Annotated in this window: 49 protein-coding genes and 2 pseudogenes; 30 read left to right on the top strand and 21 right to left on the bottom strand. The window is 72.3% G+C overall.

All coding sequences use genetic code 11. The annotated features are described in order from the left end of the window. Positions 1-66: 66 nt before the first annotated feature. Complete coding sequence (locus tag IE145_RS25400; RefSeq protein WP_189527778.1) at positions 67-546, top strand: hypothetical protein; 480 nt, start codon at positions 67-69, stop codon at positions 544-546. A gap of 27 nt (positions 547-573) precedes the next feature. Here the strand turns inward: IE145_RS25400 and IE145_RS25395 are convergent, their stop codons facing one another. Further along, positions 574-1,500, bottom strand: a complete 927-nt coding sequence (locus IE145_RS25395; RefSeq protein WP_189527777.1) for a DUF4231 domain-containing protein — start codon at positions 1,498-1,500, stop codon at positions 574-576. 629 nt (positions 1,501-2,129) lie between these two features. Between IE145_RS25395 and fxsA the strand changes: the two genes are divergently transcribed. From fxsA to fxsT, 5 genes and pseudogenes are all read left to right on the top strand, one after another. Further along, positions 2,130-2,294 carry an FxSxx-COOH cyclophane-containing RiPP peptide gene (gene fxsA / locus IE145_RS25390; RefSeq protein WP_189527776.1) on the top strand — a complete coding sequence of 55 codons (165 nt, stop codon included), beginning with the start codon at positions 2,130-2,132 and terminating at the stop codon, positions 2,292-2,294. A gap of 30 nt (positions 2,295-2,324) precedes the next feature. Next, a pseudogene (locus IE145_RS34015) lies at positions 2,325-3,428 on the top strand (FxsB family cyclophane-forming radical SAM/SPASM peptide maturase); the annotation flags it as partial. Further along, positions 3,411-4,658, top strand: a complete 1,248-nt coding sequence (gene fxsBH / locus IE145_RS34010) for a radical SAM/SPASM protein FxsBH, inactivated beta-hydroxylase extension form (protein ID WP_373296635.1) — start codon at positions 3,411-3,413, stop codon at positions 4,656-4,658. The pseudogene IE145_RS34015 and the gene fxsBH, both read left to right, overlap by 18 nt. A gap of 73 nt (positions 4,659-4,731) precedes the next feature. Next, entirely contained in the window at positions 4,732-6,072 is a 1,341-nt protein-coding gene (gene fsxC / locus IE145_RS25380) for an FxsC protein (RefSeq protein WP_189527774.1), read from the top strand. Then, the gene (gene fxsT / locus IE145_RS25375; RefSeq protein ID WP_189527773.1) at positions 6,069-10,004 is read left to right on the top strand and encodes an FxSxx-COOH system tetratricopeptide repeat protein; all 3,936 of its coding nucleotides are present in this window, start codon (positions 6,069-6,071) and stop codon (positions 10,002-10,004) included. The genes fsxC and fxsT overlap by 4 nt, the downstream gene beginning before the upstream one ends. A 48-nt stretch (positions 10,005-10,052) precedes the next feature. Here fxsT and IE145_RS25370 read toward each other — a convergent pair whose 3' ends face one another. Continuing rightward, on the bottom strand, positions 10,053-10,940 hold the full coding sequence (locus IE145_RS25370; RefSeq protein ID WP_189527772.1) for an alpha/beta fold hydrolase: 888 nt from the start codon (positions 10,938-10,940) through the stop codon (positions 10,053-10,055). A gap of 449 nt (positions 10,941-11,389) precedes the next feature. On the opposite strand from IE145_RS25370, the gene IE145_RS25365 reads away from it, so the two are divergent. Then, positions 11,390-12,475: a S1 family peptidase gene (locus IE145_RS25365; RefSeq protein ID WP_444545681.1), complete on the top strand. Its 1,086-nt coding sequence runs from the start codon at positions 11,390-11,392 to the stop codon at positions 12,473-12,475. 82 nt (positions 12,476-12,557) lie between these two features. Here IE145_RS25365 and IE145_RS25360 read toward each other — a convergent pair whose 3' ends face one another. Further along, positions 12,558-13,055, bottom strand: coding sequence for a phospholipase (locus IE145_RS25360; RefSeq protein WP_189527770.1), 498 nt, complete (start codon positions 13,053-13,055; stop codon positions 12,558-12,560). Between the two features lie 356 nt (positions 13,056-13,411). Between IE145_RS25360 and IE145_RS25355 the strand changes: the two genes are divergently transcribed. Beyond that, entirely contained in the window at positions 13,412-14,302 is an 891-nt protein-coding gene (locus tag IE145_RS25355) for an esterase/lipase family protein (protein WP_189527769.1), read from the top strand. Between the two features lie 128 nt (positions 14,303-14,430). On the opposite strand, the gene IE145_RS25350 is transcribed toward IE145_RS25355, so the two are convergent. Both IE145_RS25350 and IE145_RS25345 read right to left on the bottom strand, forming a co-directional pair. Then, on the bottom strand, positions 14,431-15,477 hold the full coding sequence (locus IE145_RS25350) for a lytic polysaccharide monooxygenase auxiliary activity family 9 protein (protein ID WP_189527768.1): 1,047 nt from the start codon (positions 15,475-15,477) through the stop codon (positions 14,431-14,433). 208 nt (positions 15,478-15,685) lie between these two features. Continuing rightward, on the bottom strand, positions 15,686-16,339 hold the full coding sequence (locus tag IE145_RS25345; RefSeq protein WP_229825812.1) for a response regulator: 654 nt from the start codon (positions 16,337-16,339) through the stop codon (positions 15,686-15,688). Between the two features lie 148 nt (positions 16,340-16,487). On the opposite strand from IE145_RS25345, the gene IE145_RS25340 reads away from it, so the two are divergent. Genes IE145_RS25340 through IE145_RS25325 form a run of 4 tightly spaced genes read left to right on the top strand, consistent with a single transcriptional unit; the run spans position 16,488 to position 21,167 of the window. Continuing rightward, on the top strand, positions 16,488-17,471 hold the full coding sequence (locus tag IE145_RS25340) for a Bug family tripartite tricarboxylate transporter substrate binding protein (protein ID WP_189527767.1): 984 nt from the start codon (positions 16,488-16,490) through the stop codon (positions 17,469-17,471). Continuing rightward, positions 17,468-18,127: a tripartite tricarboxylate transporter TctB family protein gene (locus IE145_RS25335; protein ID WP_189527766.1), complete on the top strand. Its 660-nt coding sequence runs from the start codon at positions 17,468-17,470 to the stop codon at positions 18,125-18,127. Before IE145_RS25340 ends, IE145_RS25335 begins: the two co-directional genes overlap by 4 nt. Before the next feature lie 3 nt (positions 18,128-18,130). After that, positions 18,131-19,660 (top strand): tripartite tricarboxylate transporter permease, encoded by a 1,530-nt coding sequence (locus tag IE145_RS25330; RefSeq protein WP_189527765.1) that lies wholly within the window; start codon positions 18,131-18,133, stop codon positions 19,658-19,660. 13 nt (positions 19,661-19,673) lie between these two features. Continuing rightward, positions 19,674-21,167 carry a trifunctional class I SAM-dependent methyltransferase/NUDIX hydrolase/VOC family protein gene (locus tag IE145_RS25325; protein ID WP_189527764.1) on the top strand — a complete coding sequence of 498 codons (1,494 nt, stop codon included), beginning with the start codon at positions 19,674-19,676 and terminating at the stop codon, positions 21,165-21,167. Positions 21,168-21,228: 61 nt separating this feature from the next. On the opposite strand, the gene IE145_RS25320 is transcribed toward IE145_RS25325, so the two are convergent. Both IE145_RS25320 and IE145_RS25315 read right to left on the bottom strand, forming a co-directional pair. Continuing rightward, entirely contained in the window at positions 21,229-21,738 is a 510-nt protein-coding gene (locus tag IE145_RS25320; protein WP_189527763.1) for a ribonuclease FAU-1 family protein, read from the bottom strand. Beyond that, the gene (locus tag IE145_RS25315) at positions 21,722-22,639 is read right to left on the bottom strand and encodes a GNAT family N-acetyltransferase (RefSeq protein ID WP_189527762.1); all 918 of its coding nucleotides are present in this window, start codon (positions 22,637-22,639) and stop codon (positions 21,722-21,724) included. Before IE145_RS25315 ends, IE145_RS25320 begins: the two co-directional genes overlap by 17 nt. 70 nt (positions 22,640-22,709) lie before the next feature. Here IE145_RS25315 and IE145_RS25310 point away from each other — a divergent pair, with 70 nt between their 5' ends. After that, on the top strand, positions 22,710-23,084 hold the full coding sequence (locus IE145_RS25310; RefSeq protein WP_189527761.1) for a GntR family transcriptional regulator: 375 nt from the start codon (positions 22,710-22,712) through the stop codon (positions 23,082-23,084). Positions 23,085-23,115: 31 nt separating this feature from the next. Here IE145_RS25310 and IE145_RS25305 read toward each other — a convergent pair whose 3' ends face one another. Beyond that, positions 23,116-24,210 (bottom strand): DUF5925 domain-containing protein, encoded by a 1,095-nt coding sequence (locus IE145_RS25305; RefSeq protein ID WP_189527760.1) that lies wholly within the window; start codon positions 24,208-24,210, stop codon positions 23,116-23,118. A 230-nt stretch (positions 24,211-24,440) separates the two neighbouring features. Between IE145_RS25305 and IE145_RS25300 the strand changes: the two genes are divergently transcribed. Next, a complete protein-coding gene (locus IE145_RS25300; protein WP_189527759.1) occupies positions 24,441-25,244 on the top strand; it encodes an SGNH/GDSL hydrolase family protein in 804 nt (267 codons plus the stop codon). Between the two features lie 278 nt (positions 25,245-25,522). Beyond that, positions 25,523-25,786 carry a hypothetical protein gene (locus tag IE145_RS25295; RefSeq protein WP_006123458.1) on the top strand — a complete coding sequence of 88 codons (264 nt, stop codon included), beginning with the start codon at positions 25,523-25,525 and terminating at the stop codon, positions 25,784-25,786. A 54-nt stretch (positions 25,787-25,840) separates the two neighbouring features. Here IE145_RS25295 and IE145_RS25290 read toward each other — a convergent pair whose 3' ends face one another. The 4 genes from IE145_RS25290 to hmgA all read right to left on the bottom strand — a co-directional run bounded on the left by IE145_RS25290 (position 25,841) and on the right by hmgA (position 30,738). Further along, on the bottom strand, positions 25,841-27,037 hold the full coding sequence (locus IE145_RS25290) for a CaiB/BaiF CoA transferase family protein (protein ID WP_189527758.1): 1,197 nt from the start codon (positions 27,035-27,037) through the stop codon (positions 25,841-25,843). A gap of 149 nt (positions 27,038-27,186) precedes the next feature. After that, on the bottom strand, positions 27,187-28,488 hold the full coding sequence (locus tag IE145_RS25285) for a type ISP restriction/modification enzyme (RefSeq protein ID WP_189527757.1): 1,302 nt from the start codon (positions 28,486-28,488) through the stop codon (positions 27,187-27,189). A 71-nt stretch (positions 28,489-28,559) separates the two neighbouring features. Continuing rightward, positions 28,560-29,366 (bottom strand): GntR family transcriptional regulator, encoded by an 807-nt coding sequence (locus tag IE145_RS25280; RefSeq protein ID WP_189527756.1) that lies wholly within the window; start codon positions 29,364-29,366, stop codon positions 28,560-28,562. 52 nt (positions 29,367-29,418) lie between these two features. Beyond that, on the bottom strand, positions 29,419-30,738 hold the full coding sequence (hmgA, locus tag IE145_RS25275) for a homogentisate 1,2-dioxygenase (RefSeq protein WP_189527755.1): 1,320 nt from the start codon (positions 30,736-30,738) through the stop codon (positions 29,419-29,421). 299 nt (positions 30,739-31,037) lie between these two features. On the opposite strand from hmgA, the gene IE145_RS25270 reads away from it, so the two are divergent. The 5 genes from IE145_RS25270 to IE145_RS25250 all read left to right on the top strand — a co-directional run bounded on the left by IE145_RS25270 (position 31,038) and on the right by IE145_RS25250 (position 38,543). Continuing rightward, the gene (locus IE145_RS25270) at positions 31,038-31,658 is read left to right on the top strand and encodes a TetR/AcrR family transcriptional regulator (protein WP_229825810.1); all 621 of its coding nucleotides are present in this window, start codon (positions 31,038-31,040) and stop codon (positions 31,656-31,658) included. Between the two features lie 229 nt (positions 31,659-31,887). Further along, the gene (locus IE145_RS25265; RefSeq protein WP_189527754.1) at positions 31,888-34,134 is read left to right on the top strand and encodes a molybdopterin oxidoreductase family protein; all 2,247 of its coding nucleotides are present in this window, start codon (positions 31,888-31,890) and stop codon (positions 34,132-34,134) included. 139 nt (positions 34,135-34,273) lie between these two features. Further along, the gene (locus tag IE145_RS25260; RefSeq protein ID WP_189527753.1) at positions 34,274-35,755 is read left to right on the top strand and encodes a CitMHS family transporter; all 1,482 of its coding nucleotides are present in this window, start codon (positions 34,274-34,276) and stop codon (positions 35,753-35,755) included. Beyond that, positions 35,755-37,062 carry an MFS transporter gene (locus IE145_RS25255; protein WP_189527752.1) on the top strand — a complete coding sequence of 436 codons (1,308 nt, stop codon included), beginning with the start codon at positions 35,755-35,757 and terminating at the stop codon, positions 37,060-37,062. Before IE145_RS25260 ends, IE145_RS25255 begins: the two co-directional genes overlap by 1 nt. Positions 37,063-37,178: 116 nt before the next feature. Beyond that, the gene (locus tag IE145_RS25250; RefSeq protein ID WP_189527751.1) at positions 37,179-38,543 is read left to right on the top strand and encodes an ABC transporter ATP-binding protein; all 1,365 of its coding nucleotides are present in this window, start codon (positions 37,179-37,181) and stop codon (positions 38,541-38,543) included. An 18-nt stretch (positions 38,544-38,561) separates the two neighbouring features. Here the strand turns inward: IE145_RS25250 and IE145_RS25245 are convergent, their stop codons facing one another. Then, positions 38,562-39,071, bottom strand: coding sequence for a DinB family protein (locus tag IE145_RS25245; protein ID WP_189527750.1), 510 nt, complete (start codon positions 39,069-39,071; stop codon positions 38,562-38,564). Positions 39,072-39,419: 348 nt separating this feature from the next. Between IE145_RS25245 and IE145_RS25240 the strand changes: the two genes are divergently transcribed. Then, complete coding sequence (locus IE145_RS25240; protein WP_189527749.1) at positions 39,420-40,814, top strand: aldehyde dehydrogenase family protein; 1,395 nt, start codon at positions 39,420-39,422, stop codon at positions 40,812-40,814. Positions 40,815-40,854: 40 nt separating this feature from the next. After that, positions 40,855-41,943 (top strand): Zn-dependent alcohol dehydrogenase, encoded by a 1,089-nt coding sequence (locus IE145_RS25235; protein WP_189527748.1) that lies wholly within the window; start codon positions 40,855-40,857, stop codon positions 41,941-41,943. On the opposite strand, the gene ppk2 is transcribed toward IE145_RS25235, so the two are convergent. The 4 genes from ppk2 to IE145_RS25215 all read right to left on the bottom strand — a co-directional run bounded on the left by ppk2 (position 41,940) and on the right by IE145_RS25215 (position 45,478). Further along, entirely contained in the window at positions 41,940-42,965 is a 1,026-nt protein-coding gene (gene ppk2, locus IE145_RS25230) for a polyphosphate kinase 2 (RefSeq protein ID WP_189527747.1), read from the bottom strand. The genes IE145_RS25235 and ppk2 overlap by 4 nt on opposite strands. Next, complete coding sequence (locus IE145_RS25225; protein ID WP_189527746.1) at positions 42,934-43,887, bottom strand: DMT family transporter; 954 nt, start codon at positions 43,885-43,887, stop codon at positions 42,934-42,936. Before IE145_RS25225 ends, ppk2 begins: the two co-directional genes overlap by 32 nt. A gap of 140 nt (positions 43,888-44,027) precedes the next feature. Continuing rightward, a complete protein-coding gene (locus tag IE145_RS25220; protein WP_189527745.1) occupies positions 44,028-44,774 on the bottom strand; it encodes an ArsR/SmtB family transcription factor in 747 nt (248 codons plus the stop codon). Between the two features lie 14 nt (positions 44,775-44,788). Beyond that, a complete protein-coding gene (locus IE145_RS25215) occupies positions 44,789-45,478 on the bottom strand; it encodes a TetR/AcrR family transcriptional regulator (protein WP_189527744.1) in 690 nt (229 codons plus the stop codon). Positions 45,479-45,554: 76 nt separating this feature from the next. Between IE145_RS25215 and IE145_RS25210 the strand changes: the two genes are divergently transcribed. The 3 genes from IE145_RS25210 (at position 45,555) to IE145_RS25200 (ending at position 47,859) form a co-directional block, all read left to right on the top strand. Further along, positions 45,555-46,706 carry an acyl-CoA dehydrogenase family protein gene (locus IE145_RS25210; RefSeq protein ID WP_189527743.1) on the top strand — a complete coding sequence of 384 codons (1,152 nt, stop codon included), beginning with the start codon at positions 45,555-45,557 and terminating at the stop codon, positions 46,704-46,706. A 133-nt stretch (positions 46,707-46,839) separates the two neighbouring features. After that, positions 46,840-47,130: a YiaA/YiaB family inner membrane protein gene (locus IE145_RS25205; RefSeq protein WP_189527742.1), complete on the top strand. Its 291-nt coding sequence runs from the start codon at positions 46,840-46,842 to the stop codon at positions 47,128-47,130. Positions 47,131-47,220: 90 nt separating this feature from the next. Continuing rightward, entirely contained in the window at positions 47,221-47,859 is a 639-nt protein-coding gene (locus IE145_RS25200) for a TetR/AcrR family transcriptional regulator (RefSeq protein WP_189527741.1), read from the top strand. A 10-nt stretch (positions 47,860-47,869) separates the two neighbouring features. On the opposite strand, the gene IE145_RS25195 is transcribed toward IE145_RS25200, so the two are convergent. Continuing rightward, positions 47,870-48,331 carry a MaoC family dehydratase gene (locus IE145_RS25195; RefSeq protein WP_189527740.1) on the bottom strand — a complete coding sequence of 154 codons (462 nt, stop codon included), beginning with the start codon at positions 48,329-48,331 and terminating at the stop codon, positions 47,870-47,872. Positions 48,332-48,445: 114 nt separating this feature from the next. On the opposite strand from IE145_RS25195, the gene soxR reads away from it, so the two are divergent. Then, positions 48,446-48,925 (top strand): redox-sensitive transcriptional activator SoxR, encoded by a 480-nt coding sequence (gene soxR, locus IE145_RS25190; protein WP_189527739.1) that lies wholly within the window; start codon positions 48,446-48,448, stop codon positions 48,923-48,925. 23 nt (positions 48,926-48,948) lie between these two features. On the opposite strand, the gene IE145_RS25185 is transcribed toward soxR, so the two are convergent. Further along, the gene (locus IE145_RS25185; protein WP_189527738.1) at positions 48,949-49,563 is read right to left on the bottom strand and encodes a hypothetical protein; all 615 of its coding nucleotides are present in this window, start codon (positions 49,561-49,563) and stop codon (positions 48,949-48,951) included. 503 nt (positions 49,564-50,066) lie between these two features. Continuing rightward, positions 50,067-51,341, bottom strand: coding sequence for an exo-beta-N-acetylmuramidase NamZ family protein (locus tag IE145_RS25180; protein ID WP_189527737.1), 1,275 nt, complete (start codon positions 51,339-51,341; stop codon positions 50,067-50,069). A 201-nt stretch (positions 51,342-51,542) separates the two neighbouring features. Here IE145_RS25180 and IE145_RS25175 point away from each other — a divergent pair, with 201 nt between their 5' ends. From IE145_RS25175 to IE145_RS25165, 3 genes are read left to right on the top strand one after another with little or no spacing between them, the layout of a single operon-like run. Continuing rightward, on the top strand, positions 51,543-52,316 hold the full coding sequence (locus IE145_RS25175; protein ID WP_189527736.1) for an SDR family oxidoreductase: 774 nt from the start codon (positions 51,543-51,545) through the stop codon (positions 52,314-52,316). After that, on the top strand, positions 52,313-54,022 hold the full coding sequence (locus IE145_RS25170) for an AMP-binding protein (protein WP_189527735.1): 1,710 nt from the start codon (positions 52,313-52,315) through the stop codon (positions 54,020-54,022). The genes IE145_RS25175 and IE145_RS25170 overlap by 4 nt, the downstream gene beginning before the upstream one ends. A 49-nt stretch (positions 54,023-54,071) precedes the next feature. Further along, a complete protein-coding gene (locus tag IE145_RS25165) occupies positions 54,072-54,665 on the top strand; it encodes a TetR/AcrR family transcriptional regulator (protein WP_010057064.1) in 594 nt (197 codons plus the stop codon). 18 nt (positions 54,666-54,683) lie between these two features. Here IE145_RS25165 and IE145_RS25160 read toward each other — a convergent pair. After that, positions 54,684-55,246 (bottom strand): annotated as a pseudogene (locus IE145_RS25160) (IS5 family transposase). Positions 55,247-55,282: 36 nt separating this feature from the next. Between IE145_RS25160 and IE145_RS25155 the strand changes: the two are divergent. Next, positions 55,283-55,912: a class I SAM-dependent methyltransferase gene (locus IE145_RS25155; protein WP_189527734.1), complete on the top strand. Its 630-nt coding sequence runs from the start codon at positions 55,283-55,285 to the stop codon at positions 55,910-55,912. The last annotated feature ends 150 nt before the right edge of the window (positions 55,913-56,062 follow it).

The raw sequence follows: 56,062 nt of genomic DNA, 5'->3' as shown, positions 1-56,062 counted from the left end.
ACGGGGCGGCAGGGGGCGGGGGCGCTCCCGGGGTGCGCTCCACTGGCGTCAGGGGGTAGCAGGTCCGTGTATCGCATCGGAGTGACCGGTCACCGCTCCATCCCCGCCGAGGCGGAGGCCCATGTGCTCGCCGGAATGCGGTCCGCGCTCTGCGGACTCGACCGTGCCACCCAGGCCCTCTCCAGCCTGGCGGTCGGCGCCGACCAGCTCTTCGCCGACCTCGCCCTCACCTGCGGCGCCGAACTGACCGCCGTGATCCCCAGCGGCGACTACGAGGCCTGCTTCGACAACGCCGCCGACCTCGCCCGCTACCGGACGCTCAAGGCCCGGGCGGCCCGCGAGGTCCGGCTCGGCTTCCCGCACTCCACCGACGAGGCGTACTACGCGGCGGGCGCCTACATCGCCGACCACTGCGACCGGCTGCTCGCGGTCTGGGACGGCCTCCCCGCCCGGGGCCTCGGCGGCACGGGCGACATCGTGACGTACGCCCGCGCCCTGGGCCGCCCGGTCACCGTGATCTGGCGCGACGGGGTGCTGCGCGGCTGACCGGCGCCGGGGTGGCGGCCAAGTGGCTCACACGCGGTGCCGGACCAGCCAGTCGGTGTGCTCGGGTGACACGATCCGCTCGGTCTCGAACACCGCCGCCGGCCAGTGCCGCTCGGTGAGGGTGGTCTCCATGGCGGCCTGCATCGACTCCAGGTCCTGCTCCACCAGCGAGTGCGCCGAGATTAGCGGATGGTGCCGGCGCATCTCGTTCCAGGCGAGACAGGCCGCCGCGGCCGCGGACAGCGCCCCCGTCAGACCGAACGACCGCCCCACCCCGAAGGTCTGGAGCACGCTCAGCGCCAGCGCCGGGAGCGTCAGCGCGACGATGGCGCCCGACCACATGAGCGCCCCGCGCCGGGAAGCCTGCTGACGCCGGCGGTACCAGCGGCGCTGTTCGATGAGCCGGTCCCGTACGTACGTCTCCTTGCGGACCGTGTAGGCCTTGTTCCGCAACGCGCGCATGGACTCCGTGATGAGGCCGCCGGAATCCGGCAGCTCCTCGCGCGGATCGGCCCAGCCCACCTTCCGCAGCTCCTGGAGACCGTCCTCCAGGCGGTTGGCGAACAGCGCCTCCGGATGCTCGGACGCGCTGTCGAACGGGGCGCCGTGCACCGCGTAGCGCCAGCAGTTCGATTTGATGAACTCGGCTGCGGAGCGGTTGAGTTGCCAATGCGACTTTGCTTTGCGCTGGGAGGCGAGGAAGGTCGTGAAGAGCACGCCCAGATAGGCCAGCACCGCCGCGCCGTACAGCGCCCGGGCCGCGGGCCCGTCGTCGGCGGGCCAGGGCAGCGCCGCGGGCACCGTGCCGGCCACGAGCAGCGCCAGCTGCACCCGGGTCGTGTTCACGGCCTCGCGCTGGCGGGCCACGGCGACCGCGTCCGTGTGATGGAACAGCTCGGGCAGATCGTCGTTCCTGAAGACCATGGATCTCAGCGGCTCGGGCAACGCCGTCATGGTCGCCTCCGTCTGCAGTTGTCGTATGACCCGGCCGGCCGTCGCGCCCGACCCTCCCGGGCCCACGAGAGTAGGAGGGGAGTGCAGGACCGGGCAAGAGCGCCATGGCCCCCCGGACGGCCGCCACGACAGGGTTCGGCCACGTCCGGGCAGGGCGTGCCGGGAGGCCGGGCGGCTCCCTGCCCGGTCCCGGGCCGGGGCGCGGACGCCGTGACCGCCGCGCGGAGGGCGCCCGTCCCGGAGCGGAGCCGGTGAACGAGTGAATCACGGGCCCCGCCAGGAGGTCCCGGCGGCCCGGCGAGGCCGCCGCGGGCGCCTCGCGGTTCGCGCGACCGCCTGGGGTCCGGGCGGGCTCCGGAGCCGCCCGCAAGCCTCCCACCTGCGGAAGCCGGCGATGCGGAAGCCGGCTTTCCCGCCCGCGGGTCCCGTCGCTCCCGTCCCGCTCACCCAAGAGGCGGAACGGAAGGCCTGTTTCGACTTTCGAAACACTGGAGTGAAGGCTGTTCCGCCGGCATGTGGAGGGACCCCGCCGGTAGTAAAGTGCGCGTGCCGGGCCGTGTGATGAGACGGAATCCGGCAGCGTTTCAATGTCCGGAAACAGACCCCTTCAGGATCCCCCTAGGACGGCCGTGAAGACCTACGGAACCACCCCCGACTTCGCCCCTGCGAAGATCCGCGCAACCCTCGCGGCGACCGACGTCCGCAGCGCCGACGCCGTCACGAAGATCAACCGCGTATGCGGTGCGACCACGGCCCGGTCCACCCGGATCTCCACGTTCAATTCCGCTCTCTGAGCAGGCGTCAGAACTGGCTAGAATGGCGGAATGACAGGACCCCTGGTCCCCTTCCGTGAATTCGTTCTCAAAGTGCACAGCAGGTGCGATCTCGCCTGCGACCACTGCTACGTCTACGAACACGCAGATCAGAGCTGGCTGACCCGACCGAAAGTCATCTCCGACGAGGCGATTTCCTGGACGGCCCGGCGTCTGGCCGAGCATGCGACCACTCATGCGCTTCCCTCCGTCACAGTGATCCTGCACGGCGGGGAACCGCTTCTGGCAGGGCCCGCGCGACTGCGCCGGGTCTGCGAGGAGCTCGGCTCGGCCCTGAACGGCATCGCTGAGCTGGACCTCAGGATCCACACCAACGGCGTCCAGCTCAGCCCCCGTTACCTCGACCTCTTCGACGAGTTCCACGTCCGGGTCGGGATCTCGCTCGACGGCGACCGCGCCGCCAACGACCGCCACCGCCGGTACGCCGACGGACGCAGCAGCCACCCGATGGTGCTGCGCGCGGTCGGCCTGCTCCGCGAGGAGCGCCACCGCCACCTGGACCTCGGCCTGCTCTGCACGGTCGACATCCACAACGACCCGGTGGCCGTGCACGACGCCCTCGCCGCGCTCGAACCCCCGCTCGTCGACTTCCTGCTGCCCCACGCCACCTGGGACGAGCCGCCGCCGCGCCCGGACGGATCGCCCACCGCGTACGCCGCATGGCTCCTGACGGTCTTCGACCGCTGGACGGAACAGGGCCGCCCGATGCCCGTCCGGATGTTCGCCTCGGTGCTCTCCAGCCTGAGCGGCGGCCCCAGCCTCACCGAGTCCCTGGGCCTCGCCCCCACCGACCTCGTCGTCATCGAGACCGACGGCACGCTGGAACAGGTCGACTCGCTCAAGAGCGCCTACGAGGGCGCCGCCGCCACCGGGTTCGACGTCTTCCGCAACACCTTCGACGAGGCCGCCGCCCACCCCGGCGTCCGGGCCCGGCAGCTCGGTCTGGCGGGCGTCAGCGAGACCTGCCGCCGCTGCCCGGTCGTACGCTCGTGCGGCGGCGGGCTCTACACCCACCGCTACCGCTCCGACGACACCTCCGGCGGCGGCTTCGACAACCCCTCCGTGTACTGCGACGACCTGGCCGCCCTGATCCGGGGCATCGAGGAACGGACCGCCGCCGCCACCGGGTCACCCGCCGTCCGCTCGCCCGACGCCCTGCTCGCCGCCCACCAGGACCTGACCCGGACCCTGCTCGCCGTGGTCCACGACACCCTCGGCGGGCGGGGCGGAGCGCTCTGGGACGACGCCTGGCGGCTCGCGGCGGCCATCGAGGCGGACGCGTCCGGCGCCGACGCGCTCGACGCGGTCCTCGCGCACCCCTACACCCGCACCTGGCTGGTCGACGCCCTCGCGGACCTCGACGCCGGCCGGGGGATCGCGGAACCCGCCGCCGAACGGCTCGCCGCGACCGTGGCCGCCGCCGCCGTCCGCGCCCGGCTCGACCTGCCCGTCCCCGTGGCCTACCGCGACGGGGGCCTCCACCTGCCCACCCTCGGCACCGTGGTCCTCGGCGGGCCGGGGGAAGGGGGCACGGCGGTGGTGCGGGCCACCGGCGACGGCTTCCTCGTCCGCCCTCGGGACGCCGCGCCCGGCACGGAGGTGCGCATCGCACCCGACGAGCCCGAAGGACCGCACTGGCTCCCCGTGCGCGTCCTGCGCCGGTCGCCCGCCCCCGCCCTCCTGCTGGACGACCTCGACCCCCTCCGCGCCTGCTTCGACGCCCCCGTGACCGGCCGCCTCCCGATCGAGGGCGCCGAGACCTGGGCGCACCGGATCGCCGAGGCCTGGGCGCTGCTGACCGACGCCGTACCGGACCAGGCCGCCGAGGCCGCCCGTACGCTCACCACGCTGACCCCGCTGACCACCGGGGGCGCCGCGCCGGGGCGCCACGGTCCCGGGGCGCTCGGCGCCGACCCCGTGACCGGCGCGAGAGAGCTGGCACTCGGTCTGCTCAGCGGATTCCGCCGGGCGAAACTGCGCGCGCTCGGTGAAGTGACGGATCTTTACGCCCTGGACGGCACCTGGGAACATCGAACGCCTTGGGGGAACGACCCCGTGACGTTCTCCCGACTGCTGGCCGAGACATACGAACGGGCGGGGCTCGGGCTTTACGATCCACGCTTCCTCACGGGTGTCCCGGAAGCACTCGACATGATCGAAAACGCGGCGGAGGTGACGGTCGACGGAAAACAACTGATCGCCGCTGTCCGCAAGGAGATCAGCGGAACGCGGAGTACGGCCGGAAAGAATCACGGCAGGGGCCTCTCGCCGGCCGGTCAGGGAACGAACGTCCTGGTGTCTGACCGGAAAGTGACGTTCGAATGACCGAACGGGAGGGGCTGGAACGCGGCCCGCTCCGGAATGATGAGTTCGCTTGCACTCCCTTCCTCCTTCCGGGATGCGAGTGCTCATACAGGACGGGGGTCGTGTGCACGCATCGACGCAACAGCGAGCGGTGGGCCATCGGCCGTATTTCTTTCTGAGTTACGCCCACACGCCCGGGTACGGCGCCGGCACGGACCCCGATATGTGGGTCGAGCGGCTTTTCCAGGACCTCTGCGGCCATGTGATGGCCATGACCGACTTACCCGCCGGCGCGCCCGCGGGATTCATGGACCGGGAGATACGCTCCGGGGAGGGCTGGTCGGAACGGCTCGGCGACGTCCTCGCCACCTGCCGGGTCTTCGTTCCGCTGTTCTCACCGCGCTACTTCGCCAGCGAGATGTGCGGCAAGGAGTGGTACGCCTTCGAACAGCGGGCCATCCACCACCGGGCCCGCTCCAACCAGCCGGCCGAGGCCATCGTCCCCGCGCTCTGGGTTCCGGTGCCCCCGAGCCAACTGCCGGGATCCGCCGAGCGGTTGCAGTTCAACCACCGCGACTTCGGCGAACGGTACGTCAGCGACGGCCTCTACGGTCTGATCAAGCTCAGGCTCTTCGCCGAGGAGTACGAACGGGCCGTCTACGAACTGGCCAAACGCATCGTCAGCGTCGCCGACTCGGTCCGCATCGACACCGGCCGGCCCGTCGACTACCGCCTCGCCCCCAGCGCCTTCGGCTCCCCCAGCAGCGGAGTCGGCGCCCCCCGGCCGATGCAGATCACCATCGCGGCACCCACCCGCCACGATCTGCCCGACGGCCGCAACAGCGACCACTACGGCGACCATCCCCAGGACTGGAACCCGTACTACCCCGCCTCCGCCCGGCCGCTGGCCTATGTGGCCGAGGAACTGGTCCGCTCGCTCAACTACCAGGCCGTCATCACCTCGTTCGACGAGGACCGGCACGACGGCAAGGCCCCGCCCAGCACCCCCGAGATCCTGCTCGTCGACCGCTGGGCCCTGCGGGACGAGGACCACTGCCGCAGGCTCGCCGCCTTCGACGCGGAGAACCGGCCCTGGGTGACCATGGTCGTCCCGTGGAGCCGCGACGACCACCAGAGCAGAGCCGCGGAGACCGAGCTCACCGAGAAGCTCGAAGCGGTCATGCCGGTCAAGATGGGCCAGGGCCGGGCCCTCTGCCGGGCCGCCGCGAAAGGAGTGCCCACCATGGAGGCGTTCGGCCAGCTCCTGCCCCAGGTGGTCGAGGTGGCCGCCCAGCAGTACCTCAAGCACGCGAAGGCCTACCCGCCCGGATCCGGCGGCGGATCCGGCGAGCGGACCCGGCTCACCGGCCCCATGGGCAACACGAGCTACATACCCGACCCGCACGACCCTGCGACGGAAGCGGAGGACCTATGAGTGCCGGTCGTGACGGGCGCATCGTCACCTTCTACTCGTACAAGGGCGGTACCGGGCGCACCATGGCGCTCGCCAACGTCGCCTGGATCCTCGCGGCCAACGGCAAGCGGGTCCTGGCCGTCGACTGGGACCTGGAAGCCCCCGGACTCCACCGGTTCTTCCACCCCTTCCTCGACCCGGCCACCCTCGGCGCCACCACCGGTGTGATCGACCTGATCACCGAATACGCCTGGGCCGCGACCAGCCCCGCCCAGCGCGCCGAGGACTGGCACCGCGACTACGCCCGCATCCAGCCGCACGCCGTGTCGCTGACCCCGGAGTCGCTCGGCTGGGAGTTCCCGCAGGGCGGCACGCTCGACTTCGTCTCCGCCGGACGGCAGAACCGCGAGTACAGCGCCACCGTCTCCACCTTCGACTGGGACAACTTCTACGACCGGTTCGGCGGCGGCCACTTCTTCGACGCCCTGCGCGACGACATGAAGGCGAACTACGACTACGTCCTCATCGACAGCCGGACCGGCCTCAGCGACATCGCCGACATCTGCACCGTCCACCTCCCGGACGTGCTCGTCGACTGCTTCACCCTCAGCGACCAGTCCATCGACGGCGCGGCCTCCGTCGCCCGCCAGATCGCCGAGCGCAACACCGGCCGCCCCATCGCCCTCTACCCCGTGCCGATGCGCATCGACGAGGGCGAGAAGGAGAAGGCGGACGCCGGGCGGGCGCTGGCCCGGCTCAAGTTCGACCGGCTGCCGCGCGATCTGTCCGGCGACGAACTCACCGCCTACTGGGGGGCGGTGGAGATCCCGTACCGGCCCTACTACGCCTACGAGGAGACGCTGGCCACCTTCGGCGACGAGGCCGGGCTCACCAACTCGCTGCTCTCCGCCTTCGAACGGCTCACCGCGGTCATCACCGACCGGGAGATCACCTCGATGCCGCCGGTCGGCGAAGAGGTCCGGCTGCGGATCCGCGACGCCTTCACCCGGCGCAGGCCCGCCCTGCCCGCCGATCTCCACCTCAGCTATGTGGCGGAGAACCGGATGTGGGCCGACTGGCTCGAATCGATCCTCACCCGGGCCGGTTTCCGGGTCGTGCCGCGCGACGTCTCCGCCGAACGCCCGCCCGAGGAGGCGGCCGACACCACCGCCGACAACGCCACCCGCACCGTCGTCCTGCTCTCCAGCGCCTATCTGAAGTCCCAGCGGGCGGTCGAGCTGTGGGAACGGACCGCCGCCGAGGCCGTCGGCACCGGCCGCCGCCGACTGGTTCCGCTGCGGATCGGGGACGTACGCCTGACCTCCCCGTACATCGACCGCAACCCGGTCGACCTCTTCCGGCTGGACGAGGTGCACGCCACCACCGCCGTGATGCGGGCCCTGGACCGCCCGGTGCAGGTGGCCGACGGGGTCTCGCCCGGGCCCCGCTTCCCCGGCACCGTACCGAGGATCTGGAACGCGCCGCCCCGCAACCCCGGCTTCACCGGCCGCTCGCTCGTCCTGGAGCGGATGCGCGACCAGCTCGGCGGCGGCCTGGCCGTCGTCCTGCCGCAGCCGCAGACCCTCTACGGTCTCGGCGGCGTCGGCAAGACCCAGGTGGCCCTGGAGTACGTGCACCGCTTCATGGCCGACTACGACCTGGTCTGGTGGATATCGTCCGAGCAGCCCGACGACGTCGTCGCCTCGCTCGCCGAACTCGCCGCCCGGCTCGGCGCCCAGGGCGGCGACGACATCGCGGCCGCCTCCCAGGAGGCCGTCGACCTGCTGCGGCGCGGGGTGCCCTCCGACCGCTGGCTGCTGGTCTTCGACAACGCGGACGACCCCGAGCAGCTGCGCCGCTACTTCCCGCAGGGCGGTTCCGGCCACATCCTGGTGACCTCCCGCAACCAGAGCTGGTCCCAGCACGGGGACGCGCTGCCCGTGGACGTCTTCCTGCGCGAGGAGTCCATCGAGCACCTCCAGCGCCGGGCCCCGGGGCTCAGCGACGAGGACGCCGCCCAGGTCGCGACCGCGGTGGGCGACCTGCCGCTCGCCGTGGAGCAGGCGGCCGCCTGGATCGCGGAGACCGCCACCCCCATCGACACCTATCTCGAACAGCTCGCCCAGCAGGCGCCCCAGGTTCTCGCGCTCAACCAGCCGGCCGGCTACCCGGAACCGGTCGCCGCCACCTGGAACATCTCCATCGCCCGGCTCAAGGAGCGCTCGCCCGCCGCCGTACGGCTGCTCCAGCTCTGCGCCTTCTTCGCGCCCGAGCCGATCTCCGCGAACCTCCTCTACAGCAAGGAGATGATCGACGCGCTGAAGCCGTACGACTCCTCGCTCCAGGAGAAGCTGGTGCTGGGCCGGGTCATCCGGGAGATCGGCCGCTTCGCCCTGGCCAAGGTCGACCAGGTCTCCAACTCCATCCAGGTGCACCGCCTCGTCCAGGCCGTGATCAAGGCGCAGCTCAGCGAGGAGGAGCAGCGCGAAGCCCGGCACGTCGTCCACCGCATCCTCGCCGGGGCCCGCCCCGACGACGACGAGCCGATAGACAACCCGGACACCTGGCCGCGCTTCGCCACGATCTGGCCGCACCTCGGCCCCTCCGACGCCCGCAACTGCAAGGAGCCGGAGACCCGCAGGCTGCTGATCGACCGCGTCCGCTACCTGTGGAAGCGCGGCGACATCAGGACCGCCTGGGCGCTGGGCGAGGACCTGCGCGAGATCTGGCGCGAGAACCTGGGCGAACGCGACCTCCAGTACCTCTACCTCCGCTTCCACCTCTCCAACATCCTGCGTACGCGCGGCCGTTACGTGGAGGCGCGGGAGCTGGACGAGGTCACCCTGGAGCGGCAGCGGGAGGTGCTGGGGCCCGAGCATCCGCACACGTACATGACCACCAGCAGCCTGGCCATCGACCTCGGGCTGCTCGGGGACTACGCACGGGCGATCGAGATGGCGACCGAGGCCCACGAGGGGTTCGGGCAGATCTTCCACGACTCCCACCCCCGGACCCTGGCCGCCGCCAACAACCTGGCCCTGAACCTGCGCAGCGTCGGGCAGTACGCCCGGGCCCGGGAGATCGACCAGGACGTCTACGACCTGCGTACCCAGGTGCTCGGGCCGGACCACCCCTACAGCCTGTCCTCCGCCATGAACCTGGCGCGCGACCTGCGGGAGGTGGGCAGGTACGAGGACTCGGTGGGGCTGCTCAGCACGACGTACAACAGCTTCAAGGAGACGATGGGCCGCACCTTCCCCACCACGCTGAGCGCCGCGAAGAGCCTCGCGGTGTCGCTGCGCAGGGCGGGCCGGCTGGAGGACGCCCGGCGTCTCACGGTGGCGACCCGTGCCCGCTACCGGGCGAAGTACACCATCGCCAACCCCGAGTCCCTGGCCTGCGATCTCAACCTGGCGGCGGACCTGTTCGCGGCCGGCGAGAGCGCGGAGGCGCTGGAGACCGCGCAGGAGGTCGTCGACCAGTACATGAAGGTGCCGGGGGAGAAGCACCCGTACACCCTGGCGGCGCAGAACAACCTCGGCGTCTATCTGACGGGCGTCGGGGAGGCGGAGGCGGCGGAGCGGGTGCTGACCCAGGTCGTCGCCGCCATGCGGGAGGCGTTCGGCCGGGAGCACCCCAACACCCTGTTCTGTGTGATGAACCTGGCCGGGGCGACGGCCGACCGGGGCGAGCTGGACATCGTGCTGGAGACCGAGCAGCGGCTGTCGGGGCAGTTCCGCGAAGCGCTCGGGGCGCACCATCCGGAGACCCTGGCGATGACCTCGAACATGGCGGTCACGCTCGACGCGATGGGCCGGGAGGACGAGGCGGCGCAGCTGCGGTCGGAGATCGTCGTGGAGCTGTCGCGCCAGCTCGGCGACGACCACCCGCTGGTGCGGATCGCCCGCACCGAGGGGCGGTTCCGGCGGGAGCTGGAGCCGATGCCGGTGTGATCCACCGCGCGCCGGGAGGCCCGTCCTCCCGGCGCGCGGCGGCCGGGGTCACTTCCCGCCGCACTGCCTCCGCTCCTCCAGCAGCCAGTCGAGGATGCGCGGGAGCATGGGGAACGCGTCGAAGTGGGCCGCCCTCGGCTCCAGCACGGTGGTGGCGCCCGGGATCTGCCCGGCCAGCCAGCGGGAGTGGCCGACCGGGGAGAAGACGTCCTTCACCCCGTGCCAGAGCAGCACCTCGCCGGTGATCCGGGACGGATCGAACCCCCAGGGGCGGCAGAACGCGATGGCGTCGTCGATCCAGCCGTACGCCGAATGACGCAGCCCCTCGCTGAAGTTGCGCAGCAGCATGGACCGGATGCCCGCGTCGTTGACCACCAGCCGGTCGGAGTCGGTCAGCTCCCGGCGCAGATCGTCGAGCAGCCGGACCGGGTCCCGCCGGATCTGCGCCGAGCGGTCGATGAAGGACCGCGCCAGGGACTCCGGGTCGTCGGCCGCCGTGGAGTACGCCAGCACATTGGACGCGCTCATCCCCTCGAACCAGTCGAGACCGGCCGCGTCCCGGGGCGCGAGACTGACGAGGGCCGCGGTCCGGGTGACCCGTTCCGGCATCAGGGCCGCGCAGGCCAGGGCGTGCGGGGCCCCGCCGGAGCGGCCCACCACGGCGAAGCGCTCCAGCCCCAGCGCGTCGGCGATCGCGCGGACGTCCCCGACGACGTCGCTGATCCGCCGGCCCTCGTGGCGGTCGCTGCCGCCGTAGCCCGGGCGGTCGTAGGCGATCAGCTGCGTATGACGCTGGTAGAGGACCATGCCGCGGGGAGCGGGGCCGAGCCTGCTGCCCGGGGTGCCGTGCAGGAGGAAGACCGGTCTTCCCCGGGGATCGCCCATCCGTTCGACCATCAGATGCCGCCCGTCCGCCGCGAGCACCCGATTGCGCACCCGTGCCTCCCCCGCTCGGTCACCCGGTCACCCGGCGGGCCCGGACCCGATGTCGCTGCCGGTGCCTGCCGCCGTTTCGATGATGACCCATCAGGGGCGTTACGGGGACCGTTCGTCGACGACGAACTGTGAAGGTCCTGGACGGCTGCCGGCCGAGGATTTCCGTCGCCATCCGGACGGACCGTGCCACCATCCGGACCGAGAGGGCGAATACCGGACAGGACTAGTCCTCACCCTGAGACCGCCGACGGTTGCACCAGGTGTTTGCGAAGGGAACCGACATGGCATGACCGGGGGTAAGTGAACGACCCGAGAGTGAAGCGTCGGTGTCGTGTGCACGTCCGGAAGTCGGCCTTGTGTGCGTTTCCCGGCCTCGGAATAGTGGGCGCCCCATCCTCCGTGTACGGGCACCCCACATGCTTCGTGCACGGCCCCACAGGAGGTCGAACGTGAAGCATCGACGCATGTCCAGGAAGCGCGCGACGCTGGCCGGCTCGGCCGTCGTCGCCCTCGTCGCAGCGGGATTTACGTTCCAGTCCGCGAACGCCAGTGACGATGTGCCGCAGTTCGCGGCCAAGACCCTCAGCGCGGGCGCGGCCGGAAAGCTGGCCGACTCCCTGAACCGTGATCTGGGCCCTGACGCGGCGGGCTCGTACTACGACACCACGGCGAAGACCCTCGTCGTGAACGTCGTCGACGAGGCCGGCGCCGAGCAGGTCCGCCAGGCGGGTGCCAGGGCCAGAATCGTGGAGAACTCCCTCGCCGAGCTGAAGTCGGCCCGGCAGACCCTCACCGACAGGGCGACGATTCCGGGTACCTCCTGGGCGGTCGACCCGGTGACCAACAAGGTGAAGGTCACCGCCGACAGCACGGTCGACGGCGCCGCCTGGAAGAAGCTCTCGGCCGTGGTCGGCGGTCTCGGTGGCAAGGCCGAACTCTCGAAGACCAAGGGGGAGTTCAAGCCGCTGATCGCGGGCGGCGACGCGATCTTCGGCTCCGGCTCCCGCTGCTCGCTCGGCTTCAACGTGGTCAAGGACGGCGAGCCGTACTTCCTGACCGCCGGCCACTGCACCGAGTCGGTCACCAGCTGGTCGGACTCCCAGGGCGGCGCGGAGATCGGGGCGAACGAGGGCTCCAGCTTCCCGGAGAACGACTACGGCCTGGTCAAGTACACCTCGGACACCGAGCACCCGAGCGAGGTGAACCTCTACGACGGCTCCACCCGAGCGATCACCCGGGCGGGCGACGCGACGGTCGGCCAGGCGGTCACCCGCAGCGGCTCCACGACCCAGGTGCACGACGGCGAGGTCACCGGCCTGGACGCCACGGTCAACTACGGCAACGGAGACATCGTCAACGGCCTCATCGAGACGACGGTCTGCGCCGAGCCGGGCGACAGCGGCGGCGCCCTCTTCGCGGGCGACACCGCGCTCGGTCTGACCTCGGGCGGCAGCGGCGACTGCTCCTCGGGCGGCACGACCTTCTTCCAGCCGGTCCCGGAGGCCCTGGCCGCCTACGGCGCGGAGATCGGCTGACGCACCACCGTACGACGGCGCGAGGAAGGGCCCCCGGTTCTGCCGCCGGGGGCCCTTCCCGTACGTCCTGGCGCGGTCGGGCTCAGGCGGCCTGGGGCAGATTGCGGGTGCCCGCGTCCGCCGGGGAGACGCCGAAGATCCTCACGGCCTGGTAGTAGGTCCAGGCGGTGCCGTTGCACGACGTCTTCGTCGCGCCCGAGTAGCGGGCGCACACGCGCTTGAGGTCCTCGTAGAAGGCGGAGTCGATCCGGGACTTGTTGGCGGAGAACGTGCCTGCGGCCTTGTAGTTCCGGTACCCGAAGTCGTGGCGGGCACAGGAGTTCCGGAAGGGGAAGCCGAAGGGGTTGTCGGGCGAGCTGCTGCAGTAGTCCGTCGACCAGTTGAAGCCGTACGCAGCCCAGGCGCCCTGGTTGTTGCGGGCCGCGTTCCAGGCGTTGTAGCTGGTGGCGCTCGTCTGGGTCCAGGAGCTGAGCACCTGGGGTTTGTCGGCGGGGGCGGCCGACGCGGAACCGGCGGTGCCCAGGGCGAGGGGGAGTGACAGGGCGACAGCGGCGAGCGGGACCGTGAAGCGACGGCGCATGGACGACCTCCGTGGGGGTGAATGGAGTTGCTCCTGGGGTGCTCCTCGTCGGGTGGGGCGAGGGGCAGGAACAGGATGTCGTCATGCACCCGTCATTTCTAGGGTGTTCGGCCCGCAGAACATCGATATAGAGATGGGGCGGGAGGGGGCGCCGATCCGGCGGGCCGGGCGGGGCCGGGAGCGGCCGGCGGTCCCCACTACGTGATCCGGGTCGGAGCCGCGCCATTTTTTACCGACGCGTAACTTCCCTCGTTCGCTTACTCGTGCGTAATTTGGCATGAGCACGTACAGCTTGTGGTCCGGGCCACAGGGCGCACCGCCATCGCACCCCCCTTGAGCCGCAAGGAGACCACACGATGCTGCCCTGGATCCGTGCTGCGCGCGTTCCCCGCACGCGCAGTCTGCTCGCCGCCCTGCTTCTCGCCCTCACCGTTCTCGTCGCCCCCACGGCGACCGCGAGCGCGGCCCCGGCCGCCGAAGCGGCCACATCGCGAGGCTGGAACGACTACTCCTGCAAGCCCTCCGCCGCCCATCCCCGACCTGTCGTCCTGGTCCACGGAACCTTCGGGAACTCGATCGACAACTGGCTGGTCCTGGCCCCCTACTTGGTCAACCGGGGCTACTGCGTCTTCTCCCTCGACTACGGCCAGCTCCCCGGCGTGCCGTTCTTCCACGGCCTCGGGCCCATCGACAAGTCCGCCGAACAGCTCGACGTGTTCGTCGACAAGGTGCTGGACGCCACCGGAGCCCCGAAGGTGGACATCGTCGGCCACTCCCAGGGCGGCATGATGCCGAACCACTACCTGAAGTTCCTCGGCGGCGCCGACAAGGTCAACGCCCTCGTCGGCATCGCACCGGACAACCACGGCACCACACTGCTCGGCCTCACCGAGCTGCTGCCGTTCTTCCCCGGCGTGGAGAAGTTCATCAGCGACAAGACCCCCGGGCTCGCCGACCAGATCGCGGGATCCCCCTTCATCACCAGGCTCACGGCGGGCGGCGACACCGTTCCCGGCGTCCGCTACACCGTCATCGCTACCAAGTACGACCAGGTCGTGACCCCGTACCGCACGCAGTACCTGGACGGGCCGAACGTACGCAATGTCCTCCTCCAGGACCTGTGCCCGCTCGACTTCTCCGAGCACGTCGCGATCGGGACCATCGACCGCATCGCCTTCCACGAGGTGGCCAACGCCCTCGACCCGGCCCGCGCCACCCCGACCACCTGCGCCTCGGTCATCGGCTGACCCACCGCACGACAACGGGCCGGGGTCCGCCGTCCGAGCAGTACGGACGGCGGACCCCGGCCCGTCACATCCTGCCGCGCCCGACGTCCCGGAGGGACGCGGCAGGGGTACGGAGAGGGGCGCCGCGGTCAGCGGCTGTGGCGCCCCGTCGCGGCGGCGGCCCGCCGGCGCTGCGAGGCGAACAGCACGGCCGCACCGGCGGCGAGCACCCCGGCGCCCCCGATCGCCAGATAGGTGCTGCTGCTGGAGCCACCGGTCTCGGCCAGCACCTCGTCCTTGCTCGCGGCGTTGACCTCGGGGGCGTTGCCCTCGGCCTTCTTCTCCGGAGCGGCCGGAGCGGCGGCGGTGACCTTCGCCCCGGTGTTCGCGTCGTCGTCACCGTGGCCGTTGTGCTCGACGGAGGACTTCTCGGCACCCTCGGTGATCGCCTTCTCGGACGGGGCGGAGGGGGCCGGAGCCGGAGCCCCGGCACCGGCGTCACCACCGGAGCCCTGCTCCCCCTTCCCCTCTTCCTTCTCCGCCGGCCCGCCGCCCGCCGACCCGCCGCCGAACGTCACGTCGGAGCAGGCGTAGAACGCCTCGGGGGAGTCGGAACGCTGCCAGATCGTGTAGACCAGCTGCCGCCCGGAGCGCTCGGGGATCGTCCCGTCGAAGACGTACGAACCGTCCACCAGCGCCGGATCGGTGACCTCGGCGAACGGCTTCGCCTTCAGGTCCGACCAGGCCAGCGGCTTCGTGGCGTCATAACCGGGCTTGGTCATGTACAGCTCGAACGACCCCTTGTGCGGGGCCGTCGCTCGGAACCGGAAGGTGTGCTTGCCCGCCGACAACGCGGTGGCCGGCCAGTCGGCGCGCGGCAGGTCGAGCCCCTTGAACTTGTCGTTGGCCGCGCTGCAGAGCTTGCCGTCCGGGATCAGATCACGGTGCTTGCCCGCCGCGTTGGCGATGTTCACCCCGTTCCAGTCGTACAGCGCCTGCGTACCCCCCGCCGCGACCGCCGCCCGGCACGCCGCCGACTTCGGGCTCTCCGGCCCCTCCGCGAAGCACGCCGACACCCGGCTCACCGGGTCGGTCAGCGAACCGTGCGCGACGGCCGGCGTGGCGGTCAGCCCGGCCAGCGCGAGCGGTGCGAGTCCGAGGGCGAGGACTCCGGCGGCCTTGCGACGAGCGGTCATGGATGGATCTCCTTCGATACGGCACTGCTGTCGGGGGTGGCGATCAGCAAGCTAGCCGCTCGGAAGGGCGAAAACCCCTGTTGGGAGGGGGTGATGACGATCCTTATGGTGCGTTTAAGGAGGGGTTAGGCGTGGGCTCAGGAACCGGTCCGGGCCCCGCCCGGGGAGACTCCGGGCGGGTGCGCCGGCGGCGGCGCTCCGGCACGCCTCACCCCTTCCAGCGGTACCGCCGCTCCGGCCGCCCCGTCCCCCCGTACCGCAAGGTCACCTCCGCGCGCCCCGTTCCGGCGAACCACTCCAGGTAGCGGCGCGCGCTCACCCGGGACAGGGCCCCCGCCTCGGCGCACTCCGATGCCGACAGGCCCCCGGGGTGGGCGCGCAGGGTGCGCTCCACCAGGTCGGCCGTGGGGGCGGCCAGGCCCTTCGGGAGCTCGCGGGAGCCGGGCGGGCGGGTGCCGAAGATCTGGTCGACGTCCTCCTGGCGGGCCTCTCCCAGTTCGTCCAGGCGGGTGCGCAGGGCGGCGACATGGCGCAACTGCTCCTGGAGGGCGGAGCGGCTGAACGGCTTGATCAGGTAGTGGAGGGCCCCGGCCCGCAGCGCCGCCCGGATCACGCCCGCGTCCTTGGCCGCCGTGATGAACAGGGCGTCCGTGCTGGGGCGCGACGCGTCCCGCTCCTCCGCCGTGCGCAGGGCGCGCAGGACGTCGATGCCGTTCATGTCGGGCAGGTAGATGTCGAGCAGCACCAGATCGGGGTGCAGCCGCTCGGCGGCCCGCAGGGCCTCGGCGCCGTTGTGCGCCACCCCGACCACCGTAAAACCGTCCATCGCGGACACATAGCGGCCGTGCAGTTTCGCGACCATGAAGTCGTCGTCCACCACCAGCACCGTTGTCACGCCGCCACGCTAGGCCGCGACCTCAATGACCACAACGTCCGTTGATACCGGAAGAGAGACAGCTCCTCAACGCGCAGGCAACATGTGGGCCACTTCACAGCGAAAGGCGGAACCTGTGCGACTGCGCACTCTCCTCGCCCTGCTCGGGGCCGCGTTGCTCGTGGTGGTGGGGCCGCCCCTGCTCTCCACCGACGACGGCTCCGACACCGGCACTCAGATTCCCGGGCTCCGCTTCATGGTCCCCAACACCCCCGGCGGCGGTTACGACATCACCGCCCGCACCATGGCCAAGAACGCCGAGGACGCCGGACTCACCCACAACATCGAGGTGTTCAACCTGCCGGGCGCCGGCGGGACGGTCGGCCTGACGCGGCTCGTCGGCGAACACGGCAACGGCAAGCTCGCCCTCTCCATGGGCCTCGGCGTCGTCGGGGCCGTCCACACCAACAAGTCCCCGAGCACCCTCGCCGACACCACCCCGATCGCCCGGCTCACCGAGGAGCCCGGCATCGTGGTGGTTGCCAAGAACTCGCCCTACCGCACCATCGCCGATCTCCTCGCGGCCTGGAAGAAGGATCCGGCCCGCGTTCCGGTCGGCGGCGGCTCCTCGCCCGGCGGCCCGGACCACCTCGCCCCGATGCTCATGGCGCAGGCCGCCGGCATCGCCCCGAAGACGGTCAACTACGTGCCGTTCGACGGCGGCGGCGAACTCCTCGCCTCCATCCTGGGCAACAAGGTCGGCTTCGGGGTCTCCGGCCTCGGCGAGTACCGCGACCAGATCGAGGCGGGCGAGCTGCGGCTGCTCGCCGTGACCGGCCCGAAGCGGGTGCCGGGCCTTGACGCCCCCACCCTGCGCGAGGCCGGACTCGACACCGAGTTCACCAACTGGCGCGGCATCGTCGCCCCGCCCGGCCTCTCGGACACCGAACGCGACAAGCTCACCGGCCTCATCGGCGAGCTCCATGCCTCGAAGCAGTGGAAGGAGTCGATGCGGAAGAACGGCTGGGACGACGCCTTCCTCGCCGGTGAACCCTTCGGCGACTTCCTCGACGAGCAGGACCGGCGCGTCGCCACCGTTCTCAAGGAGCTGGGACTGTGACCCCCGAATCGACAGAACCCGCCGGTCCCGCTGGCCCCGCCGGTCCCGCTGGCCCCGCCGGTCCCGCCGGTCCCGCCGAGACCGCCGGACCGCCCGAGACCGCCGGACCGCCCGAGACCGCCGGACCCGCGACAGCCGGACCCGCGACAGCCGGCGGCGGTGCCCGCACCTGGCTTCGCGAGCGCACCGAACTCGGCGTCTGCGTCCTGCTGTTCGCACTCGGCGTCCTTGTGCTCGCCGACGCCCTCACCATGACCGTCGACATCGCCCAGCGCGGTCCCGTCGGCCCCCGTACCGTTCCCTTCGTCATCGGCGGCCTGTTCCTCCTCGTCGCCGTCCTGCTCGCCGTCGACGTCCTGCGCGGCGGACGCGGCGAGGCCGAGGGCGGCGAGGACGTCGACCTCGACGAAGGCGCCGACTGGCGCACCGTCCTCCTGCTCACCGGGGTCTTCATGGCCACCGCCGTTCTGATCGGCCCGCTCGGCTTCCCGATCGCCGGGGCGCTGCTCTTCTGGGGCTCCGCCTACGCGCTGGGCAGCCGCCACTACGGCCGCGATCCGCTCATCGCGGCCGGGCTCTCCCTCTTCACCTACTTCGTCTTCGACAACCTGCTCGGTGTCCCCCTTCCTGGCGGCCCGCTGATGGGGGTGCTCTGACCGATGGATTCCCTCAACTCCCTCATCGACGGCTTCGGTACCGCGCTCACCCCGATGAACCTGCTGTGGGCCGCGATCGGCGTCCTGCTCGGCACGGCGATCGGTGTGCTGCCCGGCATCGGCCCCGCGATGGCCGTGGCGCTGCTGCTCCCGGTGACGTACGGACTCGACCCGACCGGCGCGTTCATCATGTTCGCGGGCATCTACTACGGGGCGATGTTCGGCGGTTCCACCACCTCGATCCTCCTCAACACCCCCGGTGAGAGCGCCGCCGTGGTCGCCGCGATCGAGGGCAACCCGATGGCGAAGGCCGGACGCGGCGCCCAGGCGCTCGCCGCCGCCGCGATCGGCCACTTCGCGGGCGGCATGATCGGCACGATCCTGCTGGTCGTCCTCGCCCCGACCGTCGCGTCGCTCGCCATCGGCATCGGCGCGCCCGACTACTTCGCCATCATGGTGCTGGCCTTCATCGCCGTCACCTCCGTCCTCGGCGCCTCCCGCATCCGCGGCATCGCCTCCCTCCTCATCGGCCTCACCATCGGCCTGGTCGGCCTCGACCGGATGACCGGCCAGCAGCGCCTGACCTTCGGCTCGCTCCACCTGGCCGACGGCGTCGACGTGGTGATCGTCGCGGTCGGGCTCTTCGCCATCGGCGAGGCCCTGTGGGTCGCCGCCCACCTGCGCCGTTCCACCGGAAGGCCGATCCCCGTCGGCCGGCCCTGGCTCGGCCGGGCCGATCTGCGGCGCACCTGGAAGCCCTGGCTGCGCGGGCCCGTCATCGGCTTCCCGTTCGGGGCGATCCCGGCGGGCGGCGCGGAAATCCCCACCTTCCTCAGTTACGTCACCGAGAAGCGGCTCTCCAAGCACCGCGACCAGTTCGGCAAGGGCGCCATCGAAGGCGTCGCCGGACCCGAGGCCGCCGCCTCCGCCTCCGCCGCCGGGACCCTCGTCTCGATGCTCACCCTCGGGCTGCCCACCACCGCCGTCGCCGCCGTGATGCTGGCCGCCTTCCAGCAGTACGGAATCCAGCCCGGGCCGCTCCTCTTCGAGCGTGAACCGGAGCTGGTCTGGGGCCTCATCGCCTCGCTGTTCGTCGGCATGGTGCTGCTGCTCGCCCTCAACCTGCCGCTCGCGCCCGTCTGGGCGAAGCTCCTGCAAATCCCGCGCCCCTATCTGTACGCGGGCATCCTCTTCTTCGCCGCCGTCGGCGCGTACGCGGTCGGCGGCGAGTCCCTCGACCTGGTGATCCTCCTGGTCATCGGGCTGATCGGGTTCGGGATGCGGCGGTACGGGCTGCCGGTGCTGCCCGCCGTCATCGGGGTGATCCTCGGCCCGGCCGCGGAACAGCAGTTGCGCCGCGCCCTCCAGATCAGCGACGGCAGTGTGACCGGCCTGGTCAACACCCCGTTCTCCGTCACCGTCTACGCGATCGTGGTGCTGATCGTGGCCTGGCCGCTGATCGGCCGGCTGATCGTACGGTTGCGCGCCGGCCGGAAAACGGCGGAGGAGTCCCGCACTGTCAGTGGCGGCTGAGAGCATCGGAGCCATGACCACGATCGACTGGGACGCGGCGGCCGGCTCCTTCGACGAGGAGCCCGACCACGGGCTTCTCGACCCCGCAGTGCGCGACGCCTGGGCCGGGCGGCTGGAGAGCTGGCTGCCCGCCACCCGCGGTGACGTGCTGGACCTGGGGTGCGGCACCGGCAGCCTCTCGCTGCTCGCCGCGGGCCAGGGCCACCGCGTCACCGCCGTCGACCGCTCGCCCCGCATGGCCGAAAAGGCCCGGGCCAAGCTCGCCGGGACCGGCGCGGAGGTCCTCGTCGGGGACGCCGCCCGGCCCCCGGTCGGGGAGCGGGCGTTCGACGTGGTCGTGGCCCGGCATGTCGTCTGGCTGCTGCCCGACCCGGCGGCGGCTCTGGAGCACTGGTTCGGCCTGCTGAAGCCCGGCGGCCGGCTCGTCCTGGTCGAAGGCGTGTGGAACGGCACCGGACTGTCCGCCATCACGCTCACCGCCCTGCTCTCCGCCCACACCGAGCGCATCCACCACGAGGACCTGGCGTCCGACAGCCGGCTCTGGGGCAAGAAGGTCGACGACGAGCGCTATGCGTTGGTGGCCCGCGCGATGCCGTCCCACCGGCACACCGAGGTCGTCGACGTCCATCTGATCCTGCGCCGGGGCCCGGACGTCCTGCTGGCCCGCCGCTCCAACACGGGCTATGCGGACGGACTGCTGCACCTGCCCTCCGGCCACGCGGAGGACGGCGAGGACGTCCGCGAGGCGATGATCCGGGAGGCCGAAGAGGAGACGGGTCTCGATCTGGACCCCGACGAACTGCGAGTGGCCCTGGTGATGCAGCACCGGGGCCCCGGCGGCGGGGCGCGCATGGGCTGGTTCTTCGTCGCGGAGTACGACCCGGAGCGCCCGCCGCGCAACGCGGAGCCGGAGAAGTGCTCCGAGCTGGACTGGTTCCCGCTGGCCGCGCTGCCGGACGACATGGTGGCGTACTGCCGTGCGGGCCTGGACGGATATCGCTCGGGCGAGCGCTTCCTGATCCACTGGCATCGGGACGGGGAGCCGGTCGCGTACGTCCCGGGCGGTGCCGGGCGGGCCGTCGCGCTGCCCGCCGCCGAGGAGACGACCGGCCGGGTGCACCACATCGAGCTGTGGGTCGCGGACCTGGCGGCGGCGGAGCGCAGTTGGGGCTGGCTGCTGGGCCGCCTCGGTCATGTTCCGTACCAGCACTGGGCCCACGGCCGCAGTTGGCGGCGCGGTAGTGCGTATGTCGTCCTGGAGCAGTCCCCGGACCTGGTCGAGGGTGCCCACGACCGCCGCCGCCCCGGGCTCAACCACCTGGCGTTCCACGTCGCGGACCGGGCCGCCCTGGACGCCCTGACGGCCGAGGCCCCGGCGTACGGCTGGCGCCTGCTGTTCCCCGACCGCCATCCGTACGCGGGGGGCGACGGGCACCACGCCGCCTATCTGGAGGACCCGGCGGGGTTCGAGGTGGAGCTGGTCGCCGCCTCCCGGCCGCACCCGTGAGCCGGGGGCCGCTCCGCGGCCGGGCTGTGTCCCGCCCGGCCGCGTCTCCCGGGCGGTCAGGTCAGGACAGCAGACCGGTCAGGCCCCCGGACTTCGCCAGGCGTTCCAGCTCGTCCAGGGCCGCGGCCGCCGCGCCGGCCGCCGCCGGGTCGCGCTCCGCCAGGCCGCTCGCCTCGAACTCGTCCTCGTCCAGCCGCAGGACCGTCGAGCCGTCGGCCGAGACCCACAGGTCCAGGTCCAGGTCCTCGACCTTCAGCACCCCGTCCGCGAGCACGGCGGGACGGGTGATGTCGCAGTACCAGCCCTTGAGCCCGCCGTCGCCGGTGCGGACCTCCTTCACCGCGAACCACCGGTCCCGCCAGTAGTGCTCGGTGAACACGTCGCCCGGCTCGAACCGGACGAAGCCGAAGTCCCGCACCCCGGGCGCGGCCCACGGCGCCCGGACGGTGACGCGGACACCGTCGTCGCGGACCGGCTCGGCCGGATAGCGGATCTTGGTGCGGCCCGCCTTGGTGAGGGCGACGACCAGCTCCTGCGGGCCGCCCGCGCGGGGTTCAGAGGGTGCGGACATGGCGGACCTCCGTCGCGCAGACCCGGTAGCCGAACCACTGGTTGACGGCCAGCATCGGGCCGTTGCCGGAGTCGTTGGAGGTGTAGGCGTCCGTGTAGCCGGCCGCCCGCGCCCGGTGCAGCGAGTCGTTCTTCGCCAGCTTCGCCAGGCCCCGCCCCCGGAACCGGCGCAGGGTGCCGGTCATGGCGCTCAGATACGTTCGTTCGCCGTCGGTGGTGGCCGCGCTGAACGCCGCCACCTTCCCGTCCACCAGCGCCACCGACGTCAGCCCCTGGTCGAAGGCCGGGTGCCGCCAGACGTTCGTCAGCCAGTCCTCGTAGTCGTCCAGCTCGGAGGTGATGTCGCCCGGTTCGTCCGCCGTCACCTCGGAGTCCGCCTCGAACAGCGCCCGGGGATCGTCGGCGAAGTCCGTCCCGGTCCGCAGCTCGACGCCCGGCGGCGGGTCCTGACGCGGCGGCAGGGCGCCGCCCGCGAGGTCCAGCCGCTGGAAGTGGGCCGAGCGCCTGGGCTCGTAACCCCGCCTACGGGCGAACTCCAGGCTCTCCGGGTTGTCCAGCACCCAGGCGTACAGCACGGTGGCCCCGGCCCCGGCCAGGTGTTCCTCCGCCGTGCGCAGCAGCAGCGAGCCCGCGCCCCGGTTCGTGCGGCCGGGGAGCGTATGCGGGGTGAAGTAGCCCTGCCCAGGCTCGGGGCTGTCATGGGCGATGCCCGCCTGGGCCGTGGCGATGATCTCGCCGTCCTCCTCGGCGACCAGCAGCCGGTAGTGCTTGTCCGGATGGGCATGCGTCAGGTCGTGGACGATCTGCTCGGGGGTGGCCACCATCCACGGGACCGAGGCCCGGCGGACCCGGGTCCACGCCTCCGCGTCGGACGGGCGGAAATCACGCACGATCACAGTCATGCGGTGGACCGTATGCGCAGCCGCCCCCCGGACGCCTCCCCTTTTTCCGCCGGTGGGGGACAATCGGCCCGTGACTGAGAAGATCGTCCTCGACCCGGACTCCGGCATCGCCCCGTACGAGCAACTGCGCATGCGACTCTCCGAACTGGCCCGCTCCGGCGCGCTGCCCGTCGGCCACCGGCTCCCGACCGTACGCGGCTTCGCCGAGGAGCTGGGCCTCGCCGCCAACACCGTCGCCAAGGCCTACCGGGCCCTGGAGGCGGACGGGGTGATCGAGACCCGGGGGCGTAACGGGACCTTCGTCGCGGCCGCCGGGGGAGCGGCCGAACAGCGAGCGGCGACCGCCGCGCAGCAGTACGCCGAGACGGCCGAGCGGCTCGGCCTCACCCGGCAGCAGGCCATGTCGCTGGCCGAGGACGCGGTGCGGGTGGCGTACGGGGACTGACCCCCCGGCCTGTGTCCCGAAGGGCGCGGCGTCAGAGGTACAGACCCGCGTCCGCCCCCGTGTCCTGCTTCGGCACCGACGCGGGGCCGATGCCCCGGCGCAGCGCGTACAGCTCGGCCAGGGAGTTGCCCTCCCGGCCCACCCCCTCGTCGGTGCCCAGCCAGGCCACCGACTCCTGGCGGGTCAGCGGGCCGACCTCGATCCTGGCCAGACAGCGGCCGGGCCGGACGACGGCGGGGTGCAGCCGTTCCAGGTCCTCGTTGGTGGTGACCCCCACCAGCACGTTGCGGCCCTGGCCCAGCAGACCGTCCGTCAGGTTCAGCAGCCGGGACAGGGCCTGGCCCGCCGTGTGCTTGGCCTCGCCGCGGATCAGCTCGTCGCAGTCCTCCAGGAGGAGCAGCCGCCACCGGCCCTTCTGCGTGCCGTCGTCCTCGCCGATCGCGATGTCCATCAGATAGCCGACGTCGCTGAAGAGCCGTTCGGGGTCCAGCACACAGTCGACCTGGCACCAGTCGCGCCAGGAACGGGCCAGGGTGCGCAGCGCGGACGTCTTGCCGGTGCCCGGCGGTCCGTGCAGCAGGAGCAGCCGCCCCGCGATGTCGTCCGGTGTCACCTTCATCAGCCGGCCCATGGCGTCGGCCACCGGTGCGGTGTAGTTGGGGCGGACCTCGTCCCAGGTCCCGGCGGTGATCCGGCGGGTGGTGCGGTGCGGGCCGCGGGTCGGCGAGACGTACCAGAAGCCCATGGTCACGTTGTCCGGCTGGGGTTCCGGCTCGTCCCGCGCCCCGTCCGTCGCCCGGCCGAGGACCTCCTCCGCCAGCTCCGCGCTGGTCGCGGTCACGGTGACGTCCGCGCCCCGGTTCCACCGGGAGGCCAGCAGGGTCCACCCCTCGCCCTCCGCCAGCGTCGAGCTGCGGTTGTCGTCGCGGGTGGTCCGCAGCACCCGGGCGTCCGGCGGCAGCAGCGTCGCCCCGGCCTTGATCCGGTCCAGGGAGGAGCTGTGGGAGTAGGGCTGCTCGCCCGTCGCGAAGCGGCCGAGGAACAGCGCGTCGACGACGTCGGACGGGGAATCGCTGTCGTCGAGGGTGAGCCGGATCGGCAGGGCGGATTCGGGGGAGTCGGGCATGGCGCTCATGATCCGGCACAGGGGCACCCCGCGCACCCGGTTTCCCGGCGCGTGCCGGGCGCGCGGGCGGCGGCAGCCGACGGGGCGACAGCGGGGCGCCGATGAGCGCCCGTTGAACCGCCGGGGGCGGACGGAAGCACTCCACCCCTATTTTTGGCATGAGCACTTCCGGTGGGGCCAGGGTGCTGCTACTACGTAGTAGGCAGATATCCCCTGCTCAAGGAGGTCCCATGAAAATGTCCAGACTCGTGGCGTTCTCGTCCTCTCTCCTGCTCGGCGCCGCCCTCGCCCTGACCGGTGCGGGGGTCGCGAACGCGGACTCGTCCGCCGCGGCCGTCGACTATGTCGCCCTCGGCGACTCCTACTCCTCCGGTGTCGGAGCCGGCAGCTACGACGGCTCCAGCTGCAAGCGCAGCAGCCGCGCCTACCCCGCGCTCTGGGCCGCCGCCAACTCCCCCTCGTCCTTCGACTTCGCCGCCTGCTCCGGCGCCAGGACCCATGACGTCACGGGCGGTCAGCTCGGCAGGCTGAACGCCTCGACCGACCTCGTCTCGATCTCGATCGGCGGCAACGACGCCGGGTTCGCCGATGTCATGACGACCTGTGTCCTCCAGTCCGAGGCCACCTGTCTCAACCGGATCGCCACCGCCCGCGCCTACGTCGACTCCACCCTCCCGGGCAGGCTCGACTCCGTGTACTCGGCGATCCGCTCCAAGGCCCCCTCCGCGCGGGTTGTCGTCCTCGGCTACCCCCGCTTCTACCAGCTCGGCGGCAGCTGCCTCGTCGGCCTCAGCGAGAAGGAGCGCGCCGCCATCAACGGGGCGTCCGACCACCTCAACACGGCCACCGCCAAGCGGGCGGCGGACCACGGCTTCACCTTCGGGGACGTCAGGACGACCTTCACCGGGCACGAGATCTGCTCCGGCAACTCCTGGCTGCACAGCGTGAACTGGCTCAATATCGGCGAGTCCTACCACCCCACCGCCGCCGGGCAGTCGGGTGGCTATCTTCCGGTCTTCAAGTCCGCTCTCTGACCGGCGCGTTCCGTCGGGAGGGGCGCCCCTCCGCCGACCGCCTCGTGCGGGAGTCCTCACCGTTCGAGGCCTCCCGCTCCGGGGTCGAACGCCGGGCGACCTAAGGGTCAAACCCATCGAACTGTCCCAAGTCGCCCTGGAATCGCGCGGATTCGGTAACGGCCCGTCAACCTCCGTATATGTGTGCGCAATCGTGTGGCCGGGATACACGGGTGTCACCGCGGGACGATAGGGTTAACCTGCCCGGACCGGGTGCCCTCGTACGGGTGGGGAGTGACATGGAACAGATAACGGTGCGAAGCAGGCCGCGTGTGCCTGCCATCACATGCGGGAGCGGTGCGACCAGTACGCGCCTCGACCGCCATCTCGCGGTGCTCGGCGGCCCCGTCGTCCCGCAGCGCGAAGCGGCCGAAGCGACGCTGCTCATGCGTGAGCTGACCTCGCGCGACGCCGCGCACACCCGCCGGAGCAGGAGCGCCCGTGTGTCGCTCTTCGCACCGCTGCGGCGACTGCGGCGCTCGCTCTTCGGCAGCCGCCGCTGACCCACGGCCCGGCTCGTCCGCCGCGAACCGTCCCACCGCTCGGGACGGACCAGGTCAGGCGATCACCCCGTCCCGGCGCAGCACCGATGTCTGTTCGTCCGTCATCCCCAGGGCTCGCAGCAGCGCATCGGTGTGCTCGCCCAGCGCCGGTACGGCACCCATCCGTGGATCCGCACCGCCCGGCAGCGTGATCGGCGGCAGCAGCGCCCGCAACGGCCCCACCGGTGAACCCACTTCCCGCCACCTGTCTCGGGCCGCCAGCTGCGGATGCGCCGCCACGTCGGCCACCGTGTTCAGCCGGGCGCAGGCGATACCCGCCGCCTCCAGACCGGCCAGCGCCTCCTCGCCCGTCAGGTGTGCCAGCGCCCGGCCCACCGCTTCGTCGGTCCGCTCCCGGTTCGCGGTCCGTGCGGCGTTCGTCGCGAAATCCGGGTCCTCGGCCAGCTCGGGCCGCCCCAGCACCTGTTCCGCCAGCCGCCGCCACTCCCGGTCGTTCTGCACGGAGAGCAGCACCTGCTCGCCGTCGGCCGTGGCGAAGGCGTCGTACGGGGCGATCACCGAGTGCGCGAGACCGGTGCGCGGCGGGGGCGCGGCCCCGTGCATCCCCTGGTGCAGCGGATGGCCCATCCACTCGGCGAGCGCGTCCAGCATGGAGACCTCCACCGGGCCGCCCCGCCCCGTGGCCGCCCGCCGCAGCAGCGCCGCGAGCACCCCGGAGAACGCGTACATGGCCGCCGCGATGTCGGCCGCCGGAATGCCCGCCTTCACCGGCTGCTCCGCCGTTCCCGTCACCGAGACGAGCCCGGCCTCGCACTGCACGAGCATGTCGTAGGCCCGCTTGTGGGCGTACGGCCCCTCCGCCCCGTACCCGGAGATGTCGACGGCCACGAGCCGCGGGTGCGCGGCGCAGAGCGAGGCGGCGTCGAGCCCGAGCCGGGCCGCCGCCCCCTGCGCCAGATTCTGGACGAACACATCCGCCCCGGCGACGAGTTCACGGACGACCGCGAGGCCGCGCGGGTCCTTCAGGTCGACGGCGAGGGACTCCTTGCCGCGGTTGCACCAGACGAAGTGCGAGGCGAGACCGCGCGCCGCCGTGTCGTAGCCGCGCGCGAAGTCGCCGCCGTCCGGGCGCTCCACCTTGATGACCCGGGCTCCGAGGTCGGCGAGCTGCCGGGTGGCGAAGGGGGCGGCGACCGCCTGTTCGACGGCCACCACGGTGATGCCGTCGAGGGGGAGTGGCAAGGAGTTCATGACCCCGTGCATACCCGCTGACCGGCGCTTTCGCCACCCTCCGGCCCGCCCGGCCCGCCGCTCACGGCAATGCGAGCCCGCCGCCCCACGGCAGTGCGAGCTGTCTTCCGCCCGCCGCTCACGACAGCGGGGACCGCCCCCGGACGCCGCTACAGCAGCGCGAACTGCCCTTCCGGGCCTTCCTCCTGGTGGCCGAGGACGGATGCCGGACGCCGCGCCGAGGCCGGGACCGGCAGCACCCCGGCCGCCCGCAGCTCGGCCGGACCGATCAGCGGCCCCGTCTCCAGGGCTGCCCGCAGCTCTTGGCGGGCGGCCGCCGTGCCGTCCAGCAGGGCGAGTACGGTGATGAGTTCGAGCAGCTCCGAGGTCCATTCCCGGGGCCAGTCGCGCGCCCCGACCGCGTCCAGGCCGTCCGCGGCCGCACCGTCCGGGCCCCGGCCCGCCGCGGCCGCCGCCCGGCGGCCGAACCAGAGCTCCAGCACCCGCACCCCGCCCACCGTGAACTCCCAGGCCCCCGCGGGCACCGGCGAGATCCGCCCGTCGCCGGCGATCAGCGCCTCCGCCCCGGCGTCGTAGGACAGCTCGGCGGGGCGCGCGGGGAGCGCCGCCCGCACATAGGGCCTGCGCCCGCCCGGCAGCCGGGGCCGCTCCCCGCCCCGGGCCCCGCGCGACTGGAGCCGCAGCAGCTCCCGGCCGAGTGCCACCCCCCGCGACCACACCGCCCCGTCGGCCGGCAACGGGACCAGGGGGCCGGTGGCGGAGGGCCGGGCGGCGGCCAGGATCCAGGCCAGCACCGCTTCCGGCGTGAACGCGTCCGGCTCGGCGACCCCGCCGCTGCCGCCGAGCCGGCCCCGCAGCAGGTCCAGGAGGCCCGGCGCGAGGTTGGGTTCGGTGCCCCCGGGCCTGCGGTGGAGCGGCCGGATCCGGCCGGGCCGCCCGGCGGGGGAGTGCCCGTCGGGCAGCAGCGCGGTCACGGACAGGGCGGGCCCGGTGTCCTCGGGGGCGGAGCCGTGTTCGACCGCGAAGAGCTGCTGCCCGTCTGCGACCCGCCACAGCTCCGGTCGGGCCGCGTCGATCAGCCGGTGGTCGGGGAGCAGCCACTGTTCGTCGTAGGGGCCGTGCAGGATCCGTACGGGGCCGGGGCACGGGCCCGGGTCCCGGGCGAAGCGGGCCGTACCGGTCGACTGGCCGGGCAGGGCCGCGACCGAGGTGTGCGGCGTACGGGAACGCGTGGGCGCGAACAGCCGCTCCCGCTCGGTGGCTTCGGCACCGGCCAGCCGCTCCCAGCGGGCCCTGAGGGCCACGGGGTCGGGGCCGCTCACCCAGGCGCGGCCGGTGCGGAGCGGGCGTACGGACCACGGCATCAGCTCGTCCAGGGGGACGAACGCGTCGAGCGGCGAGGACTCCGTGTCCCCGCCGGAGCCGGCCGTCGCCGTCCTGCGCGCTGCCACCGAGCCGTCCCTCCCCTGTCCGCCGTGACCCTTCGCATCGTAACGGCGGGCGGAGTCCGCGTGGGGCGGGGTCAGTGGGCCTCCACCGTCACGGAGAAGGAGAACCGGTCGCCCCGGTAGCGGATCCGGGCCACGTCCACCACGCGCCCCTCCTCGTCGTAGGTCACGCCCGTGTAGTGCAGGATCGGGCTGAGCAGCGGGACCTGGAGCAGCTCGGCGGTGACGGGGTCGGCGAGGCGGGCCTCCACCGTGTCGGTGATCCGGGAGATCCTGACCCCGACGACGTCACGCAGGACCTTGGTCATCGGCCAGCGTTCGAGGTCGGCCACGTCGATGCGGGCGGCGATGTCGGGGCGGACCGCGTTCTCCGCCCAGTTGGTGGGCTCGTCGCTCTCGTTGTCGCGGCGCAGCCGTCGGTAGCGGGTGACCTCGGCGCAGTCGGGGAAGAACTCCGCGAGATCGCCGGGCAGCGGCACCGGGCCGTGGCCGAGCACGGTCGTCGCCTCGCCGGACTGCTGGGCCACGATCGCGTCGACCGAACCCAGCAGCTGGACCGGGGAGACCCGCCGGGCGCGCGGCTCGATGAACGTGCCGCGCCGCCGGTGCCGGCTGATCAGCCCCTCCGTCTCCAGCTCCTTGAGCGCCTGGCGCATCGTGAGGACGCTGACCCCGTAGTGCGCGGCGAGCTGTTCCTCGGTGGGCAGCCGGGCGGAGGCGTCCTGCGGGCGGCCCAGTATGGAGGCCCGCAGGGACTGGGAGACCTGATACCAGAGCGGCAGCTTCCGGTTCAGGACGAGGGAGTCGGGGGCGAAGGCGGGCGGATGGCGCGGCTGGTCCGCCCCGCTGTCCGCCCCGGCCCGCTCATGGCTCTCGGTCATGTCGTCCCCGTCCCGTCCCATTCGGCCCCTTCGGGCCCCCCGCGCCCGTCGGCTACGGCCGGAAGTTGCGGCTCAGACCCTGCCACACGTCGTCGTAGCCGCGCTGCAGATGACCGGCGGAAGCCGCCTGCTCCGTCGCCGTGACCGGCCACCGGGTCTCGAACATGAAGGCCAGGCCGTCGTCGATCTTCTGCGGCTTCAGCTCCGCCGCGCTCGCCCGGTCGAAGGTCTCCCGGTCCGGGCCGTGCGCCGACATCATGTTGTGCAGGGAGCCGCCGCCGGGGACGAAGCCGTCCGCCTTCGCGTCGTACGCCCCGTCGATCAGGCCCATGTACTCGCTCATCACATTGCGGTGGAAGTACGGCGGGCGGAAGGTGTCCTCGCCGACCAGCCAGCGCGGGGCGAAGACGACGAAGTCCACCCCGGCCAGTCCCGGGGTGTCGGACGGCGAGGTCAGCACCGTGAAGATCGACGGGTCGGGGTGGTCGTAGCTGATCGTGCCGATCACGTTGAACCGGCGCAGGTCGTAGACGTACGGGGTGTGGTTGCCGTGCCAGGCGACCACATCCAGCGGCGAGTGGTCGTACGTCGCCGACCAGAGGTTCCCGCAGAACTTGTTGACCACCTCCACCGGGCCCTCGTGGTCCTCGTACGCGGCGACGGGGGCCAGGAAATCCCGGGCGTTCGCCAGGCCGTTGGCGCCGATCGGGCCGAGGTCGGGCAGCGCGAACGGGCGGCCGTAGTTCTCGCAGACGTACCCGCGCGCGGTCTCCTCCAGCAGCTCCACCCGGAAGCGGACCCCGCGCGGGATCAGTGCGATGTGGCCCGGCTCGACGTGCAGCAGGCCCAGCTCGGTGCGGAGCAGCAGTCCGCCGCGCTCCGGGACGATCAGCAGCTCGCCGTCGGAGTCGCTGAACACGCGGTCCGTCATCGAGGAGTCGGCGTGGTAGAGGTGGATCGCCATCCCGGCGCGCTGCGCGGCGTCGCCGTTGCCGCCGAGCGTCCACAGTCCGCTCAGGAAGTCCGTGCCCGGCGCGGGGTCGGGCAGCGGGTTCCAGCGGAGCCGGTTCGGGTCCGGCACGGTCTCGGTGAACGGGGCCGAGCGCAGGGCGCCGTTGTCGATGCGGGTGAACGCCGGGTGGGCGGCCGAGGGGCGGATCCGGTAGAGCCAGGAACGCCGGTTGTCGGCGCGCGGCTCGGTGAACGCGGAGCCGCTCAGCTGCTCGGCGTACAGCCCGAGAGGGGCGCGCTGGGGGGAGTTGCGGCCGTGCGGGAGCGCTCCCGGCACCGCCTCCGAGCTGTGCTCGTTGCCGAAGCCGGAGGAATAGGTCAGCCCCTCGGCCGTCTTCCTCGCCTGGTCGATCGCGCTCATCCCGCACTCCTGGTGCCCAAGAAAGCCCTCGGATCCGCCGGGCGACGAATCCTATGCACCACCGTAGGAATAGGAGCGGGGCGCGTCAACGGCACACATCGGGCCATTCGGTGCGTGTGCGTGTGCGTGTGCGTGTGTGTGTATGTGTATGTGGGCGTGGGCGTGGGCGTGTGCGCTTGCCTGTGCCTGTGCCTGTGCCTGTGCCTGTGCCTGTGCCTGTGCCTGTGCCTGTGGCTGTGGCGCCGCCCCCCGCTGCCTCTGGCGTCCGGCCCCTGCCCGGGGCACGGCATCATGGGCCCGTGCCTTCTCAGCCCCGTGTCACCCCGAACCTCCGCCGCGCCCCCGTGCAGCAGCGCAGCGCCGACCGGCTGGCCCGGATACTCGACTCCTGCGCCGGCCTCCTGGACGAGGCCGGTTACGAGCAGCTCACCACCCGGGCCGTCGCCGAGCGTGCCGAGGTGCCGATCGGCTCCGTCTACCGGTTCTTCTCCAACAAGCGCGCGCTCGTCGACGCCCTCGCGCTGCGCAATCTGGACGCCTACGCCGATCGCATCGCCGCCCGGCTCGCCGACCTCCCCGCCACCGACTGGCGCGCCGCCATCGACGCGGTGCTCGACGAGTACCTGGCGATGAAGCGGAGCGTCCCCGGCTTCGCGCTCGTCGACTTCGGGCCGCCGTTCCCCGCCGAGGGCGCGTCGGACGACGCCAACCGGCGGCTGGCGGACCGGCTCGCCGTCCTGCTCGCCGGACACCTCGGCCGCCGGCCCGACGAGGGGCTCTCCCGGGCGATCCTGGTGAGCGTCGAAGCCGCCGACGCGCTGCTGCAACTCGCCTTCCGTACGGATCCCTCGGGGGACGCGGCCATCATCACCGAGACCCGGACCCTGGTCAGGTCCTATCTCGCACAGACGCTGGACTGAGTCGTACGCCTGGGTCTCGCGCAGACGCTGGACTGAGCCGTACGCGCCGGGCCCCTTCCGCGGGCCCCGCCCGCCTCCGGCGCGGCCCCCGCCCGTCGTCTTCTCCGTGCGACCCCTCCCCACCATGCGTACCGGTCGGTATGCTCGCCCGTACCGGGCCCCGGGGCTCCTGCGTCCCCGCCCGGCCCATGTCCGCGTGCCGTCGCCGCAGCCGCCCCGGGGAGGGCCCATGTCCCACGACTCCCGCACCGCACCGCGTATCTGCCCCCTCTGCGAGGCCACCTGCGGCCTCACCCTCACCATCGAGGGGACCACCGTCACCGGTGCGCGCGGCGATCGCGACGACATCTTCAGCCGGGGCTTCATCTGCCCCAAGGGGGCCTCCTTCGGAGGGCTCGACGCGGACCCCGACCGGCTGCGCGTCCCCCTCGTGCGCGGCGAGGACGGGGAGCTGCGCGAGGCGACCTGGGGCGAGGCGTTCGACCTGATCGCCGCGCGGATACCGGACCTGGTGAAAGCGCACGGCCCGCAAGCTGTCGGCGTGGTCCTCGGCAACCCCAACGTGCACACGATGGCGGGCTTCCTCTATCCGCCGCTGCTGCTCGGGGCCCTGCGCACCCGCAACGTGTTCACCGCGAGCACCCTGGACCAGATGCCCAAGCACGTCTCCAGCGGCCTGCTCTTCGGTGACGCGCACGCCATTCCCGTACCGGATCTCGACCGCACCGGACATCTCCTCCTGATCGGCGCCAACCCGCTGGAGTCCAACGGCAGCCTCTGCACCGCCCCCGACTTCCCCGGCCGGCTCAAGGCCCTGCGCCGACGTGGCGGCACCCTCACCGTCGTCGACCCGCGCCGTACCCGCACCGCCCGCCTCGCCGACCGGCACGTCGCGATCCGGCCCGGCGCGGACGCGCTGCTCCTGGCGGCCGTCGCGCACACCCTCATCGACGAGAAGCTCGCCGACCCCGGGCCGCTGGCCGAGCACCTGGACGGCCTCGACGAACTCGCCGACGCCTTGGCGGACTTCACCCCGGACGCGGTGGCCGCCGCCTGTGACGTGGACGCGGACACCATCACCGCCATCGCCCGCGAACTCGCCGCCGCCCCCACCGCCGCCGTCTACGGGCGCATCGGCAGCTGCACCGTCGAGCACGGCACCCTGGCCAGCTGGCTGGTGGACGTCCTCAACATCCTCACCGGCAACCTCGACCGGCCCGGCGGCGCGCTCTTCCCGCTCTCCGCCACGGCTCGCGCACCTCGCGCCGCCACCCCGGGGACACGGAATGGCACCCCCGTGACACGTAACGCCGCCCCCGGCAAGGGCAGCGCCGCCCCCGGCAAGGGCTTCGCGCTGGGCCGCTGGTCGAGCCGGGTCTCCGGGCACCCCGAGGCCAAGGGTGAACTGCCCATCGCCGCCCTCGCCGAGGAAATCGACACCCCGGGCGAGGGTCGTATCCGCGCGCTGGTGGTCATCGCGGCCAATCCCGTGCTCTCCGCGCCCGACGGCGACCGGCTCGACGCGGCTCTCGCCGACGGGCTCGACTTCATGGTCAGCGTCGACCCGTACCTCAACGAGACCTCCCGCCGCGCCGACGTCGTCCTGCCCCCGCCGCCTCCCTCGCAGAGCGCCCACTTCGACTTCGCGCTCAACACCTTCGCCGTCCACAACCAGGTCCGCTACACCCGCGCCGCCGTCCCCCTGGAGGACGGGCGGATGGACGAGAGCGAGATCCACGCCCGGCTGATCCTCGCGGTGAGCGGCATGCACGGCGCGCCGCCCTCCGCGGTCGACGACCTGGCCGTCGACACCGCCCTCACCCGGGCCGGGGCCCCGAAGGAGCTGGCCGCCGAACTCACCGGGGAGAGCGGCCCCGAGCGGCGACTGGACCTGCTGCTGCGCCTCGGCCCGTACGGCCTGACGCTCCAGCAGCTCCTCGCCCACCCGCACGGCATCGACCTCGGCCCGCTGCAACCCCGCCTTCCGGAAGTCCTGCGCACCCGCTCCGGCCGCGTCGAACTGTTCCCGGAGCCGATCGCCGCCGATCTGCCGCGGCTGCGCCGGACGCTGGGCGACCGGCCCGCCCCGCTCGTCCTCGTCGGCCGCCGCCATCTGCGCTCCAACAACAGCTGGATGCACAACGTCGGCTCGCTCACCGGCGGGTCCAACGTCTGCACGCTCCAGATCCACCCCGACGACGCGGCCCGCCTCGGACTGGCAGACGGGGACACCGCCCGGATCGAGTCGTCGGGCGGAGGCATCGAGGCCCCCGCCGAGATCACCGACACCGTGCGCTGCGGAGTGGTGAGCCTCCCGCACGGCTGGGGCCACAGCCGCCCCGGCACCCGTATGGCCGTCGCCGCCGCCCACCCCGGGGCGAACGTCAACCAACTGCTCGACGGCACGCTCCTGGATCCGCTGTCCGGCACGGCGGTCCTGAACGCCATCCCCGTCTCCGTCACCCCAGCTCACTAGCGCTACCCCGTTGACCTGGGGTTTTGCTCGTATTGCTCACGCGTCAACGTCTTGTTAACCCTTCGAGGAGGCCCCTAACGTCATCCGGACCGACCGCCGAGACCGGTGGGAGTTCAAGGATGAACGTTAGGTATCCCCCATGCTGACAATCCTCGGCTTCGCCATGATCGCGACCTTCCTGGTCCTGATCATGACGAAGAAGATGTCGCCGATCGCGGCGCTGGTACTGATCCCCGCACTCTTCTGTGTCGCCGTCGGAGACGGAGCCCGACTCGGCGACTACGTGATCGAAGGCGTCGGCAACCTCGCCCCCACCGCCGCCATGCTGATGTTCGCCATCGTCTACTTCGGCGTGATGATCGACGTCGGCCTGTTCGACCCGATCGTCCGGGGCATCCTGAAGTTCTGCCAGGCCGACCCGATGCGCGTCGTGGTCGGTACGGCGGTGCTCGCGGCGATCGTCTCGCTGGACGGCGACGGTTCCACCACCTTCATGATCACCGTTTCGGCGATGTATCCCCTCTACAAACGCCTGAAGATGAGCCTGGTCGTGATGACCGGCGTCGCGGCCACCGCCAACGGCGTCATGAACACCCTGCCGTGGGGCGGCCCGACCGCCCGCGCCGCCACCGCCCTCAAGCTGGACGCCTCCGAGATCTTCGTGCCGATGATCCCGGCGCTGGCCATGGGGCTGCTCGCCGTGTTCGTGCTGGCGTACGTGCTCGGCATCCGGGAGCGCAAGCGCCTCGGCACGCTCACCCTCGACGAGGCGCTGGCCCGGGAGCCGGAGCCGGAGACCGTGACCGCCGGCGTCGGCGGCGCCGGAGCCACCGGTGGCGAGGACCGTCTCCGCAAGGGCGCCGCGGCCTCGGCAGGCGGTACGGGCACGGGTACGGACCCGGGGGCGGACGCCGGAGCCGATGCCGCCGACGGCGCCGATGCCGCCGACGGCGCCGGCGACGGCGACGGCGAGGAAGAGTTCCAGGGCCTCGATCCGAACCGGTCCACGCTCCGCCCGAAGCTCTACTGGTTCAACGCCGGTCTCACCGCCGCCCTCCTGACGGCGATGATCATGGAACTGATGCCGATCCCGGTGCTCTTCCTGCTCGGCGCGGCCCTCGCGCTCACCGTCAACTTCCCCCACATGCCCGACCAGCGGGCCCGGATCGCCGCGCACGCCGACAACGTCCTCAACGTCTCCGGCATGGTCTTCGCCGCCGCCGTCTTCACCGGAGTCCTCACCGGCACCGGCATGGTCGAGCACATGGCCGACTGGGTCGTCGGCGCGGTCCCCGAGGCGATGGGCCCGCACATGGCCATCGTCACCGGCCTGCTCAGCCTGCCGCTCACCTACTTCATGTCCAACGACGGCTTCTACTTCGGCGTCCTGCCCGTCCTCGCCGAGGCGGGCGCGGCCCACGGCGTCTCGCCGCTGGAGATCGCCCGCGCCTCCCTGGCCGGTCAGGCCCTGCACATGTCCTCGCCGCTGGTGCCCGCCGTCTACGTCCTGGTCGGCATGGCGAAGGTCGAGTTCGGCGACCACACCCGCTTCACCGTCAAGTGGGCCGTCCTCACCTCGCTCGTGGTGCTCGCGGCGGGCATCCTCTTCGGCATCATGTGATGACCGTCCGACCGCGAACCGGGCCCGGCCGGGGCTGGCTGCTGCGCCTCGTCATCGCCTTCGCCTTCGCGCAGGGGGCGGTGTCGATGGCGCGGCCCGCCGTCTCCTACCGGGCCCTCGCGCTGGGCGCGGAAGAGGCGGCCGTCGGCGTCATCGCCGGGGTCTACGCCCTGCTTCCGCTGTTCGTCGCCGTGCCGCTCGGCCGCCGCACCGACCACGGCCGCTGCGCGCCCCTGCTGCCGCTCGGCGTCCTCCTGATCTCCGGCGGCTGCGCGCTCAGCGGGGTCGTCTCCTCGCTGCCCGCGATGGCCGCCTGGAGCGGGGTGATGGGACTGGGCCACCTGTGCTTCGTGATCGGCGCGCAGTCGATCGTGGCCCGGCAGTCCGCGCCCGACGAACAGGACCGCAACTTCGGGCACTTCACCATCGGCGCCTCGCTCGGCCAGCTCATCGGCCCGATCGCGGCCGGTGCGCTGATCTCGGCCGACAGCGGTGCGCTGGGCCGTACGAGCGCCCTCGCGCTCCTCGTGTCGGCGGGGGTCTGCGCGGTCGCCCTCACCTCGCTCTGGCGCATCGAGCACCGCCGGGCCACCGGCTCCGGCCCGGCCCCCGGCCACAAGGTCCCGGTCCGGGCGATCCTGGGCGCGCGCGGCGTCCCGGCGGGCATCTTCATCAGCATGGCGGTGCTGTCCGCCACCGACATCCTCACCGCCTACCTGCCGGTCGTCGGCGAACACCGCTCCATCGCACCGGCCACCGTCGGACTGCTGCTCAGCCTGCGGGCCGCCGCCACGATCGCCTGCAGGCTGGTGATGACACCGCTGCTGCGGCTGCTGGGCCGCCGCGCACTGCTGACCACCAGCTGTCTGCTCGCCGGGCTCCTCTGCGCGGGCGTCGCCCTGCCCGTGTCCGTCCCGGTCCTCGCGGTCATGCTGGCGGTCCTCGGCTTCTGCCTCGGCGTCGGCCAGCCGCTGTCCATGACCACCGTGGTCCGGGCGGCCCCCGCCCAGGCCCGGTCCACCGCGCTCGCCCTGCGGCTGACCGGCAACCGGCTCGGCCAGGTCGCCGCCCCCGCCGCGGCCGGCCTGATCGCGGGCGCGGTGGGGGTGGCGGCCCCGTTCGCGCTGCTCGGCGTGCTGTTGCTCGGCGCCGCCGGACTCGGACTGCGCGGCGAGGCCCGTACGAAGCCGGCCCGGGCCGCCGCGGACCCGGCGCCCGCCCCCGTACCGCCAAACCCGGGACCCGTACCGCCGGACCCGGCCCCCGTACCGCCGGCCGTCCGGGACACGACCGAATCCTCCGGCTGACCGACCCCGTACGCCTCAACCTTCGCGCGAGTCATTCCCACACCCCGCCCGGTGGGCTAGCTTCCACACAGCCGCTCCCCACCGCGATGCCACCACTTCCCTCCGGGCGGACCTTCATGACGCGCGCGATCTCCCTGCACCAAGTCAGCAAGAGCTACGGCCGGGACCGGCGGGCCGTCGACCGTTTCACGCTCTCCATCGATCCGGGCGAGTTCGTCGTCCTGCTCGGCCCCTCCGGCTGCGGCAAGTCCACCGTGCTGCGCATGATCGCGGGCCTGGAGGAGATCACCGAGGGCGAACTGCTCCTCGACGGGGAGTACGCCAACCACGCCCCGCCACGCGAACGCGGCATGGCGATGGTGTTCCAGAACTTCGCGCTCTACCCGAGCATGACCAACCGGGCCAACATCGGTTTCCCCCTGAAGCTGGAGAACCCCCGCGAGGACACCACCGCGCGGGTCGAGGCCACCGCCCGGATGCTCGGGATCGAGCACGTCCTCGACCGCTACCCGGCCCAGCTCTCCGGCGGCGAACGCCAGCGGGTCGCGATGGGCCGGGCCATCTCCCGCCGCCCCTCCGTGTTCCTGATGGACGAACCGCTCTCCAACCTCGACGCGAAGCTGCGCAGCCATCTGCGCGCCGAGATCGCCCTGCTCACCAGGGAACTGGGGGTCACCACCGTCTATGTGACGCATGATCAGGCCGAGGCCATGTCCCTCGGCGACCGGGTGGCCGTGCTGCGCGGCGGAGTCCTCCAGCAGGTCGGTACGCCGCGCGAGGTCTACGCCCTGCCGGACAACGTGTTCGTGGCCGCCTTCATCGGCACCCCGCGCATCAACCTCCTCCAGGCCGTCGTGCACGCCCCGTTGGAGGGCCGGATGTCGATCGACCTCGGCCGTCAGCGGCTCGCCCTGCCCGAACCCCTCAGCCCCGACCACCAGTTGCTCCGGGTCCAGCAGGGCCGGCGGATCATCGTGGGGCTGCGCTCCGAAGCGGTCCGGATCGCCCCGCCCAGTCAGGCCCGGCCCGGGGAGGTCGCCCTCAGCGGCATCGTCGAGCACGTCGAGTACCAGGGGCACGAGGCGCTGGTCCACCTCAGGACCGGTTCGCGGCCCGCCGTCGTGCCGGACCTCGAATCCGCCCGGCCCCGGGCGATGCCGCGCCGTCGCCGGGCCGCGGCGGGCGGTGGAGGCGGGGTCGGCGTCCTGGAACGGCTCAGAGGGCGGGCGGCCGGCCGCATCAGCGGCCCGGTCGTCACCCTCGACGAACCGGCCGAGGACCCCACCGGGATCCAGGGCCCCGACCGCCCCGCCACCCCCTCCGGCGACCTGGTCGTGCGCACCGGCCCCGACATGCGGCTGCGGACCGGGGGACAGGTGCCGCTGCTGGTGGACCTGGCCCATCTGTACGTCTTCGACCACTACGGCCGCCGCATCTGCCCGCTGCCCCACGACGTTCCCGGGCTGGAAGACACTCCTTAGGGGGTTGCTCGGTCCTGTTCAGCGGCCGGTCGAGCCGTCGATCAGCTCGCGGAGGATGTCCGCGTGACCCGCGTGGCGGCCGGTCTCCTCGATCATGTGCGTGAGCGCCCAACGGGCACTGGGAGCAGGGCCGTTCGTTCGCGCGTGCGGCACCGGTGAGCCGAGGTCGGCGCAGGTGTCGAGTACGTCGTTCGCCTCCGCGACCGCCTTCCGGTAGCGGGCGACGACCTCGGCCACACCGTCCTCGGGAGCGGCACGGAAGGTCCCCGGCCAGTCGGCGACCGACTCCCCGAGGAAGGTGGACCGCTCGACGAAGGTCAGATGGTGGAGCAGGCCGAGCAGATTCGTGCCCGAGGGCACCCCGGCGGTGCGGACCTCCGGCTCCGGGGCGCCCTCGACCTTCGCGGCGATCGAGGCGCGTACGTAGTCGAGGAAGCCGCGCAGCACCTCGATCTCGCTGCCTCCGGTCCGTGGCGGCGGGGTGTCCCGGCGGCGGGAACGTCGGCGGGGGCGGGGCGCGGCGGTCATGGTGTCTCCTCAGTGGCCGGTCAGCCGGTCAGCCGGTCAGCCGGTTGGTCGGGCGCTCGGGCGGTCAGCCGGTTGGTCGGGCGGGCGGTCGGTCGGGCGGTCCGGATGTGCGGGCTCGCCCCAGTCTTGTCCCGGCGGCCGTCGCCAGGGCAAGGCTTCATGCCGTTCCGGCAACCCGGCCGGGCGGGTTCGCGCGCGCAGGGTGGTGCGCGCCCGGCGTGACCGGCGTCTCGGCAGGCTCCCTGGCGCCGGAAAACTAACGGCGCTAGTTTGGGCGGGTGCGACGAGTGCCCCGCGCCCGCCGCACGGCTTCGGCGCTCCGCACAGCACGTCCGGGAGGAAACAGCCATGAAGGCCCATGACCAGATGTACATCGACGGTGCGTGGCGGCCCGCCGTCGGCCGGGACACGATCGCGGTCGTGAACCCGGCGGACGAGCAGGTCATCGCCCACGTACCGGCAGGGACGGCGGAGGACGTCGACGCGGCGGTGCGGGCCGCGCGCGCCGCCTTCCCCGCCTGGGCCGCGACGCCGCCCGCCGAGCGGGCCGCCCGGCTCACCGCGCTGGCCGACGCGCTGGCCGCCCGCAAGGACGTGCTGGCGGAGACGATCACGGCGGAGCTGGGCTCACCGCTGCCGCTGTCGCAGATGGTCCACGCGGGCGTGCCCGTGCTGGTGGCCTCCTCGTACGCCGAACTGGCCGCCCGCCACGCCTTCGAGGAGCGGATCGGCAACTCCACCGTGCTGCTGGAACCCGTCGGCGTGGTCGGTGCGATCACCCCCTGGAACTACCCGCTCCACCAGATCGTCGCCAAGGTCGCCCCCGCGCTCGCCGCCGGCTGCACCGTCGTCCTCAAGCCCGCCGAGGACACCCCGCTCACCGCCCAGCTCTTCGCCGAGGCCACCGAGGCCGCCGGTCTGCCGCCGGGGGTCTTCAACCTCGTCACCGGCCTCGGCCCGGTCGCGGGCCAGGCGCTCGCCGCCCACGAGGACGTCGACCTGGTCTCGTTCACCGGCTCCACCGCCGTCGGCAAGCGGATCGGCGCCACCGCCGGGGCCGCGGTCAAGCGCGTGGCCCTGGAGCTGGGCGGCAAGTCCGCCAACGTGATCCTGCCCGGCGCGGACCTCGCCAAGGCGGTCAACGTCGGCATCGCCAACGTGATGACCAACTCCGGTCAGACGTGCAGCGCCTGGACCCGGATGCTGGTGGACGCCGAACGGTACGACGAGGCCGTGGAACTGGCCGCGAACGCCGTCACCAAGTACGTGGCCGGGGAGCGGGTCGGTCCGCTCGTCAACGCCAAACAGCAGGCCCGGGTACGCGGTTACATCGAGAAGGGCGTCGAGGAGGGGGCCCGGCTGATCGCGGGCGGCCCGGACGCGCCCCTGGAGACCGGCTACTACGTCAGCCCGACCGTCTTCGCCGACGTCACCCCGGACATGACGATCGCCCGGGAGGAGATCTTCGGCCCGGTGGTCTCGATCCTGCGGTACGAGGACGTGGACGACGCCCTCCGGATCGCCAACGACACCGTGTACGGGCTCGCGGGGGCCGTATGGGCGGCCGACGACGAGGAGGCGGTGGCCTTCGCCCGCCGGATGGACACCGGGCAGGTCGACATCAACGGCGGACGCTTCAACCCGCTGGCCCCGTTCGGCGGTTACAAGCAGTCGGGGGTCGGCCGCGAGCTGGGCCCGCACGGTCTGGCGGAGTACCTCCAGACCAAGTCGCTCCAGTTCTGACCTCCGTAGCCCTTTCCCCTTCCCCGTGAGGAGCCTGTTCGTGGTCCGCGCCGCCGTACTGCCCGCCGTCGGAGCTCCGCTGGAGATCACCGACATCGTCCTGCCGGAGCCCGGCCCCGGCCAGGTGCGGATCGGTCTCGCCGCCGCCGGGGTCTGCCACTCCGACCTGTCCCTGTCCAACGGCACCATGCGCGTCCCGGTGCCCGCCGTCCTCGGCCACGAGGGGGCGGGCACCGTGCTGGCCGTCGGCGAGGGCGTCACGCACGTCGCGCCCGGCGACGGCGTCGTCCTCAACTGGGCCCCCTCCTGCGGCGTCTGCTTCCACTGCGGGATCGGTGAGGTGTGGCTCTGCGCCGACGCCCTCAAGGGAACCTCCCGCCTCCACGCCCGTACGGCGGACGGCACCGACCTCCACCCCGGCCTCAACGTCGCGGCCTTCGCCGAGGAGACCGTCGTCGCCGCCGACTGCGTCCTCCCCGCCCCCGACGGCATCCCGCTCACCGACGCCGCCCTCCTCGGCTGCGCGGTCCTGACCGGCTACGGGGCGGTCCACCACAGCGCCCGGGTCCGCGAGGGCGAGAGCGTCGTCGTCTTCGGCATCGGCGGCGTCGGCCTCGCCGTGCTCCAGGCCGCCCGGATCGCCGGAGCGTCCCGGATCATCGCGGTCGACGTCTCCCCGGCCAAGGAGGAGCTGGCCCGGCGGGCGGGGGCCACCGACTACGTCATCGCCTCCGCCACCACCCCGCGCGAGATCCGCAAACTGACCGGCGGCCAGGGCACGGACGTCGCGGTCGAGTGCGTCGGCCGCCCCGCGACCATCCGGGCCGCCTGGGAGTCCACCCGGCGCGGCGGGCGCACCACGGTCGTCGGGATCGGCGGCAAGGACCAGGAAGTCACCTTCAACGCCCTGGAGATCTTCCACTGGGGCCGGTCCCTGACGGGCTGCGTCTACGGCAACAGCAACCCGGCCCACGACCTGCCCGTACTCGCCGACCACATCCGCGCGGGCCGCTTCGACCTGTCGATGATGGTCACCGAGCACATCGCCCTGGACGGTATCCCCGCCGCCTTCGACAACATGATCGCGGGCAAGGGCGGCCGCGCGCTGGTGGTGTTCGACAGGATCTAGTAGTCCGTCGTCCGGGAGGTCGAGGCGACCGGCCCCAGCAGCCGGGCATCCATCTCGCCCTCCTCGAACAGCCGGGAGGCCGGGCCCACGATCAGCGGGTCCGGCTTCCCCACCACCTCCGGGTCCTTGCCCGGGTAGTCGAAGCGGTCCAGCACATGCCGCATCGCCTCCAGCCGGGCCCGCTTCTTGTCGTTGCTCTTCACCACCGTCCAGGGCGCGTCGGCCGTGTCGGTGTGGAAGAGCATCAGCTCCTTCGCCTCCGTGTACTCGTCCCACTTGTCCAGCGAGGCCAGGTCGACGGGGCTCAGCTTCCACTGCCGTACGGGGTCGATCTGCCGGATCATGAACCGGTTGCGCTGCTCGTTGCGGGAGACGGAGAACCAGAACTTCACCAGGTGGATGCCGTCCCGGGCGAGCATCCGCTCGAACCCCGGCGCCTGGTGCATGAACTCCAGGTACTCGCGGGTCGTGCAGAACCCCATCACCCGTTCCACGCCCGCCCGGTTGTACCAGGAGCGGTCGAACAGGACGATCTCCCCGGCGCTCGGCAGATGCGCCGTGTACCGCTGGAAGTACCACTGGGTGCGCTCGCGCTCGGTCGGCTTCTCCAGCGCCACCACCCGTGCGCCACGCGGGTTGAGGTGCTCGGTGAACCGCTTGATCGTGCCGCCCTTGCCCGCCGCGTCCCGGCCCTCGAAGAGGATCACCAGCCGCTCGTCGCGCTCCTTCACCCAGTGCTGGAGCTTCAGCAGCTCGATCTGGAGCGCCCGCTTGGCCTTGTCGTAGTCGCGGCGGCGCAGCTTGCGGTCGTACGGGTAGTCCTCGCGCCAGGCGTCGCGGGCGTGGCCCTGTGGCGTCACGAGGACCGGATCGTCGTCCCCGCTGTCGACCACGCCGAAGCCGTCCAGATACGCCCCGCCGTGCCGCGCCGCCCGCGCGCTCGCCTCGGAGGCGGGGGGCTTGTCGCGGCCCGCCCTGCCCTTGGCCCCGTTACGCCCGTTCCGCTTGGCGCTCCTCGTCATGACGGGATCCCTCCACCGGCCGTGCCGGATTTCCGCGTGTGGGCCCAGTCTGCTGACGGCTCCGGGAGACCGCCACCCCGGCCAGGCACAGCACCCCGCCGACGATGCCGAGCGGGGTCGGCACCTCGTCGAGCAGCACCCAGGCCATCCCCACGACGAGCGCCGGGACCGCGTACGTGGTCGCGCCCATCTTCCCCGCGGTGGTCCGGGCCAGCGCGTAGCCCCAGGTGGTGAAGGCCAGCGCGGTCGGGAAGACGCCCAGGTAGACCATGTTCAGGGTGGCGGACAGCGGGGCGTCGGCGGCCTCGGACACCAGCACCCCGGTGAACGGCAGACAGGCGACGGCCCCGATCAGGCAGCCGAAGGTGTTGATCTGGAGCGAGGAACCGTGGGCGAGGGCCGGCTTCTGGCTCACCACGCCCGCCGCGTACGCCACGGCGGCCAGCAGGCACAGCGCCACGCCCAGCACGGAGGAGCCGCCGTGCCCGGACATCGCCAGCCCGACCACGACCGCGCCCGCGAACGAGACGCCCATCCCCGGCAGCAGCCGGCGCGGCAGCCCCTCGCCGAGCATCCGGGCGCCGAGCAGGGCGATCAGGATGGGCCCGATGTTCACGAGCATCGCGGCCGTTCCGGCGTCGACCTCCTGCTCGCCCCAGTTCAGGGCGACCATGTACAGCCCGAACCACAGCACCCCCGAGGTGATGATCCCGGGCCAGGCGCCGCGCCCCGGGAGCCCCTCCCGGCGGACGATCAGGATCGCCCCGAGCACCAGAGTGCCCGCGAGCAGCCGGCCCAGGGCGAGCGCGCCGGGGGAGTAGGCCTCGCCCGCACTGCGGATGGAGACGAAGGCGGAGGCCCACAGCACGACGGTGGTGCAGGCGGCGGCGGGGGCGCGCCAGGGATGGGTGGTCGTGGTCATGGCCACGACCGTAAAGCCGAAACGCTTCGGCCCCCACCGAATTGTCGATCCCCGTCAAACGACGCCCCCCCCAGCCCGTCCCGCGTCCTCAGACGCCGGAGGACGGGCTGGAATGGCCCGGGCCGTCCGCAAGCGGGCCGTCAGGCGGCCGGGCCGCCAGCGGTGAGGGACGCGGGGTCGACGCCCAGCGCGTCCGACAGCGCCGCCACCCCCGCCGGCGTCACCCGCACCGCCCGCCCCGCCCCGAACCGCTCGCACCACCCCACCTCCAGCACATGCGCGCACAGCGCCGCCCCCGCCACCCCCGCCAGATGCGGCCGCCGCTCCGTCCAGTCCAGGCAGCCCCGCGCCAGGGGCCGCCGCCCGGACCGGTCCAGGGGGACGCCGAGCGCGGCGAACCAGTCCAGCGCCGCCTCGGTCAGCGCGAACCCGGTGTCCTGCCGCAGCAGCCCCCGTACGGTCATCGCCTCGGTGATCCGGATGCCGAGCCGCCCGGCGAGATGGTCGTAGCAGGTACGCCCCCGGGCCAGCGCACTCGCGGTACTCGCCGCCCGCAGGGACCGGGGCGGATCCGGAGCGCCGGTCATCGTGTGCGACGCCAGCTCCTCCACCAGATGCGCCGCCCGCTCGTCGGCCAGCCGGACATAGCGGTGGCGGCCCTGCCGTTCCTCGGCGAGCAGCCCGCCCGCGACCAGCCGTCCCAGGTGCTCGCTGGCCGTGGACGGGGCGACCCCGGCGTACCGGGCCAGCTCGCCGGCGGTCCAGGCCCGCCCGTCCAGCAGCGCCAGGCAGAAGGAGGCGCGGGTCTCGTCCGCGAGGAGGGCGGCCAGCGCGGCGAGGCGTACGGCGGTGGAGTCGTGCGGCCGCGGCCGGGGGGAACGGTCCATACGTCCAGCGTGCGTCACGGACGGTTCGGCGCCGGCCGAACCGTCACCGCGTCATCGCCCACCGGCCGCGCGTACTGCTCGTACTGGATCGCCAGCCCGTCCAGCAACGCCCGCAGCCCCGTCTCGAAGGCCCCCTCGTCCACCTGCCGGCGGTGGTCGGCCAGCAGGTGGGCCTGGCCGAGGTGCGGGTAGTCGGCGGGGTCGTAGGCGGTCTCGTCGTCGACGAAACCCCCGGCGAAGGAGCCCAGCGCCGAGCCGGTGATGAAATACCGCATCAGCGCCCCGATCCGGGTCGCCTGCGCGGGCGGCCACCCCGCCCCCACCATCGCCCCGAACACCGCGTCGGCCACCCGCAGCCCCGCCGGGCGGCGGCCGGGCCCCCGGGCGAGGACCGGGACGATGTGCGGGTGCGCGGCGAGGGCGGCCCGGTAGGACAGCGCCCAGTCGTGCAGGGCCTCCCGCCAGTCCCGCGGGTCCGACTCCTCGAACATCGACAGATCGACCTGCGCGGAGACCGCGTCGGCGACGGCGTCGAGGATCTCCTCCTTGTTGCGGAAGTGGTTGTAGAGCGAGGGGCCGCTGACGCCCAGCACGGCCGCCAGCCGACGGGTGGAGACGGCGTCGAGCCCCTCGGCGTCGACGAGCGCGCTCGCCGCCCCGACGATGCGGTCTCTGCTGAGGAGGGGCTTGCGCGGTCGGGCCATGCGGCTCATAGTAGGCCCTGCGAACCGGAAACTAGCAGTGCTAATTAAGTGATCGTGGGAAGCGGGGTGGCGCACGATGGACCTGGCGCTCAGCGAGGAGCAGGAAGCCGTCCGGAAGCTGGCCGAGGACTTCGTCGCCCGCGAGGTCACCCCGCATGTCGTCGCGTGGGACCGGGCCGAGAATGTCGACAGGTCGATCGTCGGCAAGCTCGGGGAGCTCGGCTTCCTCGGGCTGACCGTCCCCGAGGAGTACGGCGGCTCCGGCGGTGACCACCTCTCCTACTGCCTGGTCACCGAGGAGCTGGGACGCGGCGACTCGTCGGTGCGCGGCATCGTCTCCGTCTCGCTCGGCCTCGTCGCCAAGACCATCGCGTCCTGGGGGAGCGAGGAGCAGAAGCGGCAGTGGCTGCCCCGGCTCACCTCCGGCGAGGCGATCGGCTGCTTCGGCCTCACCGAGCCCGGCACCGGTTCGGACGCCGGGAACCTCGTCACCAGGGCCGTCCGCGACGGCGGTGACTACGTGATCAACGGCACCAAGATGTTCATCACCAACGGCACCTGGGCCGATGTCGTCCTGCTCTTCGCGCGCACGAACGACAGCCCCGGCCACCGCGGCGTCTCCGCCTTCCTCGTTTCCGCCGACACCCCCGGCCTCTCCCGCCGCACCGTCCACGGCAAGCTGGGCCTGCGCGGCCAGGCCACCGCCGAACTGGTCCTTCAGGACGTCCGGATCCCCGCGTCCTGCCTCCTCGGCCCCGAGGGCAAGGGCTTCTCCATCGCCATGTCCGCCCTCGCCAAGGGGCGCATGTCGGTCGCGGCGGGCTGCGTCGGCATCGCCCAGGCCGCCCAGGACGCCGCCGTGCGCTACGCCGGTGAACGCGAGCAGTTCGGCAAGGCCATCGCCCGCCACCAGCTCGTCCAGGAGCTGCTGAGCGACATCGCCGTGGACGTGGACGCCGCCCGGCTGCTGACCTGGCGGGTCGCCGATCTGATCGACCGCGGCCAGGAATTCGCCACCGCCGCCTCCAAGGCCAAGCTGTACGCCTCGGAGGCCGCCGTCCGCTGCGCCAACAACGCCCTCCAGGTCTTCGGCGGCTACGGCTACATCGACGAGTACCCGGTCGGCAAACTGCTGCGGGACGCCCGCGTGATGACGCTCTACGAAGGCACCAGTCAGATCCAGAAGCTGATCATCGGCCGCGCGCTCACCGGCGTCTCCGCCTTCTGACCTGCTTCTCCGCCCTCCGGCCGGCGCCTGGACCCGTACGGGTGTCCGCGTACGGGGTGTCTGAGTACGCACCTGAGCCGGCCTGAGTACGGGGGCGGATGTGGCGTGCGCCACCTCGGCCGATGCTGAGCCCATGAGTGACACGACAACGGTCAAGCAGCAGAGCACCGCGGCCTTCTACGTCCAGGCCGTGGCCTCCTTCATGGTGGCGATCGGCGCGGTCGCCTTCGGTATCTTCTTCCTCGACGCCGACGCCTGGGTGCGCGGATTCCTCGCGATCGGCGTGCTCTACCTGGTCACGTCCTGCTTCACCCTCGCCAAGGTGATCAGAGACCGGCAGGAGGCCGGCCAGATCCACAGCCGGGTCGACCAGGCGCGGCTGGAGAAGATCCTCGCCGAGCACGACCCCTTCCAGAAGCTCTGACCCCGGGCACCATCGGCCGGACGGCCCCTAAGCGCTTGCTCAGGTTCGGGGTATGGTGTTCGTCCTGCTGACGGAGAGGGGTCCTGGGCGATGAGTGCGGCGGAGGAGACGACCGGCGAGGAGACGCCGTGGGGCGAGGTCACCCCCGAGGCGGCCAGGCGGCTCCTCGTCGCAGCCGTGGACGCCTTCGCCGAGCGCGGGTACCACGCGACCACCACCCGTGACATCGCCGGCCGGGCCGGAATGAGCCCGGCCGCGCTCTACATCCACTTCAAGACCAAGGAAGAGCTGCTCCACCGGATCAGCAAGATCGGCCACGAGCGGGCGCTGTGCGTCCTCGACACCGAGGCGGACCGGGACGGCACGGCCGCCGAGCGGCTCGCCGGGGCCGTCCGCTCCTTCGTCCGCTGGCACGCGGAGCGCCACACCACCGCCCGGGTCGTGCAGTACGAGCTCGACGCGCTGGGCGAGGAGCACCGCACCGAGATCGTCGCGCTGCGGCGCAGGAGCGACGCGGTGGTGCGCCGGATCATCAACGAAGGGGTGCGGGACGGCGAGTTCGACGTCCCCGACGTCTCCGGCACCACGCTCGCGGTGCTGTCCCTCTGCATCGACGTGGCCCGCTGGTTCAACGCCCGGGGCAGCCGTACGCCCGACGAGGTCGGCGAGTTGTACGCCGACCTCGTCCTGCGGATGGTCGGGGCGCGTACGGCCCCGGACCCGAAGTAGCCGCTGGAGATCAGAAGTAGTAGCGGGACACCGACTCCGCGACACAGGCCGGCTTCTCGCCGCCCTCGCGCTCGACGGTGACGACCGCCGTGACCTGCACGCCGCCGCCCACCTCCGTGACGTCCCGGAGCACCGCCGTGGCCCGCAGCCGTGAGCCGACCGGGACGGTCGAGGGGAAACGGACCTTGTTGGTCCCGTAGTTGATGCCCATCTTCATGCCCTCGACCCGCATCACCTGCGGTACCAGCGCGGGCAGCAGCGACAGCGTCAGATAGCCGTGCGCGATGGTCGTCCCGAACGGGCCGTCCTTCGCCCGCTCCGGGTCCACGTGGATCCACTGGTGGTCGCCGGTCGCCTCGGCGAACCGGTCGATCCTCTCCTGCTCGATCTCCAGCCAGTCGCTGTGTCCCAGCTGCTCGCCCACTCCGTCCTGCAGCTCCTGCGTGGAGGTGAAGATCCTCGGCTCTGCCATGTTCCCGGTCCCTGCCTTCCGGCTCGCCGCGCCGTCCGGCGCGATGTCTAAGCGCTTGCTCAGCATCGTGTGGGCGGCCCGTCCCTGTCAACGACGTGGCAGTAGGTTTGAGGGGTGCCCCAGATCCCACAGACACTCCACGAACTCTCGGTCGGCCAGCTCTCGGCGCGCAGCGGCGCGGCCGTCTCGGCCCTGCACTTCTACGAGTCCAAGGGCCTGATCACCAGCAGCCGCACCAGCGGCAACCAGCGCCGCTACACGCGTGACGCGCTGCGGCGGGTCGCCTTCGTCCGGGCGGCCCAGCGCGTCGGCATTCCGCTGGCCACGATCCGGGACGCGCTCGCCGCGCTGCCCGAGGAGCGCACGCCGAACCGCGAGGACTGGGCCCGCCTCTCCGAGACGTGGCGCAAGGAACTGGACGAGCGCATCACGCAGTTGCACCGGCTGCGCGACCATCTCACCGACTGCATCGGCTGCGGCTGTCTCTCGCTGGAGACCTGTGTGCTCTCCAACCCCGACGACATCAACGGCGAGAAGATCACCGGCTCCCGGCTGATGCCCGAACGCAAGCAGCCGACCGAACATCGCGCTTAGCGCCGAACGCGGTCGTGGTCACTTCAGGCGGCGACCGCGGCCGGCCTCCGGTGCCGGGGCAGCCGGGCCCTGGCCAGCGTGCGGTCGGTCAGCGCGGGCTGCGGCACCGCGATCCCGCAGCCCGTGCACACCGGGCCCGCCCACGGCTCCTCGCCCCGCTCCTGCCGCCACTCGATGCCCGTGTCGGCGCAGACCGGACAGGCCGAGCCGGGGTCGGAACCGAGGGCCGCGATCAGGCGGCGCAGGACCTCCGCGAGCGGCTCCGTGGGATGGACCTGCGGGTCGGTGCAGCGGGCCACACCATGGCCGCCCCAGGTGCGCCGGTGCCAGTCGTCGAACGCGGCGGGCCGCCGCAGCCCTGCGTGCTTCTCGCGCCGCCGCCGCTCCGCGAACCCCGCCTCGTACGCGAGCCAGACGGCCCGCGCCTCCTCCAGCTCGTCCAGCGCGCGCATCAGGCGCACCGGATCGGGCGCCCGGTCCTCGGGGTGGATCCCGTGCCGGGCGCACAGGTGGTCCCAGGTCGCCCGGTGCCCGTACGGGGCGAACCGCTCCAGGCACTTCCGCAGCGAATACCGCCGCAGGGCCAGATCGCCCCGCGGATCTCGGACCTGTCTCGCAAGACTCCGGAAACCGGCCATGCCACCGCCACCTCCGTCGCTCGTCCTTGGACGTCATGGAATGGACGTACGCCTGCCCGTTTCGGCTCCATCGAAAGATGAGATCCATCCATTGGCCGAGAATCCCCATGTGGGACGGGGTGTCGCGGGTGGAAGCGGAGCGGCGCACGGACGGGTGGTGCGCGGGCGCGCGTTCCCGGGAGGTGTGCGGCGGATGGCGAGATCCCCTGGCGCCGGTGCGGCCCCCCGGGGCTGGCTTCCCGTAGGACCACAGCTCGACCGCGCCTCGAAGTGATCCCCCCCGGCCAGGCGCTCGACGCCTGTCGGCTGGAAGTCGCACCCGCGCAGCGCACGCTCGTCTCCCGGTCGCGCAGTCCCTGGCCGACGCCCACGCGCATCCCGGCCCCGCCCGGCCCCGGCTGATCTGTGACGGTGAGCGTGCCGTCGGTTTCGCGAGGGGGTACTCCGACCCCCCGTTCGGCGTCGAGACCCGGACCTCACGGCAGCCTGACCCGGCAGAGGCCCTACCCTCCGTACCGCAGATACCTCCGCCGCTTCGCCCGGAACGCCGACAGGTCCCGCTGCCAGGCCCGTACGACCTCGTCGGTGTCCGCGCCCGCGTCGATCATCGTGCGGACCCGGGTGTTCCCGGTGAGCTTGTCGATCCAGTTGTCCGGCCGCCAGGCGAAGCCGCTCCACGTCCGCTTCGCGGTCACCAGCAGGGCGATCCCGGTGCGGACCGGGTCGAAGACCTCCCGGTCCTGGACGTGGAGCTGGACCCCGCCCACGGTCTTCCCCTGGAACTTGGAGAACGTCGGGGCGAAGTACGCCTCCCGGAAGGCGACCCCGGGCAGCTCCAGCGCGTTCGCCGCGGCCGCCCAGCGGTGGTCGATGCCCTCCGCGCCGAGGAGTTCGAACGGGCGCGTGGTGCCCCGGCCCTCGGAGAGGTTCGTGCCCTCGAAGAGGCAGGTTCCGGAGTAGACGAGAGCCGTCTCGGGCGTCGGCATGTTCGGGCTCGGCGGCACCCACGGCAGCCCGGTGTCGTCGAAGAAGTCCGAGCGCCGCCACCCCGACATCGTCACCACGTCCAGCCGCACCGGATTCTCGTGCAGGAACTCCGCGTTGAAGAACAGCGCCAGCTCAGCCACCGTCATCCCGTGCGCCTGGGCGATCTCCCGGCGGCCGACGAACGTGGCGAACGCCGGGTCCAGCACCGGGCCCAGCGCCGCCCGCCCGGTCACCGGGTTGGGCCGGTCCAGCACGACGAGGCGCTTGCCCGCCAGCGCCGCCGCCTCCATGCAGTCGTACAGCGTCCAGATGTACGTGTAGAAGCGCGCGCCCGCGTCCTGGATGTCGAAGAGGACCGTGTCCACGCCCGAGGCGCTGAAGATGTCCGCGAGCGGCTGCCCGCTCTTGAGGTACGTGTCGTAGACCGGCAGCCCGGTCGCCGGGTCGTCGTAGCGGCCCTCGGAGCCGCCCGCCTGCGCGGTGCCCCGGAACCCGTGCTCGGGGCCGAAGACGGCGGTCAGGTCCACCCGCTCGTCCGGGTGCATCACGTCGACGATGTGCCGGACGTCGGCCGTGACGCCGGTCGGGTTGGTGACGATCCCGACCTTCTGGCCCCGCAGCATCCGGTAGCCGTCGGCCGCCAGCCGGTCGAAGCCGGTACGCACCCGGCCGCGCCCGTGCCCGGATTCGCGCCCGGGGGCGGCGGAGGCGGGGCCGGCGCCGGCCGCCGTCGCCGCGAGCGCCCCCATCGCGCCTCCCGCGGCCAGCACACCACGTCGGGACAGGCTCATTCCGCTACCTCCATGATCGCGCCGACTGTCATGGCCACGCACGCTAGCGCGGGCCGGGGCCGCGGGGAACGACCTGGGCCGCGCCGATTCCCCGAACCGCCCGCCGGGTCCCTTCCCGGCCCTTCCCGAACGCGGACCGACCCCTTCCCGATGACATACCGACCGGTTAGTCTGCCCGTGCAGCCGGATCGGAGAGGCGGGATGACGATGGGTACGGTGCAGGGCGCCGGCGTGGTGGTCACGGGGGCCGGAGGCGGCATCGGCGCCGCTCTGGCCCGCAGGTTCGCCGCCGGAGGGGCGCGGGTCGTCGTCAACGACCTCGACCTCGCGCGGATCGAACCGCTCGCGAAGGAGATCGGCGGCATCGCCGTCGCCGGGGACGCCTCGGGGATCGTGGACGCCGCCCGGGAGGCGCTGGACGGCACGGTCGACATCTACTGCGCCAACGCGGGTCTCGCCTCGCCCGGCGACGCGTTCGCCGACGAGGAGGTCTGGGCCGCCGCCTGGGACGTCAATGTGATGGCCCACGTCCGCGCGGCCAAGGCCCTTCTGCCGGACTGGCTGGAGCGCGGCAGCGGGCGGTTCGTCACCACCGCCTCCGCCGCCGGACTGCTGACGATGATCGGCGCGGCCCCGTACAGCGTCACCAAGCACGGGGCGGTGGCCTTCGCCGAGTGGCTCTCGCTCACCTACCGCCACCGCGGGATCAAGGTCCACGCGATCTGTCCGCAGGGCGTGCGCACCGACATGCTCACCGCCGCCGGGTCGGCCGGCGAGCTGGTCCTCGCCCCCGGCGCCATCGAGCCGGACGCCGTCGCCGACGCCCTGTTCGAGGCGATGGAGGCCGACCGCTTCCTGGTCCTGCCGCACCCCGAGGTGGCGGACTACTACCAGGCCCGCGCCGCCGACCCCGACCGGTGGATGCGCGGGATGAACCGGCTCCAGCGGCAGTGGGAGGAGGGGAGCGGAGCATGAGCGACCCCACGGCCCCCGGCCTCTCCCCTTCCGGGGCACCCGCCGGTTCCGTCTACGCCGCCCGGCCCTGGCTCACCCTGCTCAGCGAGGCCCAGCGCGCCCCCGTCACCCCGCCCCCGACCGTGCTCCACGCCTGGCGGGCGGCCGTGGACCGGGCCCCGGACCACCCGGCCCTGGCCTACTTCGACGGACGGCTGCGCTACCGCGAGACCGACGAGCTGTCCGACTCGGTGGCCGGGTACCTCGCCGCCCGGGGGCTGTGCCGCGGCGACCGGGTCGCGATCATGCTCCAGAACAGCCCGCACTTCGTCCTCGCGCTGCTCGGCGCGTGGAAGGCGGGAGCCACCGTCGTACCGCTCAACCCGATGTACAAGGCGGGCGAGGTCGGCCATGTCCTCGCCGACGCCGGGGTCACCGCGCTGATCTGCTCGGACCGGGCGTGGGACGCGTACCTCCGGGACACCGCGGCGGCCGCCCCGGACCTCCGTATCGCGCTGACCGCCTGCGAGCTGGACCTCCAGAGCGTGAACGACCCGCGCGTCCTCGGCTTCGACCGGCTCCCGGCCCCCGGGCCCGACGACCTCGCGGACGATCTGCTGGCCGCCGCCCGCGCCGGTGACCCGGCCCCGGCGGACCGCGGTCTCACCGCCGAGGACGTGGCGCTGATCAGCTACACCTCCGGCACCAGTGGCACCCCCAAGGGCGCGATGAACGCCCACGGCAACATCATGGTCAACGCCGAACGCCAGCGCACCGGCCATCCGGTCCCCGAGGGCTCCGCCTACTTCGCGCTCGCCCCGCTCTTCCACATCACCGGCATGGTCTGCCAGCTCTCCGCCTGCATCGCCAACGCGGGCACCCTCGTCCTCACCCACCGCTTCGAGGCGGGCGTCGTCCTGGAGGCCTTCGCCGCGCACCGCCCCGCCTACACCGTCGGGCCCTCCACCGCCTTCATGGCGCTGGCCGCGCACCCGGACGTCACCCCGGACCACTTCTCCTCGTTCCGGGTGATCTCCTCCGGCGGCGCGCCCCTGCCGCCCGCGCTGGTGGAGAAGTTCCGCGCGGACTTCGGCCCGTACATCCGCAACGGCTACGGGCTCACCGAGTGCACCGCCCCCTGCGCAGCGGTCCCGCCCGAGCACGAGGCCCCCGTGGATCCGGTCTCCGGCACCCTCTCCGTCGGGGTGCCCGGACCCGACACCGTCGTCCGGATCCTCGACGAGGAGGGGCGGGAGGTGCCCCTCGGGGAGCAGGGCGAGATCGCGGTGCGCGGTCCCCAGGTCGTCTCCGGCTACTGGAACCTCCCCGAGGCCACCGCCGCCGCCTTCCCGGACGGCGAGCTGCGCACCGGTGACATCGGGTTCATGGACGCGGCGGGCTGGCTCTACGTCGTGGACCGCAAGAAGGACATGATCAACGCCTCCGGGTTCAAGGTGTGGCCCCGTGAGGTGGAGGATGTCCTCTACACCCACCCGGCGGTGCGGGAGGCGGCCGTCGTCGGCGTGCCCGACGCCTACCGGGGGGAGACGGTCCGGGCGTACGTGAGCCTGCGTCCGGGGGCCTCGGTGGCCCCCGGCGAGCTGGGCGCGTACTGCGAGGAACGGCTCGCCGCGTACAAGTATCCGCGCGAGGTGGAGATCCTGACCGAGCTGCCGAAGACGACGAGTGGGAAGATCCTCAGGCGGGAACTGCGTTCCCTCCGTTAGAACAGCGTCGAAACAGCTCATGCACAGTACGAAAGGAAGGTGGCGGCTCATGGCCAAGGCGACGGACCAGAACGGCACTCCCGTCCCCCAGAGGCTGCTGGCCGCCGCCACCCGGCTCTTCGCCGAGCGCGGGTACGACCGCACCTCGGTCCAGGAGATCGTCGAGGCGGCGGGCGTCACCAAGGGGGCGCTCTACCACTACTTCGGCTCCAAGGAGGACCTGCTCCAGGAGGTCTACGCCCGGGTGCTGCGGCTCCAGCAGGAGCGCCTGGACGCCTTCGCGGACGCCGAGGCCCCCGTAGAGCAGCGGCTGCGGGACGCGGCGGCCGACGTGGTCGTCACGACCATCGACAACCTGGACGACGCCGCGATCTTCTTCCGCTCCATGCACCACCTGAGCCCCGAGAAGAACAAGCAGGTGCGCGTCGAGCGCCGCCGCTACCACGAGCGCTTCAGGGCGCTGATCGAGGAGGGGCAGAACAGCGGTGTGTTCTCCTCCGCCACCCCCGCCGACCTGGTCGTCGACTACCACTTCGGATCCGTTCACCACCTCTCCACCTGGTACCGCCCGGACGGCCCGCTCAGCCGCCAGGAGGTCGCCGACCACCTCGCGGACCTGCTGTTGCGGGCCCTGCGCCCGTAGGGGCTGCCTGACACATGATTACCCCGTGGACTCGCGGAGCCAGAGGATCAAGGAAGCCAGGACAACTCCGGCACGGTAGCGGTCGCCGAGCTTGTCGAAGCGGGTCGCGATCGCGCGGAACTGCTTGAGGCGGGCGAAGCATCTTTCGACGACGTTGCGGTCGCGGTAGGTGACCTTGTCGAAGGTTGGCGGTCGGCCGCCGAGGGCTCCGCGTCCATGGCGGCCGTTCACATCCCCCTTCTGCGGGCGCCGACTGCGTGCTGGTGGGCTCGGTCGATGGTGGAGTCGACGGAGACGGTCCATTCCACCCGGCCCACCGCGTCATCGTGGACCTGAACGTGTTCCAGCGACCGTGCCCAGGTGCCGTCCGCCTCCCAGCGGGCGAACCGCTCGTGGACGGTCTGCCACGGCCCGAACCGGTCGGGAAGATCCCGCCACGGAGCCCCGGTCCGCAGCCGCCACAGCACCCCGTTGACCACCTGCCGGTGATCACGCCACGGACGGCCCCGTCCGTCCACCTGAGGCAAAAGGGGCTCTATCCGCCTCCATGCCGCATCCGTCAACCCACCTCGACCTGCCACAAGATCAATGATCAGACCGGCTATAGGGTCCTGCCCGTGGTGAATCATCAGGACGAGACCAGGACGGCCTACGACGGTGTCGTCGAGCTGTACGCATCGCTGTTCGCGAACCGGCTGGAAACACAGCCCTTCTCCCGGGCCATGATCGGCACCTTCGCCGAACTGGTGCGCGCGACGGGCAACCTGCGGACAGCGGACGTCGGGTGCGGTCCCGGACATCTGACAGCCATGCTGCACGAACTCGGCCTGGACGCCTTCGGACTCGACCTCGCCCCCGGCATGGTCGACCACGCCCGGCAGGCCCATCCGGCGCTGCGCTTCCAAGAGGCGCGGATGGAATCCCTGCCGATCGAGGACGCCGCGCTCGGCGGCGTGCTGGCCCACTACTCCATGATTCACACCCCTCCGGGGGAACTGCCAAAGCTGCTCGCCGAACAGGTACGCGTCCTGGCACCGAACGGTCTGCTCCTGGTCTCCTTCTTCGGGACCGACGGACAAGTACCGGTCCGGTTCGACCACAAGGTGGCGCCCGCCTACAGCTGGCCGGTGGACCGCCTCGCCGAACTGCTGGGCGATGCTGGGCTCGATCCCTTCGCCCGCCTGCTCCACGATCCAGCCTCTGATCGGGGCTTCCTCGACGCCCATCTACTGGCCCGCCGTTCGTAGCCACGGCCCAGTCCCCCCAGCCGATCGGCGCACCTCCGGATTGCCGGCTCAGCCGAATCTCTCTGATCAGACCGGAATTGTCAGACACCCCCTAGAGATCGTCTTCAAAGGTCAGATCCAGAGCAGGATTGAGGCGATGGTGACGGCCGC

This window comes from Streptomyces sindenensis, from assembly GCF_014649035.1.
In the GTDB taxonomy this organism is placed as follows: domain Bacteria; phylum Actinomycetota; class Actinomycetes; order Streptomycetales; family Streptomycetaceae; genus Streptomyces; species Streptomyces sindenensis.
Note: the sequence above shows the minus strand (reverse complement) of the source record. Positions and strands in the feature narration are given on the sequence as shown.

Excerpts from the sequence above, each read along its gene's own strand:
- IE145_RS25395 (WP_189527777.1), bottom strand. The coding sequence starts at position 1,500 with ATGACGGCGTTGCCCGAGCCGCTGAGATCCATGGTCTTCAGGAACGAC.
- fsxC (WP_189527774.1), top strand. The coding sequence starts at position 4,732 with ATGCGAGTGCTCATACAGGACGGGGGTCGTGTGCACGCATCGACGCAA.
- fxsT (WP_189527773.1), top strand. The coding sequence starts at position 6,069 with ATGAGTGCCGGTCGTGACGGGCGCATCGTCACCTTCTACTCGTACAAG.
- IE145_RS25360 (WP_189527770.1), bottom strand. The coding sequence starts at position 13,055 with ATGCGCCGTCGCTTCACGGTCCCGCTCGCCGCTGTCGCCCTGTCACTC.
- IE145_RS25355 (WP_189527769.1), top strand. The coding sequence starts at position 13,412 with ATGCTGCCCTGGATCCGTGCTGCGCGCGTTCCCCGCACGCGCAGTCTG.
- IE145_RS25350 (WP_189527768.1), bottom strand. The coding sequence starts at position 15,477 with ATGACCGCTCGTCGCAAGGCCGCCGGAGTCCTCGCCCTCGGACTCGCA.
- IE145_RS25345 (WP_229825812.1), bottom strand. The coding sequence starts at position 16,339 with ATGGTCGCGAAACTGCACGGCCGCTATGTGTCCGCGATGGACGGTTTT.
- IE145_RS25330 (WP_189527765.1), top strand. The coding sequence starts at position 18,131 with ATGGATTCCCTCAACTCCCTCATCGACGGCTTCGGTACCGCGCTCACC.
- IE145_RS25325 (WP_189527764.1), top strand. The coding sequence starts at position 19,674 with ATGACCACGATCGACTGGGACGCGGCGGCCGGCTCCTTCGACGAGGAG.
- IE145_RS25320 (WP_189527763.1), bottom strand. The coding sequence starts at position 21,738 with ATGTCCGCACCCTCTGAACCCCGCGCGGGCGGCCCGCAGGAGCTGGTC.
- IE145_RS25315 (WP_189527762.1), bottom strand. The coding sequence starts at position 22,639 with ATGACTGTGATCGTGCGTGATTTCCGCCCGTCCGACGCGGAGGCGTGG.
- IE145_RS25305 (WP_189527760.1), bottom strand. The coding sequence starts at position 24,210 with ATGCCCGACTCCCCCGAATCCGCCCTGCCGATCCGGCTCACCCTCGAC.
- IE145_RS25300 (WP_189527759.1), top strand. The coding sequence starts at position 24,441 with ATGAAAATGTCCAGACTCGTGGCGTTCTCGTCCTCTCTCCTGCTCGGC.
- IE145_RS25295 (WP_006123458.1), top strand. The coding sequence starts at position 25,523 with ATGGAACAGATAACGGTGCGAAGCAGGCCGCGTGTGCCTGCCATCACA.
- IE145_RS25290 (WP_189527758.1), bottom strand. The coding sequence starts at position 27,037 with ATGAACTCCTTGCCACTCCCCCTCGACGGCATCACCGTGGTGGCCGTC.
- IE145_RS25280 (WP_189527756.1), bottom strand. The coding sequence starts at position 29,366 with ATGACCGAGAGCCATGAGCGGGCCGGGGCGGACAGCGGGGCGGACCAG.
- hmgA (WP_189527755.1), bottom strand. The coding sequence starts at position 30,738 with ATGAGCGCGATCGACCAGGCGAGGAAGACGGCCGAGGGGCTGACCTAT.
- IE145_RS25265 (WP_189527754.1), top strand. The coding sequence starts at position 31,888 with ATGTCCCACGACTCCCGCACCGCACCGCGTATCTGCCCCCTCTGCGAG.
- IE145_RS25260 (WP_189527753.1), top strand. The coding sequence starts at position 34,274 with ATGCTGACAATCCTCGGCTTCGCCATGATCGCGACCTTCCTGGTCCTG.
- IE145_RS25255 (WP_189527752.1), top strand. The coding sequence starts at position 35,755 with ATGACCGTCCGACCGCGAACCGGGCCCGGCCGGGGCTGGCTGCTGCGC.
- IE145_RS25250 (WP_189527751.1), top strand. The coding sequence starts at position 37,179 with ATGACGCGCGCGATCTCCCTGCACCAAGTCAGCAAGAGCTACGGCCGG.
- IE145_RS25245 (WP_189527750.1), bottom strand. The coding sequence starts at position 39,071 with ATGACCGCCGCGCCCCGCCCCCGCCGACGTTCCCGCCGCCGGGACACC.
- IE145_RS25240 (WP_189527749.1), top strand. The coding sequence starts at position 39,420 with ATGAAGGCCCATGACCAGATGTACATCGACGGTGCGTGGCGGCCCGCC.
- ppk2 (WP_189527747.1), bottom strand. The coding sequence starts at position 42,965 with ATGACGAGGAGCGCCAAGCGGAACGGGCGTAACGGGGCCAAGGGCAGG.
- IE145_RS25225 (WP_189527746.1), bottom strand. The coding sequence starts at position 43,887 with ATGACCACGACCACCCATCCCTGGCGCGCCCCCGCCGCCGCCTGCACC.
- IE145_RS25220 (WP_189527745.1), bottom strand. The coding sequence starts at position 44,774 with ATGGACCGTTCCCCCCGGCCGCGGCCGCACGACTCCACCGCCGTACGC.
- IE145_RS25215 (WP_189527744.1), bottom strand. The coding sequence starts at position 45,478 with ATGGCCCGACCGCGCAAGCCCCTCCTCAGCAGAGACCGCATCGTCGGG.
- IE145_RS25210 (WP_189527743.1), top strand. The coding sequence starts at position 45,555 with ATGGACCTGGCGCTCAGCGAGGAGCAGGAAGCCGTCCGGAAGCTGGCC.
- IE145_RS25205 (WP_189527742.1), top strand. The coding sequence starts at position 46,840 with ATGAGTGACACGACAACGGTCAAGCAGCAGAGCACCGCGGCCTTCTAC.
- IE145_RS25200 (WP_189527741.1), top strand. The coding sequence starts at position 47,221 with ATGAGTGCGGCGGAGGAGACGACCGGCGAGGAGACGCCGTGGGGCGAG.
- IE145_RS25195 (WP_189527740.1), bottom strand. The coding sequence starts at position 48,331 with ATGGCAGAGCCGAGGATCTTCACCTCCACGCAGGAGCTGCAGGACGGA.
- IE145_RS25185 (WP_189527738.1), bottom strand. The coding sequence starts at position 49,563 with ATGGCCGGTTTCCGGAGTCTTGCGAGACAGGTCCGAGATCCGCGGGGC.
- IE145_RS25180 (WP_189527737.1), bottom strand. The coding sequence starts at position 51,341 with ATGAGCCTGTCCCGACGTGGTGTGCTGGCCGCGGGAGGCGCGATGGGG.
- IE145_RS25175 (WP_189527736.1), top strand. The coding sequence starts at position 51,543 with ATGACGATGGGTACGGTGCAGGGCGCCGGCGTGGTGGTCACGGGGGCC.
- IE145_RS25170 (WP_189527735.1), top strand. The coding sequence starts at position 52,313 with ATGAGCGACCCCACGGCCCCCGGCCTCTCCCCTTCCGGGGCACCCGCC.
- IE145_RS25165 (WP_010057064.1), top strand. The coding sequence starts at position 54,072 with ATGGCCAAGGCGACGGACCAGAACGGCACTCCCGTCCCCCAGAGGCTG.